Raw genomic sequence first — 57,671 nt, 5'->3', positions numbered from 1 at the left:
TACACGGTCTTTTCCCCGGCCATTGCGAAACCGGGCAGGCAAAGGAAAAAAAGGACGGTGGGGAAGGGCTTGAGTCTCATAAATCCTGATGCGCAGCGGTCCGACTTGATTCAAGGCCCTGGCATCGCTGCGCAAGCTCCCTCGTATGCCTGTCAGGTTTTTATGACAGGCAGTGCAGATGTGACAAACAAATGCGGGCGGCATTCTAGCACGGTGGTTTGATGGCGCCAGCGCTGGCCGGTGGCTATAAATAGGCCGGTTGCTTCGTAATGGTGCAACCGGTTATCAGAAGATTGTCGACAATATCGATTTATACTTTGACTGTGCCGCCAGTATTCGCTAGTTTTTGCGGCACTGGCTTACAAGGTGTCGACAATATGCTGGATCAACTCGATCCCCCGGTTTCTACGCAAGACGATACGGAGACGCTTTCCGAGAACGTCTTCCGACGCATTCAGGCGGCTATCGTCAAAGGCGATATCGCGCCGGGCAGCAAAATCTCCGAACCGGAACTGGCGCGCACCTACGGCATCAGCCGTGGCCCGTTGCGCGAGGCCATCCACCGTCTGGAAGGCCAGCGCCTGCTGGTTCGCGTGCCGCATGTCGGCGCACGGGTGGTGTCGCTCAATCACGCCGAACTGATTGAGCTATACGAAATCCGCGAATCCCTGGAAGGCATGGCCTGTCGCCTGGCCGCCGAGCGCATGAGCCTCGAAGAAATCGACGAGCTGCGTCGGGTCCTGGAAACCCACGAACGCGATGAGGCGTTTCAGGCCGGGAGAGGCTACTACCAGCAGGAAGGCGATTTCGACTTCCACTACCGAATCATTCAGGGCAGCGGCAACCGTACGCTGACCCAAATGCTCTGCGGCGAGCTGTATCAACTGGTGCGCATGTACCGCATCCAGTTTTCCACCACGCCCAATCGCCCGCACCAGGCGTTCGCCGAGCACCACCGAATTCTCGATGCCATCGCCGACCGTGACGGTGAACTGGCCGAGTTGTTGATGCGCCGTCACATCGGCGCCTCCAAACGCAACATCGCCCGTCATTACCAGGACGGCGCTAACCCGACAGCCAAACGAGGTGAGTCATGAGTTTGAACAAGAGCACTCCAGGCCAGCGTTTCCGCGATGCGGTCGCCAGCGAGCATCCATTGCAAGTGGTCGGCGCGATCAACGCCAACCATGCGTTGCTGGCCAAGCGCGCCGGTTTCAAGGCGATCTACCTGTCGGGTGGCGGGGTGGCTGCCGGCTCCCTCGGCGTGCCGGACCTGGGCATCACCGGCCTGGATGACGTGCTGACCGACGTGCGCCGTATCACCGATGTTTGCGACCTGCCGCTGCTGGTGGATGTGGACACCGGTTTCGGTTCCTCGGCGTTCAACGTCGCCCGTACCGTGAAGTCGATGATCAAGTTCGGCGCGGCGGCGATTCACATCGAAGACCAGGTCGGCGCCAAGCGCTGCGGTCACCGTCCTAACAAGGAAATCGTGACCCAGCAGGAAATGGTCGACCGCATCAAAGCGGCCGTCGATGCCCGTACCGATGACAGCTTCGTGATCATGGCCCGTACCGACGCCCTGGCGGTGGAAGGTCTGGAGTCTGCCCTGGATCGCGCCGCCGCGTGCATCGAGGCCGGCGCTGACATGGTGTTCCCGGAAGCCATCACTGAACTGGAAATGTACAAGCTGTTCGCCAATCGCGTGAAAGCGCCGATCCTGGCCAACATCACCGAGTTCGGCGCGACGCCGCTGTACACCACCGAACAGCTGGCCGCTGCCGACGTATCGCTGGTGCTGTACCCGCTGTCGGCGTTCCGTGCCATGAACAAGGCTGCAGAAAACGTCTACACCGCGATCCGTCGCGATGGCACGCAACAGAACGTCATCGACACCATGCAGACTCGCATGGAGCTTTACGATCGCATCGACTACCACACCTTCGAGCAGAAGCTCGATGCGTTGTTCGCCGCGAAAAAATAATGAACACCGTGTACCTGTAGGAGCGAGCTGGCTCGCGATGGTGGGCCATACACCGCGGGGTATCAGTTTTCCCGCGTCATCATCGGCGTCCATCGCGAGCAAGCTCGCTCCTACAGATGAAAGATTGGTTTCCCTAAAAAATTCAAGAATTGGAGACAGCAATGGCCGAAGCAAAAGTACTCAGTGGCGCCGGGCTCCGTGGCCAGGTAGCCGGGCAAACCGCACTGTCCACCGTGGGCCAGTCGGGTGCCGGTCTGACCTATCGTGGTTATGACGTACGTGAACTGGCGGCTGACGCACAGTTCGAAGAAGTTGCCTACCTGCTGCTGTACGGCGAACTGCCGAGCAAGGCGCAACTGGCAGCCTACGTTGCCAAACTGAGCAAGCTGCGCGACCTGCCGCAAGCGCTCAAAGAAGTGCTGGAACGCATCCCCGCCGACGCCCACCCGATGGACGTGATGCGCACTGGCTGCTCGTTCCTGGGCAACCTGGAGCCGGAGAACAACTTCTCCGAGCAACACGACAAGACCGACCGCCTGCTGGCCGCGTTCCCGGCGATCATGACCTACTGGTATCGCTTCAGCCACGAAGGCAAGCGCATCGATTGCGTGAGCGACGAGCAGTCCATCGGCGGCCACTTCCTGCACCTGCTGCACGGCAAGAAGCCGAGCGAGCTGCACGTCAAGGTGATGAACGTTTCGCTGATCCTCTACGCGGAGCACGAGTTCAACGCGTCGACCTTCACCGCACGTGTTTGCGCCTCGACCCTGTCCGACCTGTATTCGTGCATCACCGCGGCCATTGGCTCGCTGCGCGGTCCGCTGCACGGCGGCGCCAACGAAGCGGCGATGGAAATGATCGAGCGTTTCTCGTCGCCGGAAGACGCGATCAAGGGCACCCTCGGCATGCTCGAGCGCAAGGACAAGATCATGGGCTTCGGCCACGCGATCTATAAGGACAACGATCCGCGTAACGAGGTGATCAAGGGCTGGTCGAAAAAGCTTGCTGACGAAGTGGGTGACAAGGTGTTGTTCCCGGTATCCGAAGCCATCGACAAGACCATGTGGGAGCAGAAGAAACTGTTCCCGAACGCCGACTTCTACCATGCCTCGGCGTACCACTTCATGGGCATCCCGACCAAGTTGTTCACGCCGATCTTCGTCTGCTCGCGCCTGACCGGCTGGGCCGCCCACGTGTACGAACAACGTGCCAACAACCGCATCATCCGTCCAAGCGCCGAATACACCGGCGTTGAGCAGCGCAAGTTCGTACCAATCGAACAACGCTGAATGGTGGCGGCCGGCACCGGGATCTGAATGCAACGCAGATCCCTGTAGGAGCGAGCTTGCTCGCGATGGAGTGTCATTCACATTGGTGTCGACTGACACGCCATCGCGAGCAAGCTCGCTCCCACAGTGGATTGTGTTCACTTCAAGTCTGGTGCCAGGCCCCACCTTTTGTAACTACCGTGACCGAGTCCTGACGATGAACACACAATTTCGTAAACCGCTGCCCGGCAGCCACCTGGATTACTTCGATGTCCGCGCAGCGGTCGAGGCGATCCAGCCTGGCGCCTACGACACCCTGCCGTACACCTCCCGTGTACTGGCGGAAAACCTTGTGCGTCGCTGCGACCCGGCCACGCTCACCGAATCCCTGAAGCAGTTCATCGAGCGCAAGCGCGACCTCGACTTCCCGTGGTTCCCGGCCCGCGTGGTGTGCCACGACATTCTCGGCCAGACCGCGCTGGTCGACCTCGCCGGCCTGCGTGATGCCATCGCCCTGCAGGGCGGTGATCCGGCGCAAGTGAACCCGGTGGTGCCGACCCAACTGATCGTCGACCACTCCCTGGCCGTCGAGCGCGGTGGCTTCGATCCGGAAGCGTTCGAGAAGAACCGCGCCATCGAAGACCGTCGCAACGAAGACCGTTTCCACTTCATCAACTGGACCAAGAAGGCGTTCAAGAACGTCGACGTGATCCCGCCGGGCAACGGCATCATGCACCAGATCAACCTGGAGAAAATGTCTCCGGTGATCCAGGTGCGTGACGGCGTGGCCTTCCCTGATACCTGCGTCGGCACCGACAGCCACACCCCGCACGTCGATGCGTTGGGCGTGATCGCCATCGGTGTCGGTGGTCTGGAAGCCGAAAGCGTAATGCTCGGTCGCGCATCGTGGATGCGTCTGCCGGAAAGCGTCGGCGTCGAGCTGACCGGCAAGCTGCAGCCGGGCATCACCGCCACCGACATGGTGCTGGCGCTGACCGAGTTCCTGCGCAAACAAAAAGTGGTTGGCGCGTGGCTGGAGTTCTTCGGTGAAGGTGCTGCGGCGCTGACCCTCGGCGACCGCGCGACCATCTCCAACATGGCCCCGGAATACGGCGCCACCGCGGCGATGTTCTACATCGATCAGCAGACCATCGACTACCTCAAGCTCACCGGCCGTGAAGACGAGCAGGTGCAGTTGGTCGAGAACTACGCCAAGACCACTGGCCTGTGGGCTGACAGCCTGAAAGGCGCGCAATACGAGCGCGGCCTGACGTTCGATCTGTCCTCGGTGGTGCGCAACATGGCTGGCCCGAGCAACCCGCACGCCCGTGTAGCGGTTTCGGATCTGGCGGCGAAAGGCATCTCCGGGAAGTGGGAAGACGTACCGGGCCAGATGCCGGACGGCGCGGTGATCATCGCCGCCATCACCAGTTGCACCAACACCAGCAACCCGCGCAACGTGATCGCCGCCGGCCTGCTGGCGCGCAACGCCAACAAGCTCGGCCTGACCCGCAAGCCATGGGTCAAGTCGTCCCTGGCGCCGGGCTCGAAAACCGTGGCGCTGTATCTCGATGAAGCCGGTTTGACCGATGAGCTGGAACAGCTCGGTTTCGGCGTCGTGGCCTTCGCCTGCACCACCTGCAACGGCATGTCCGGCGCACTGGACCCGGTGATCCAGCAAGAGATCATCGACCGTGACCTGTACGCCACTGCTGTGTTGTCCGGTAACCGTAACTTCGACGGCCGGATTCACCCGTACGCCAAGCAGGCGTTCCTCGCATCGCCGCCATTGGTCGTTGCTTACGCCATCGCCGGTACCATCCGTTTCGACATCGAAAAAGATGTGCTGGGCGTGGTGGATGGCAAGGAAATCCGCCTGAAAGACATCTGGCCGAGCGACGAAGAAATCGACGCCGTGGTGAAAGCCTCGGTCAAGCCTGAGCAGTTCCGTCAGGTCTACATCCCGATGTTCGCGATCCACGAAGACACAGGTCCCAAAGTCGCGCCGCTGTACGAGTGGCGCGAAATGAGCACCTACATCCGCCGTCCGCCGTACTGGGAAGGTGCGTTGGCCGGCGCCCGTCCGCTCAAGGGCATGCGCCCGCTGGCGGTGCTGCCGGACAACATCACCACCGATCACCTGTCGCCGTCCAACGCCATCATGCTCGACAGCGCCGCGGGCGAATACCTGGCGAAAATGGGCCTGCCGGAAGAGGACTTCAACTCCTACGCGACTCACCGTGGTGACCACCTGACCGCGCAGCGCGCGACCTTCGCCAACCCGAAACTGTTCAACGAAATGGTTCTGGAAAACGGCAAGGTCAAGCAGGGTTCGCTGGCCCGCGTCGAGCCGGAAGGCAAAGTGATGCGCATGTGGGAAGCCATCGAGACCTACATGGATCGCAAGCAGCCGCTGATCATCATCGCAGGTGCCGACTACGGTCAGGGTTCGTCCCGCGACTGGGCGGCCAAGGGCGTGCGCCTGGCGGGTGTGGAAGCGATTGCCGCCGAAGGTTTCGAGCGCATTCACCGCACCAACCTGGTGGGCATGGGCGTGTTGCCGCTGGAATTCAAGCCGGGCACCAACCGCCACACCCTGGCCATCGACGGCAGCGAAACCTACGACGTGATTGGCGACCGCACCCCGCGTGCCGAGCTGACCCTGGTGATCCATCGCAAGAATGGCGAGCGCGTCGATGTGCCGGTGACCTGCCGCCTCGACACTGCTGAAGAAGTGTCGATCTACGAAGCCGGTGGCGTGCTGCAACGCTTCGCCCAGGACTTCCTCGAAGAATCGGCGGTTGCTGTTTAACACACGCTTTGCAGACACGGGACTTTAAGTCCCGTGTCTGTTTTCAGATTAGGAGTAACGAGCACCATGGCTCATGCACCGCAGATCAAAATTCCAGCGACATACATGCGCGGCGGCACCAGCAAAGGCGTGTTTTTCAGCCTGAAGGATTTGCCTGAAGCGGCACAGGTCCCGGGCCAGGCCCGCGACGCTTTGCTGCTGCGGGTGATCGGCAGCCCCGACCCGTATGACAAACAAATCGACGGCATGGGTGGCGCGACTTCCAGCACCAGCAAAACCGTGATCCTGTCGAAAAGCATCAAGGCCGATCACGATGTCGATTACCTGTTCGGTCAGGTGTCCATCGACAAGCCCTTCGTGGATTGGAGCGGCAACTGCGGCAACCTGTCGGCGGCGGTCGGTTCGTTCGCCGTCAGCAATGGCCTGGTGGACGCCAGCCGCATCCCGCACAACGGCGTGGCGGTGGTTCGCGTGTGGCAGGCCAACATTGGCAAGACGATCATCGCCCACGTGCCGATCACCAATGGTGAAGTACAGGAAACCGGCGATTTCGAACTCGACGGCGTGACCTTCCCGGCGGCCGAAGTGCAGATCGAGTTCCTCGATCCGGCGGCGGACGAGGAGGGCGGCGGCGGTTCGATGTTCCCTACCGGCAACCTGGTGGACGACCTGGAAGTGCCCGGCGTCGGCACCTTCAAGGCCACGATGATCAACGCTGGTATCCCGACGATTTTCGTCAATGCCGAAGACATCGGCTACAAGGGCACCGAGTTGCAGGGCGCGATCAACGGCGACCCGAAAGCCTTGCTGATGTTCGAAACCATCCGCGCTTACGGCGCATTGCGCATGGGCCTGATCTCGAACGTCGACGAAGCGGCCAAGCGGCAGCACACGCCGAAGGTGGCCTTCGTCGCCACACCGGCGGATTACGTATCGTCCAGTGGCAAAGCCATTGCGGCGGGTGATGTCGACCTGCTGGTGCGTGCACTGTCCATGGGCAAATTGCACCACGCGATGATGGGTACTGCTGCGGTGGCAATCGGCACGGCGGCAGCGATCACCGGTACGCTGGTTAACCTCGCGGCAGGCGGTATCGAACGCAACGCGGTGCGCTTCGGCCACCCGTCCGGTACCTTGCGCGTCGGCGCCGAGGCCAGCCAGGTCAATGGCGAGTGGACCGTGAACAAAGCGATCATGAGCCGCAGTGCACGGGTGTTGATGGAAGGGTTTGTCCGTGTGCCGGGTGATTCTTTCTAAGATCATCCAAACACCTGTGGGAGCGAGCTTGCTCGCGATGGGGCCAACACATTCAATACGTGTGCTGGCTGATGCACCGCCATCGCGAGCAAGCTCGCTCCCACAGTGGCCTGCATTTCAATCATAAGAATTTGTCATTGACTGAGATTGCCCTGAACCGAGGTCCCATCAACGAACACCGCAGAGTGAATCGAACATGAGCGCCAACGTCGACCTGAACAACCGCCCCGACTACGACAAGGTCCTGCAGGACATTGCCGATTACGTCCTCAACTACAAGATCGAGTCAAAAGAGGCGCTGGATACTGCGCGCAACTGTCTGATCGATACCTTGGGTTGCGGCCTGCTGGCCCTGCGTTTTCCCGAGTGCACCAAGCATTTGGGGCCAGTGGTAGAAGGCACTGTCGTGCCGTTCGGCGCCCGGGTGCCGGGGACCAGTTACCGGCTCGATCCTGTGAAGGCGGCGTGGGACATCGGCTGCATCGTGCGCTGGCTCGACTACAACGACACCTGGCTCGCGGCGGAGTGGGGGCATCCGTCGGACAACCTCGGCGGTATTCTCGCGGTAGCCGACCATTTATCACAAAAGCACCTGGCTAATGGTGTGGCACCGCTGACCGTGCGTACAGTGCTTGAAGCGATGATCATGGCCCATGAGATTCAAGGCGTGATTGCCCTGGAAAACTCGTTCAACCGTGTCGGCCTCGACCACGTCATTCTGGTGAAAGTGGCCTCGACCGCAGTCACCGCCAAGCTGATGGGTGCCAATCGCGAGCAGTTGTTGTCGGCGTTGTCCCATGCCTTTGCGGACGGTCAGGCCCTGCGCACATACCGGCATGCGCCGAATGCCGGTTCGCGTAAATCCTGGGCGGCGGGGGATGCGTCCAGTCGTGGCGTGCGTTTGGCGGACATGGCGATGCGCGGCGAAATGGGTATTCCCGGTGTGTTGAGTGCCAGGCAGTGGGGGTTTTACGACGTATTGTTCAGCCACACCAACAATGATCTGGCGCTCAAGCCTGAAGACAGGCGTGCGTTCAGTTTCTCGCGACCGTACGGCAGTTATGTGATGGAAAACGTGTTGTTCAAGATCAGTTTTCCGGCCGAGTTCCATGCGCAAACGGCCTGTGAGGCGGCGGTGACCCTACATCCGCAAGTGCGCAATCGTCTGCACGAAATCGACCGGATCGTCATCACCACTCACGAGTCGGCGATTCGCATCATTTCCAAGGTCGGCCCGCTGGCCAATGCCGCTGATCGCGATCACTGCATCCAGTACATGACTGCCGTGCCGCTGGCCTTTGGCAATCTGGTTGCCGAGTATTACGAAGATGATTTCCACAAGGCGCATCCGATCATCGATGTGCTGCGCGACAAGATGGTGATTGTCGAGGATCCGCGTTTCACCCGTGAGTATCTGGAGTCCGACAAACGCTCCATTGCCAACGCGGTGCAGGTGTTTTTCAAGGACGGGTCGAGTACTGAAAACGTGGTGGTGGAATACCCGATTGGGCATCGTCGACGTCGGGTCGAAGGCATTCCGTTGCTGGAGGACAAGTTCAGGGCGAACTTGCTGACACGATTCACCGGGCAGCGTAGCGAGGAGATTTTTGCACTGTGCAGGGATCAGCAGAAACTTGAGGCGACACCGGTAAACCGGTTTGTGGATTTGTTTGTTATCTAGGAGACCGAGTTATCGTTCATCGCGAGCAAGCTCGCTCCCACAGGAGATCTGCGGTGAACACAAATCAACTGTGGGAGCGAGCTTGCTCGCGATGAGGGCCGAACAGGCAAAAAAGAACTACTTGAAACGCCGCTCCACACCTTTCTCCACGAGAATCTTCGCGGAGATTTCTTCTACGGAAAAGTGCGTGGAGTTGATGTTCGGAATGTTCTCGCGGCGAAACAGGTTTTCCACCTCGCGAACTTCGAACTCGCACTGGGCGTAGCTCGAATAGCGGCTGTTGGGCTTGCGCTCGTTGCGGATCGCGGTAAGGCGGTCCGGGTCGATGGTCAGGCCGAACAGCTTGTGCTGGTGGGCGCGCAGGGCGGACGGCAGTTGCAGGCGCTCCATGTCGTCTTCGGTCAGCGGGTAGTTGGCTGCGCGGATACCGAACTGCATCGCCATGTACAGGCACGTCGGCGTCTTACCACATCGCGACACGCCCACTAGTATCAGGTCGGCCTTGTCGTAATAGTGCGTGCGGGCGCCGTCGTCGTTGTCGAGGGCGAAGTTAACGGCCTCGATACGCTCCATGTAGTTGGTGTTGGCGCCGATGGAGTGGGACTTGCCCACGGTATAGGAAGAATGCTCGGTCAGTTCCTGTTCAAGCGGTGCCAGGAACGTCGAGAAAATGTCGATCATGAAACCATTCGAGGTTGCGAGAATCTCACGAATGTCCTGATTGACGATGGTGTCGAAGATAATCGGACGGAAGCCGTCGGTTTCGGCGGCTTTGTTGATTTGTTGTACCATGGCCCGCGCTTTGTCCACGTTGTCGATGTACGGCCGCGTGACTTTGCTGAAGGTAATGTTTTCGAACTGCGCCAGAAGGCTTTGACCCAGGGTTTCGGCGGTAATGCCGGTACCATCGGAGATAAAGAAAGCAGATCGTTTCATTTGCACCTTGGGCCTTAAGCTAGTGACGAATCTTGGATATGATAGGCGCGATTTGCCGGCCGCCATTGGCCCGCATTCTCACTTATTTTCCAGGTCCAGGCCATATAACCGGCAAATGCTCACTTAAGCAGCCGGTTTCTGAGCTTTTCCAACACAGTTAGTGGAGAGATCACCTTGGTAGAGTACGTAGTTTCCCTCGATAAGCTCGGCAAACACGATGTTGAGCATGTGGGGGGCAAGAACGCATCCCTGGGCGAGATGATCAGCAACCTTGCAGGTGCCGGTGTATCGGTGCCCGGCGGCTTCGCCACGACCGCTCAGGCTTATCGTGATTTCCTGGAACTGAGCGGCCTGAATCAGCAGATTCATGATGCGCTCGATGCCCTGGACGTCGATGACGTGAATGCGCTGGCCAAGACCGGTGCCCAGATCCGCCAATGGATCATGGAAGCCGAGTTCCCTGAAAAACTGAATGCCGAAATTCGTACCGCGTTCGCCACGCTGTCCGCCGGCAACCCTGACGTGGCCGTGGCCGTGCGTTCTTCCGCCACCGCCGAAGACTTGCCCGACGCATCCTTTGCCGGTCAGCAGGAAACCTTCCTGAACATCCGTGGTGTCGAAAACGTCATTCGCGCCGCCAAAGAGGTGTTCGCCTCGCTGTTCAACGACCGTGCCATTTCCTATCGCGTGCACCAGGGCTTCGACCACAAGCTGGTTGCCCTGTCCGCTGGCGTGCAGCGCATGGTCCGTTCCGAAACCGGCACCGCCGGCGTGATGTTCACCCTCGATACCGAGTCGGGCTTCCGTGACGTGGTGTTCATCACCGGCGCCTACGGCCTGGGTGAAACCGTCGTACAAGGCGCGGTGAACCCGGATGAGTTCTACGTTCACAAAGGCACGCTGGCCGCGGGTCGCCCGGCGATCCTGCGCCGCAACCTGGGTAGCAAAGCCATCAAGATGATCTACGGCGACGAGGCCAAGGCCGGTCGTTCGGTCAAGACCGTCGACGTGGACAAGGCTGAGCGCGCACGTTTCTGCCTGACCGACGCCGAAGTCAGCGAACTGGCCAAGCAGGCGATGATCATCGAGAAGCACTACCAGTGCCCGATGGACATCGAGTGGGCCAAGGACGGTGACGACGGCAAGCTGTACATCGTGCAGGCCCGTCCGGAAACCGTGAAGAGCCGCACCCAGGCCAACGTCATGGAACGTTACCTGTTGAAAGAAACCGGCACCGTGCTGGTGGAAGGTCGCGCCATCGGCCAGCGTATCGGCGCCGGCAAGGTCCGCATCATCAAGGACGTGTCCGAGATGGACAAGGTCCAGCCAGGCGACGTACTGGTTTCCGACATGACCGACCCGGACTGGGAGCCGGTCATGAAGCGCGCGAGCGCGATCGTCACCAACCGTGGCGGCCGTACTTGCCACGCGGCGATCATCGCCCGTGAGCTGGGTATTCCAGCGGTAGTAGGTTGCGGCAACGCCACCCAGCTGTTGAAAGATGGCCAGGGCGTCACCGTTTCCTGCGCTGAAGGCGACACCGGCTTCATCTTCGAAGGCGAACTGGGCTTCGACATCAAGAAGAACTCCGTGGACGCCATGCCTGAGCTGCCGTTCAAGATCATGATGAACGTCGGTAACCCGGACCGCGCCTTCGACTTCGCACAGCTGCCGAACGCCGGTGTGGGCCTGGCCCGCCTGGAGTTCATCATCAACCGCATGATCGGCGTGCACCCGAAAGCGCTGTTGAACTACGACGGCCTGCCGCAGGAAATCAAGGACAGCGTCGACAAGCGCATCGCCGGTTACAACGATCCGGTCGGCTTCTACGTCGAGAAACTGGTTGAAGGCATCAGCACCCTGGCGGCTGCGTTCTGGCCGAAAAAGGTCATCGTGCGTCTGTCGGACTTCAAGTCCAACGAATACGCCAACCTGATCGGCGGCAAGCTGTACGAGCCGGAAGAAGAGAACCCGATGTTGGGCTTCCGCGGTGCCTCGCGTTACATCAGCGAATCGTTCCGCGATTGCTTCGAGCTCGAATGCCGCGCCCTCAAGCGCGTGCGCAACGAGATGGGCCTGACCAACGTCGAAATCATGGTGCCGTTCGTCCGTACCCTGGGCGAAGCGAGCCAGGTGGTGGATCTGCTGGCGGAAAATGGTCTGGCTCGTGGCCAGAACGGCCTGCGCGTGATCATGATGTGCGAACTGCCGTCCAACGCCATCCTGGCTGAAGAGTTCCTCGAGTTCTTCGACGGTTTCTCCATCGGCTCCAACGACCTGACCCAGCTGACCCTGGGCCTGGACCGTGACTCCGGCATCATCGCCCACCTGTTCGATGAGCGTAATCCGGCGGTCAAGAAGCTGCTGGCCAATGCGATTGCCGCGTGCAACAAGGCCGGCAAATACATCGGTATCTGCGGTCAGGGTCCTTCGGACCACCCGGACCTGGCCAAGTGGCTGATGGAGCAGGGCATTGAAAGCGTTTCGTTGAACCCTGACTCCGTACTGGAAACCTGGTTCTTCCTGGCGGAAGGTCAAGCTTCGGCCTGATCCGGTGTAAACGGGCCGCCCCTTTCTGTGGGAGCGAGCTTGCTCGCGATGGACGTCAACGACAACGCGTTTATCCTGGATAAACGTGGTGTCCCGAGTTCTTCGCGAGCAGGGCTCGCTCCTACAGGGAGCGGTCTTTATGAGATTCAAGCAGGGCGGGCTCCATCTGGATGCCGCCCTTTTTTGTGCAAGAGATTATGCAAAGCAGCAGCAACCTATTTCCTGTCGCCCTGATCAGTGCCGAACGGCGCGGTGATCTGAGCGAAGATGTGTATCGTTTGAAACCCGGTAACAGTCCCGACTTCACCGTCGAATTGGCTGTGACACGCCTTGGCATGGCCGATGAGTCGTCCTCCCGTGGCGTGCCGGTGATCCTGCTGCACGGCAGCTTTTCCAATCGCCGGTTCTGGTTTTCTCCCAAAGGCCTGGGGTTGGGCGCTTACCTGGCCCGTCTGGGGTTCGATGTCTGGATTCCGGAAATGCGCGGTCACGGCCTGTCCCAGCGTAACCACGACTACCGCAAGAACCGTGTTGCCGACTACGCACGCTATGACCTGCCGGCCATTGGTGCGTTCGTGCGCGAACAGAGCGGGCAGGTGCCACACTGGATCGGTCACTCACTGGGCGGTATTACATTGGCCGCAGCGCTGGGTGGCGAGTACATCGGTGAGCCGGTCGTGGCCTCGGCGGCGTTTTTCGGTACACAAGTCAGTCGCACCTACTGGCCATTGAAGATTCCGCCGGTAGAGTGGAGCGGTCGCTTCATTCTCAAGCGTTTTGCCCAGTTGTCCGGTTCAAGGCTCAAGCGCGGTCCGGAGGACGAGCCCATCGGCCTGGCCCTGGAAGGCATGCGCTGGTACGGTCTGTTCGGGCGCTTTGGCGATGCCGATAAAAACTGGTGGGCGGGTTTGGCCGAGGTCAAGTTGCCGGTGCTTGCCGTGAGCGCTGCGGGTGATCATCAGGATCCTGCGTGGGCGTGTCGCAAGTTGTTCGAGCAGTTCGGTTCCGAGCACAAGCAATTCATCAACCTGGGGCGCGAGCAGGGCTTCGGCGACAATTTCGGTCACGTGGAAATGCTCGTCAGCAAGGCAGCCCAGGCTGAAGTCTGGCCTTTGGTGACGCGCTGGTTGGCCGATCAGCAGACACCTTTGCCGGGAGCGCAACAGGATTTGGTCGCGGCAATCTGAGCCTGACGCTCTAAGAAGGGCATTTCGCTCCGGTCGGCTTGCGGCTAAGATATGACGCATTGAGCTGTTCTGGTCACTTTCCGACATCCTCGATTGTCTTCCTCTTACAGGAGTTTCTCGATGAACCATTACATCACGCCTGACCTGTGCGACGCCTATCCGGAGCTGGTGCAGGTGCTGGAACCGATGTTCAGCAATTTCGGCGGCCGTGATTCCTTCGGCGGCGAAATCGTGACCATCAAATGCTTTGAAGACAACTCGCGGGTCAAGGAGCAGGTCGAGCTCAAGGGGAATGGCAAAGTGCTGGTGGTAGACGGTGGCGGTTCCCTGCGACATGCGTTGCTCGGTGACATGCTGGCCGAGAAAGCCGCGAAAAACGGTTGGGAAGGGCTGGTGATCTACGGTTGCATCCGCGACGTCGATATCATCGCGCAGACCGATCTGGGCGTTCAGGCCCTCGCCAGCCACCCGAGGAAATCCGACAGGCGCGGGCTCGGCGATCTCAACGTTGTGGTGACGTTTGCCGGCGTGACGTTCCGTCCAGGCGAATACATTTATGCGGACAACAACGGCGTGATCATCTCGCCCAGCCCGCTGAAAATGCCTGAATAAAGCGCCGGTTGACCAAAGGAGTGCGGATGTTCGAGGAAGAAAACGCGCAATGGGGGCTGGTGCATGCCCTGGTGCTGGACGGTAAAGGCGGTGCGCGTTCGATTGCCCGGACTGAACTCGATGACTTGCAACTGCAGGCCCATGAAAGCCTGTGGCTGCACTGGGATCGCAGTCATCCGCAAACCCGGACCTGGTTGCGCAAATCCAGCGGTCTGAGCGAATTCAGCTGTGACCTGTTACTCGAAGAAAACACCCGTCCGCGACTTCTACAGCTTTCGGACAGCGAACTGCTGCTATTTTTGCGCGGGGTCAATCTGAACCCTGGCGCCGAACCGGAAGACATGGTGTCGGTGCGGATTTTCGGCTCTGCCCAGCGTGTCATTTCCCTGCGTTTGCGTCCTTTGCGTGCCACTGACGAGTTGCTGGTGCAACTGTCCGAGGGCAAGGGGCCGAAAACTGCCTCCGAACTCATCCTTTGCATGGCGCAGTACCTCACCAACAAGGTGCAGGATCTGGTCAGCTGTCTCTCGGAAGTGGTCGATGAGGAAGAAGAAAAGCTGGATACCGACGAACGGTATACTCCTGAGCACGGGGCGGTTTTGCAGATTCGTCGCCGGGCGGCTGCGTTGAAGCGCTTTCTGGCTCCGCAGCGGGACATTTTCGGGCAGTTGACGCGAATCAAGTTGCCCTGGTTCGTCGAGGATGACGGCGATTACTGGAACGAATTGAACAATAGCCTGACCCGCTACCTCGAAGAGCTGGAATTGACCCGGGAGCGGGTGGGGCTGGTCCTGGAGGCTGAAGACCGTCGCTTGAGCGTGCGCATGAACCGCACGATGTATCGCTTCGGGATCATCACCGGGATCTTTTTGCCGATGAGTTTTCTGGCCGGGCTTTTGGGGATCAACGTCGGTGGAATTCCATTCTCTGCCAGCCCTTACGGCTTTCTGATCGCTTGCCTGATGATGGTCTCGGTGGCGCTCGGGCAGTGGTGGTTGTTCCGACGTTTGCGCTGGGTCTGAGGGAAACCATGTGACCCGACCAAAACTGACCGCGTCTCCCACAGACATCACGAGAGGTGCGTATGCACGATCCGTTTGAACAGTCTTTACGCGACATGCTCAACGCCTCACCGTCCACCCGGGACGACGATGCGTGCCTGGGGCGTGTGCTGAAAACCGCCAACCGCCAGGTCGGCGCCGGTGATCTGTTCAGCCTGCTGGGGCGCTGGTTGCCCGCACTGATGATCGCCCTGAATAACGGATCGGCCCATGTCGCGCCGGTATCCCGTCTTCGTAAACCTACTGCTCGCACTGCTGATAAGGCTGATTGAATATGGAACTTGATCTCTGGACTCAGAGCCTCGTCACTGCAATGACTGCGTTGTGGACCAAGGTTGCGAACTTCATTCCGAACCTGTTCGGCGCACTGGTTGTGCTGCTGTTGGGTTTTGTCGTGGCCAAACTGCTGGACACCTTGCTCTCGAAGTTGCTCGCCAAACTGGGCCTTGATCGCTTGATGGGTGGCACCGGCCTGACCAAATTGCTGTCCCGTGCAGGGTTGCAAGTTCCTATTTCGACGCTGATCGGCAAAATCGTCTATTGGTTCGTTCTGCTGATTTTTCTGGTTTCTGCCGCAGAATCCCTTGGCCTTGAGCGAGTTTCAGCTACGCTGGACATGCTTGCGTTGTATTTACCGAAGGTGTTCGGCGCGGCGCTGGTGTTGCTGGTCGGTGTCTTGCTGGCGCAACTGGCCAACGGGCTGGTGCGCGGAGCGGCAGAAGGCGTGGGGCTGGACTATGCTTCAGGGCTTGGACGGATTGCCCAGGGCCTGGTGATCATCATCAGTATTTCGGTTGCGATCAGCCAGTTGGAGGTCAAGACCGACCTGCTGAACCATGTGATCGTGATTGTGTTGATAACCGTTGGTCTGGCAGTAGCGCTGGCCATGGGGTTGGGAAGCCGGGAAATTGCCGGCCAGATTCTTGCGGGAATCTACGTGCGTGAGCTGTACCAGGTTGGGCAACAAGTGCGTGTTGGCGAGGTCGAAGGCCAGATCGAAGAGATCGGCACGGTTAAAACCACATTGCTGACCGATGAGGGTGAGCTAGTCTCTCTTTCCAATCGGATCCTCCTTGAGCAGCATGTGAGTAGCCGCTAACCCGGCAAACCCTGCTAATGTATGCCGCCGCAAAATGCCTGCTCACGCTGGCTGCGGCGGACATTGACCTGACTGTCGGCCCGACTTGTTTTGAATAAAGCCCAATCGTTATCCATGCGCTACGACCCCCGCGAGCTCTCTGATGAGGAGTTGGTCGCGCGCTCGCATACCGAGCTGTTTCACGTAACACGCGCCTATGAAGAACTGATGCGGCGTTACCAGCGAACATTATTTAACGTGTGCGCACGATATCTAGGGAACGATCGCGACGCAGACGATGTCTGTCAGGAGGTCATGTTGAAGGTGCTGTATGGCCTGAAGAACTTCGAAGGTAAATCGAAGTTCAAGACATGGCTATATAGCATCACGTACAACGAGTGCATCACACAGTATCGGAAGGAACGGCGAAAGCGTCGCTTGATGGACGCATTGAGTCTTGACCCCCTCGAGGAAGCGTCTGAAGAAAAGACGCCGAAACCTGAGGAAAAAGGCGGACTTGATCGCTGGTTGGTGTATGTGAACCCGATTGATCGTGAAATTCTGGTGCTACGATTTGTCGCAGAGCTGGAGTTTCAGGAAATCGCAGACATCATGCATATGGGTTTGAGCGCAACAAAAATGCGGTACAAACGCGCTCTAGATAAATTGCGTGAGAAATTTGCAGGCATTGCTGAAACTTAGTTCAGCGCAAATATCTCTTACGTGTAGGCAAGTTCTGTTAGACTTGCCGCCGAGTTGTCCCCCGGTTTGCGGGACTGCTTCACAATCACCAGATGGGGATTTAACGGATGAAACTGAAAAACACCTTGGGCTTGGCCATTGGTTCTCTTATTGCCGCCACTTCCATCGGCGCTCTGGCACAGGGCCAAGGCGCAGTTGAAATCGAAGGCTACGCAAAGAAGCAATATTTCGATAGCGACCGTAACTTCAAGAACGACGGCATCCTGCCGGGTGGTTCGATCGGTTACTTCCTGACAGACGACGTTGAACTGCGTCTGGCCTACGACGAAGTGCACAATGCCCGTGCAAACGATGGCAAGAACGTTAAGGGCGCGAACACCGCTCTGGACGCTCTGTACCACTTCAACAACCCAGGCGACATGCTGCGTCCTTACGTCTCGGGCGGTTTCTCCGACCAGAGCATCGACCAGAACGGCTCGAACGGTCGTAACCGTTCCACCTTCGCCAACGTTGGCGGCGGTGCCAAGCTGTACTTCACCGACAACTTCTACGCCCGTGCTGGCGTTGAAGCTCAGTACAACATCGACCAGGGCAACACCGAGTGGGCTCCTAGCGTCGGTATCGGTGTGAACTTCGGCGGCGGCAGCAAGCCAGCTGCTGCTCCAGTTCCAGCTCCGGAAGTTTGCTCTGACAGCGACAACGATGGCGTTTGCGACAACGTTGACAAGTGCCCAGACACCCCAGCCAACGTAACTGTTGACGCTGACGGCTGCCCGGCAGTTGCTGAAGTTGTTCGTGTTGAGCTGGACGTGAAGTTCGACTTCGACAAGTCGGTAGTCAAGCCAAACAGCTACGGCGACATCAAGAACCTGGCTGACTTCATGAAGCAGTACCCATCCACCAGCACTACTGTTGAAGGTCACACTGACTCCGTCGGTCCTGACGCTTACAACCAGAAACTGTCCGAGCGTCGTGCAAACGCCGTTAAACAAGTTCTGACCAACCAGTACGGTGTTGAATCGTCCCGCGTTCAGTCTGTTGGCTACGGCGAATCCCGCCCAGTTGCTGACAACAAAACTGACGCTGGTCGTGCAGTTAACCGTCGCGTAGAAGCGCAGGTTGAAGCTCAAGCTAAGTAATTAGCTCGCAGCTCTGAAAAGCCCGGCTCAGGCCGGGCTTTTCTTTGTCTGCAATTTGGTGAAATAGTTGAAACTACGCTGACTGATCTGCCGCCATCACAGGCAATTCACGCTCCCACAGCGATTGAGTTGCACAGGCTGCCACTGCACCGATCACCAGTATGGCAGGGCTTTTCAGCTGGAATCTGTAGGCTGCTTCATCCATGTTTGTGAGAGTGCTCCGACATTCCCGTTGATGGGGCAAGGAGGCATTTTCAATCATGGCCACGGGCGTATCCGTTGCCATGCCGCCGGCCAATAGCTGCTCACGGATTTCACCGAGCTTGGCCACTCCCATGTAAACCACCAACGTCGTTCCGCCTTGGGCCAGTGCCTGCCAGTTCAATTGGCTGTCGTCCTGGGTGTGTGCGGTGACCAGCGTGACACCACGGGCTACACCGCGCAAAGTCAGCGGAATATCGCATTGCGTTGCCCCCGCCAGTCCGGCAGTGATGCCGTTGACCAACTCGGCTTCGACCCCACGCTCACGCAGCCACTGCGCCTCTTCACCACCGCGACCGAAAATGCATGGATCGCCGCCCTTGAGCCGCGCTACGCATTTACCCTGCCGGGCATAACGAAGCATCAGGCGATGGATGAACGCTTGCGGGGTAGAGCGGCAGCCGCCACGCTTGCCCACCGGAATGATCCGCGCTCCAGGGCAATGCTCGAGTACCGCGACATTGACCAGGTCATCGATCAGCACCACATCTGCCTCGCGCAAGGCACGTACCGCCTTCAACGTGAGCAACTCCGGATCACCCGGGCCCGCACCTACCAGCCAGACTTTTGCACTCATAGTGTTTTCCTCACGAGAAGACGGTGACTGGCTGCGCCGTGGCAGCCAGCAGGCGTTTGATTTCCGGAACGCAGGACCCGCATTGCGTGCCGCAACCCAGTTCTTGCTTGAGCCCCTGCAAGTCCAGGCCACGGCTGATGCCGGCGCAGATCGCGTTCTGGCCGACGTTCTTGCAATTGCACAGGATCTTGTTCGAGTTGAAGGGCGTGTCGAGATTGCCCGGTGGTGCGCTCAGCGGCGCAAGCAGCCAGCGCCGCAGTTGCTGGTCCGCGCGACCTTCGAGCCACAGCCCCTGCAACCAGTGCTGGGCAAGGGTTTCACCGGCCAGTCGAATGGCAGTGATCCGGCCATTTTCGATCCGCACGCGCTTGCCTATGGCCCGGCGAGGGTCGTCGTAAGCCAGTACCGGGCCGTCATCGAGCGCCAGGTTTTTATCGATTTCGCTTAGCAACTCTGCCGAAGGTGCTGAAGTATTGGCAGCCCGTACAAGCAGGGCAGGGCGCTCACGGCCAACCAGACTGAGACTGACGTAGGAAAACGCCTCACAGAGCGGTCGTAGCGTTTCAAAATGCCGTTGAACATCGCCCTCGATCAGTGCGAATAGTTTCCAGGGCAAATCCACCGGATCCAGGCGAACGCCGCTGTGTTTAAGTTCGGGCTGTTTCGACAAAGGATCGAATGCGGGCAGGGTGAGGCTGTTCACCCCGCCCTTGAGAAAACGGTCGCCCCAATGCATCGGCAAAAAGGCCTGGCCTGGACGCACGCTGTCATCGCTGGCAACCGCGACGACGATTGCGCCGCGCCTGCTTTTCAGGCTGACCAGATCCCCCGGCTGCAGGCGATGGCGGCGCAGTTCGTCCGGGTGCAGGCTCAACTCCGCTTCGCTGACATGGCCAAACAGCTGCGCAGCGGTGCCGGTGCGGCTCATGCCGTGCCATTGATCGCGCAGACGGCCGGTGATCAGGGTCAGCGGGAAGCGTGCATCGCGTTGCTCTTTGGCGGCACGGTATGGATCGGCCACGAACTGTGCGCGCCCATTGGCAGTGGCAAATACCCCGTCGACGTACAGCCGGGCCGTGCCTTCAACGGCACCCGCAGGGAAGGGCCACTGCTGCGGGCCGAGACGATCGATCAGTGCATGGCTGATACCGGACAGATCCAGGTCGCGACCTTGAGTCAGTTGTTTGTATTCGTCAAAGACCTGAGCGGGATTATCAAATTCAAACAGGCTGGTTTGGCCGGGACGCAGGTGTTTTTCCAGGCGTTGTGCGAAATCTATGGTGATTGCCCAGTCCGGCCGCGCCTCACCCGGTGCGACGATTGCCTGGCGTACGTGGGAAATGCGCCGCTCGGAGTTGGTCACGCAACCTTCCTTTTCCCCCCAACTGGCGGCGGGCAACAGAAGGTCGGCGAACTTCGCGGTTTCAGTGGTGCTGAAGGCTTCCTGCAACACCACGAACGGGCAGGCTTGCAGAGCTGCGCGCACGGCCGTCTGGTCCGGCATGGATTGCGCGGGGTTGGTGCAGGCGATCCACAACGCCTTGATCTTGCCGTTGCGCACTTGCTCGAACAATTCGATCGCAGAGAGCCCGGGGCTTTCCGGCAGTTGCTCGACGCCCCAGTAGGACGCCACTTGCGCACGGTGTTGTGCATTGGCGGCGTCACGGTGACCGGGCAGCAAGTTGGACAAACTGCCGGTTTCCCGCCCGCCCATGGCATTTGGCTGACCGGTGAGGGAGAAAGGTCCGGCGCCGGGACGACCGATCTGCCCGGTGGCCAGGTGCAGATTGATCAATGCACTGTTTTTCGCGCTGCCGGCGGTGGACTGGTTAAGCCCCATGCACCACAGCGACAGAAAGCTCGGTGATGTGCCGATCCACTCGGCACATTGCTGCAATTGCCCGAGGCTGATACCGCAGAGCTGCGAAACCATTTGCGGCGTGTAGTCACGCACCAGGTTTTTCAGCTCGGCCAGGCCTTCGGTGTGGTCCCTGATGAAGTCACGATCTATCCAGTCTTCCCACAGCAGCAGATGCAAAATCCCATGGAACAAGGCGACATCGGTGCCCGGCAAGATCGCCAGGTGCAGGTCAGCCAGATCGCAGGTATCTGTGCGACGTGGGTCAATGACGATGACCTTCATCTGCGGCCGGCGGGATTTGGCTGCTTCCAGCCGGCGAAACAGCACCGGGTGGGCGTAGGCCATGTTGCTGCCGACGATCATCACGCAATCGCTCAGCTCCAGGTCTTCGTAGCTGCAGGGCGGGGCGTCGGCACCCAGGCTGCGCTTGTAGCCGACCACCGCCGATGACATGCACAGGCGCGAATTGCTGTCGATGTTGTTGGTGCCTACCAGGGCACGCGCCAGCTTGTTGAAGGCGTAGTAGTCCTCGGTCAACAGTTGCCCGGAAATGTAGAACGCCACGCTGTCCGGGCCATGTTCGGCAATGGTCGCGGCAAACACGCTGGTCGCGTGATCGAGGGCGGTATCCCAATCGGTGCGGTGGCGGGCCAGGCTTTTACCAAGGCGCAGTTCGGGGTACAACGCCCGCGCCGTCAAGTCGCCGGTCAGGTGCAGGGTCGAACCCTTGCTGCACAGTTTGCCGAAATTGGCCGGGTGCGCCGGGTCGCCGCTGACGCCGAGGATGCGTGAACCGTCGTGCTCGATCAGCACCCCGCAACCGACCCCGCAGTAACAGCAGGTGGACGCAGTGATCTGGCGGTCCATCAGCCTGCATCCCGCAGGGCCAGCATCACCCGGCCATTTTCCACCCGGGCGAGATGGTGATGGGCACAGCCGATGTCCGGGGCCAGGGCTTCGCCGCTTTCCAGGTCGATTTGCCAGTTGTGCAGCGGGCAGGCCACACGCTTGCCGTAGACCAGACCTTGGGACAACGGGCCGCCCTTGTGCGGGCAGCGGTCGTCGAGGGCGAACACTTCGTCGTCGCTGGTACGGAAAATCGCGATGTCTCCCTTTGGCCCGGCGATGATCCGCGAGCCCAGGGCATTGATCTCTTCCAGTGCACAGATATCCAGCCAGTTCATGCCAGCACCTCCAGGTTTTTCACGGGGATGACGTCGAATTCTTTTTTCAGCTGGGGCTGTTCCAGGCGTTCCTTCCACGGGTCCTGTTCGAACGACAGGGAGAATTGCAGGCGATCGTTGAGCGCCTTGCGACGCTCCGGATCTTCCAGCACGGCTTTCTTGATGTGTTCCATGCCGACCCGTTGCAGGTAGTGCACGGTGCGTTCGAGGTAGAAGGCTTCTTCGCGATAGAGCTGCAGGAATGCACCGTTGTATTCGCGCACTTCTTCGGCGGTTTTCAGTTTGACGAAGAATTCCGCGACTTCGGTCTTGATCCCGCCGTTGCCACCGATGTACATCTCCCAGCCGGAGTCCACACCGATAATTCCCACATCCTTGATACCGGCTTCCGAGCAGTTGCGCGGGCAACCGGAGACAGCCAGTTTCACCTTGTGCGGCGACCACATGTTGAACAGGTCATGTTCCAGTTCAATGCCCAGCTGTGTTGAATTCTGGGTGCCAAAGCGGCAGAACTCGCTGCCGACGCAGGTTTTCACTGTGCGGATGGATTTGCCATAGGCGTGGCCGGACGGCATGTCCAGGTCCTTCCATACCCCCGGCAGGTCTTGCTTGCGAATACCCAGCAAGTCGATGCGTTGGCCACCGGTGACCTTGACCATCGGCACGTTGTACTTGTCGGCGACGTCGGCAATGCGCCGCAGCTCTGAAGGATTGGTCACACCGCCCCACATCCGCGGGACTACAGAGTAGGTGCCGTCTTTCTGAATATTGGCGTGGGCGCGTTCATTGATCAGGCGCGATTGCGGATCATCCTTGGCTTCTCCTGGCCAGGTGGAGATCAGGTAGTAGTTGAGCGCCGGGCGGCAGGTGGCGCAGCCGTTGGGTGTGCGCCAGTTCAGGTAGCTCATGGTGCCGGCGATGGTCAGCAGGTGCTGCTCGCGGATGGCCTGGCGGATTTGCCCGTGGTTGAGATCGCTGCAGCCGCAGATGGCCTTTTCGCTTTTCGGCTTGACGTCGGCGGCGCCGCCCACGGTGTTGATCAGGATCTGTTCGACGAGGCCGGCGCAGGAACCGCAGGAGCTGGCAGCCTTGGTGTGTTTCTTGACGTCGTCGACACTGAACAGCCCGTGCTCCTGGATCGCCTTGACGATGGTGCCTTTGCACACGCCGTTGCAGCCGCAGACTTCGGCGTTGTCGGCCATGCTCATGGCTTTGTCCTGGCCTTGATGTCCTACGTCGCCCAGTGCATTTTCACCGAACATCAAGTGATCGCGGATCTCACTGATGGCATGGTTTTCACGGATCTGCCGGAAATACCAGCCGCCATCCGCCGTATCGCCGTACAGGCAGGCGCCCACCAGCACGTCATCCTTGATCACCAGTTTCTTGTAGACGCCGCCAATCGGGTCCGAGAGGGTAATGGTCTCGGTGCCTTCACCGCCCATGAAGTCGCCGGCGGAAAACAGGTCGATACCGGTAACCTTCAATTTGGTCGAGGTCACCGAACCCTTGTAGGTGGCAAAACCCAGTTGGGCCAGGTGGTTGGCGCAGACTTTGGCCTGTTCGAACAGCGGCGCCACCAAACCATAGGCGATACCGCGGTGGCTGGCACACTCGCCGATGGCATAGATCCGTGGGTCGTAGGTTTGCATTGTGTCGTTGACCAGAATCCCGCGGCTGCACGGAATGCCGGATTTCTCCGCCAGTTCGGTATTGGGGCGAATGCCGGCGGCCATCACTACCAGGTCAGCGGGAATGATGTCGCCGTTCTTGAATTGCACCGAACCGACCCGGCCGTTGCCAGCGTCGTGCAAGGCCTGGGTCTGCTCGCACAGGCGAAAGTGCAGGCCGCGAGATTCCAGCGCGGTTTGCAGCAACTGGCCGCTGGTCTTGTCCAGTTGCCGCTCCAGCAACCACTCGCCGATATGCACCACGGTGACGTGCATGCCCCGCAGCATCAGGCCGTTGGCGGCCTCCAGGCCGAGCAGGCCGCCGCCGATCACCACGGCGTGCCGGTGGGTTTTCGCGGTGTCGATCATGGCCTGGGTGTCGGCGATGTCGCGGTAGCCGATCACGCCGTCAAGAGTGTTGCCGGGAATCGGCAGGATGAAAGGCGTCGAGCCGGTGGCGATCAGCAGGCGATCGTATTCGGCTTCGCTGCCGTCTTCGGCAATGACCCGGCGCTTGACCCGGTCGATCTCCACCACCTTGCGGTTGAGCAGCAGCTTGATGTTGTTTTCCAGGTACCAGTCCAGGTCGTTGAGCACGATTTCTTCGAAGGTCTGTTCGCCCGCCAGCACCGGCGACAGCAGGATGCGGTTGTAGTTGGTGTGCGGTTCGGCACCGAAGACCGTGATGTCGTACAGCTCCGTGCTCAGTTTGAGCAGCTCTTCCAGGGTCCGGACCCCGGCCATGCCGTTGCCGATCATCACCAGTTTTAGTTTTTTCATCAGGTTCTCCGGGGAGCTCGGGCCTGCCTCATCAGGGTCAGGCCGTGCTCGACAAATTTTGCGCAAACAAAAAAAGGCGTCCCGCTAGTTGCCTAGCGAGGACGCCTTTGTCCTGGTCCCGTTCTCTCGGGAAGTGCAACCTTCGTCGTTGAAGCCTGCGCTGTATGTCTGTTGAAAGAGGTAATGCAGTGGTTATGCCAAGTCGCTCATATCCCGTGTTTGTTGGCATTTTTCCCGTTCACAAGGGCAGAACCGTGAGGGAGTGCACCGATTCAAGGCGCTTTGCCCGCTAATGGAGCGCAACCATCAGCAGCACCAGATTGAGCAGCAACGATATCAGCGCCAATGTTCGCCAGACTTTCAGCGGTTCGCGCTCCAGCAAGGGCCTGGGGCGCACGCTCAAGCTGTGGCGCTCGCCCTGTTCGATCAGCAGCAGCCATTCTTCCGCTGTTTCGAAACGCTGGTCGGGAGCCGCCGCCACGGCGCGCTCCAGGCTATGGGCGATCCAGTCCGGCAGGTCGGGCCGGTAGCGGCTGGCGTTGACCGGGAGGCCAAACCTCGGGCGCTGGAAGGCTTCGATTTCGCCATAGGGGTAATGCCCGGTGAGCAGGAAATACAGGGTTACTCCGACGGCGTACAAGTCCTGCTGTGGCGTCGGTACTTCGCCGCGAAAGGCTTCGGGTGCGATGTAACTGGGTGTACCCGGCAGCGCCCAAGGCAGATCTTGCGAAAGCCCGGGGCAGTAGGCGAGGCCAAAATCCAGCAGGCGCAACTCACCATCGTCCCCCAGCAGCAGGTTTTCCGGTTTGATATCGCGATGCAGGATCTGCCGTCGATGCAACAGGCCGACCGCTCGCAGCAAGCGTTCGGCGATGTCTTGCCACTGGGGCAGCGGCAGCGGTCCGCCTTGCTCATGTCGTTGGGCCAGGGTAGCGCCCGAATATTCACGCATCACGTAGTACAAATGCTGACGCTGACTGGCGGAGTGGACTTCAGGAAAATGTCGACCGGCCACGCGTTTGAGAAACCATTCTTCCGACAGTAACGCTTGCCCGGCCTGGTGATCGTCGTGCAGGCGACCGGGCAGGGTTTTCAACAGCCAGGGTTGTTGCTGGCTGTCGCGAACGCGATAAAGCAGCGATTGCTGGCTCTGTGCGACGATCCCCTCGACCTGCCAGCCCTCGAACGCCTGACCCGGTTTCAGGGCAGGCGGCAGTGGCCATTGCTGTAAGTGCATCAACGCATCGCCAATGCTCGCTTCGCCGAGGGCATCGACCCGCACCAGCATGGCGCTGGCGTTGTCCTGGCTGCCCGCCAGGTGCGCAGCATTGACCAGGGTGTTCGCAGCGCTGTGCAAGTCCGGTTGATCGCGCAGGATCGCGGCAATGGCGGTATCGCCCAGGACGGCCCAGACGCCGTCGCTGAGCAGGACGAAGCATTCATCGGGGCGCAACTCACCGTCGAGAAAATCCAGCACCAGGTGTTGATCGAGCCCCAGCGCACGTTTCAGCACATGCTGCATGCCCGGCTGGTCCCAGACGTGATCCTCGCTGATTCGCTGCAATTGGTCGGCGTGCCAGCGATACACCCGACAATCGCCGACATGAGCCAGGGTAAAACGCCGGCCGCGCAGGACCAGCGCACTCAGGGTGGTCAGCAGCGGTTGTCCGCCGCCATTGGCCTGTAACCAGCGGTTCTGCGCCAGCAGCAGGCGATCGAGTGCCTGTGCGGCGCTCCAGGTTTCCGGCGTGGCGTAGTAATCCAGCGCCAGGGCCTGCAGCGTCGAACGGGCAGCCAGACCGCCATCGACGCATTGGCTGACTCCGTCGGCAATCGCGAACAGGTAACCCTTGCTCGCGGCCAGCGCCGGAGCCGGCGTGACCAGGCGCAGGGCATCCTGGTTTTCCTCGCGAGGACCGATGGCGCTGGCTTCGGCGAAACTCAGTTGCAGGCTCATCGGGGCGTCAGACTCGCGCTGCCGTCACGGCGGCCGAACCCCAGGTGGTTCTCCAGCGACGTTTTACGCCGTGCAGACCGAACCAGGCCAGAACGCCGAGGCTGGCGAACAACCACAGTGCCAGTTGATAGCTGCCGGTGCTTTGCTTGATCGCGCCCATGCCGGCCGCGAGGGCAAAGCCACCGATACCGCCGGCCATGCCGATCAGGCCGGTCATCACGCCGATTTCCCGGCGAAAACGCTGGGGCACCAATTGGAATACCGCGCCATTGCCTGCGCCCAGACCGAGCATGGTGCAGACGAAAAGTGCCAGTGCGGCGTAGGAACTCGGCAGATTGAAGCCGACCACGGCAATGCAGATCGCCGCGACGGTGTACATCGCCAGCAGAGTCCGAATGCCGCCGAACCGGTCAGCCAGCGCGCCACCCAAGGGGCGCATCAGGCTGCCGCCGAACACGCAGGCTGCGGTGTAGTAGCCGGCGGTCACCGGGCTCAAGCCGTACTGGTCGTTGAAATAACCGGGCAGGGCACTGGCCAGACCGATGAAGCCGCCGAATGTCACGCTGTAGAAAAACATGAACCACCAGCTGTCACGATCGCCCAAGGCCTTGAAGTAGTCGGCCATGGATTTGGCTTTTGGCCGCTCGGGGGCATTGCGGGCCAGCCAGGCGAAGACGATCAGGGTCAGAATCAGCGGAATCAGGGCGAAACCGAACACGTTGCTCCAGCCAACCGCCGCCGCCAGCACCGGGGCGATCAATGCGGCGAGCACCGTGCCCGAGTTCCCCGCGCCGGCGATGCCCATGGCCTTGCCTTGATGCTGCGGCGGATACCACTGCGAGGCCAGGGGCAAGGCGACGGCGAACGAAGCGCCGGCCATGCCGAGGAACAGGCCCAGCAGCAACGCCTGCTCGTAGCTGTGGATTCCGAGTTTCCAGGCGCCAAACAGCGCGCAGATCACGATGACCTGACCGATCAGGCCGGCGGTTTTGGGCGACAGGCGATCAGCCAGCATCCCCATCACGAAGCGCAACACCGCCCCGGCCAGAATCGGCGTGGCCACCACCAGCCCGCGTTGCTGCGTCGTCAGGTGCAGGTCGGCGGCGATCTGTACCGCCAAAGGACCGAGCAGGTACCAGACCATGAAGCTCAGGTCGAAATAGAGGAAAGCTGCGAACAATGTGGGTGTATGGCCGGATTTCCAGAAGCTTGAATTCATTGCGCACCTCAGCTGTGAAGAGTCTCGAAAGGAGTCATGAGCTTGCAGGTGGGGCGCCGATACGGCCGCACCACCGGCCCCGTGCTGTGGGGCCAAAACGAAAAAACGCCGCTACCCGATCCGCCAAGGGCAAATGAGGTGAGCGACGTCTTTGTCGTAGGTGGGGCAACCGCCGTTGGTTACCTGTGGTGATTACTTAGCGAGATCTGTGCCAACACTCGAAATCGAGCAGCCATTCGCGAGCAGGCTCGCTCCCACAAGGGAATGGCGTCGAACACAAACCACCTGTGGGAGCGAGCCTGCTCGCGATGGCGGACCTTACAAGCGTCACTGGACTTCAGCCGAGCAACTCGCTCATGGCAATAATCTGCTCCGCCACTTGAATCAGCTTCTGCTGGCGGCTCATCGCCTGGCGGCGCATCAGTGTGTAGGCCTCTTCCTCGTTGCAGTCCTTCATTTTCATCAGCAGTCCCTTGGCCAGTTCAATGCGCTTGCGCTCGGCCAATTGCTGGTCGCGGGCATGCAGTTGGGCACGCAAGGCCTGATCGCTTTCGAAACGTGCCATGGCCACATCGAGAATCGGCTGCAGGCGTTGTGCGTGAATGCCTTCGACGATGTAGGCGCTGACACCGGACTTGATCGCCTGTCGCATCACATCGGGGTCGTGTTCGTCCGTGAACATCACAATCGGTCGTGGCTGGTCGCGAGTCACCAGCACCACTTGTTCCATGACATCGCGGCCCGGTGACTCGGTATCGATCAGAATCACATCCGGACGCACCGTTTCGACGCGTTCGGGCAGGTCGATGGTCAGGCCGGATTCATCGATCACTTCGAATCCGGCCTCGATCAGGGCGGCCTTCAGGCGCCCGACTTTTTTAGCGGTGTCATTGATCAGCAGGATACGCAGCATGTTCATGGTCTCCTGTCAGCGGCTGGCGGATCGGTGCGAGCTGTCGCTCATGGCGTGCAGTTTGAAACTGCGGGCATAACCGGCCGGGTCCGAACCGTCCCAGGTCTTGCCGTCGATCAACTGACTGCTGCGCATCTCCTTGCCCCGTGCCGCGACACCTACAGCGCTGGCCGCTTCACGATACAAGTCTAGTTGCTGGACTTGACGGGCCACGGCGAGGTAATCCGGGTCGTCGCGCAACAAACCCCAGCGACGGAACTGGGTCATGAACCACATGCCATCGGACAGGTACGGCAGATTGACCTCGCCTTCACCATGGAAGCGCAGGGCGTGTGGGTCTTGCCAGCGATTGCCCAGACCATCGACATAGTCGCCCAGCAGGCGCGGCTCGATGCACTCCAGCGGCGCATCGAGGTATTGCGCTGCACTGAGCAATTGCGCGGTGCTGCGACGATTTTCGCTGCTTTCTTCGATGAAGCGACTGGCCTCCAGAATCGCCATCACCAACGCGCGGGCAGTGTTGGGGTATTGCTCGACGAAGGCGCGGGTGCAGCCCAGGACCTTTTCCGGATGATCGGGCCAGATGGTCTGGGTCGTCGCCAAGGTGAAGCCGAGGTCCTGTTGCACGGCGCTGGCGGACCAGGGTTCGCCGACGCAGAGCCCGTCGATACGCCCGGCCCGCAGGTGCGCGATCATTTGCGGCGGCGGCACCACCACGCTGTCGACATCCAGCAGCGGGTGAATGCCCTGGCTGGCGAGCCAGTAATACAACCACATGGCGTGGGTGCCGGTTGGAAACGTCTGGGCGAAGGTGAATTTTGAGCGAGTTTGGTGCACGTGCCGTTCCAGTGCTTCAGGACTGGTCACTCCAAGCGCTTGCAAACCACGGGACAGGTTGATGCTCTGGCCGTTCTGATTCAGGCCCATCAGCACGGCCATGTCGGTCGCGGCCACGCCACCGATGCCCAGGTGAACGGCGTAAACCAGACCGTAGAGGCAGTGGGCGGCATCGAGTTCGCCGCTGACCAGTTTGTCCCGCAGGTTGGCCCAGGACGACTGACGCTTGAGGTTCAGGGTCAAGCCATGGGGTTGGGCGAAGCCCTGGGTGGCGGCGACAACCACCGAGGCGCAGTCGCTCAGAGCCATGAAGCCGAGATTGATTTCGGTTTTTTCCGGGGCATCGCTGCCATTGACCCAGGCCAGAGGGCCGGCTGATGGTTCGTTCATCGCGTGTTCACCTTGCAAAAAAAACGTCGTCCCGAGTTCTTGCATGAGCAGGTCGGGGACGACGCCATTGTCTTTGCACACATTCGGTCGTTGGCATGGGTGCTGGTGCCCAGAGTGGTGCAAGGCATATGCCATTATCCGTTGATTTGATCACGCGCCTCGCTTGCCACCCCGTTGCCCGGCTATAATCGCCGCCTCAATTCGCCGCCAATCGAGTCAAATCCGCCCATGTACACCCTGGCCCGTCAGCTGTTGTTCAAACTCTCCCCGGAAACCTCCCACGATCTGTCCCTGGACCTGATCGGCGCGGGCGGGCGTCTTGGGCTCAACGGCTTGCTGTGCAAGGCCCCGGCGAAGACGCCGGTGAATGTCATGGGCCTGGACTTCCCGAATCCGGTGGGGCTGGCCGCCGGCCTGGACAAGAACGGCGCGGCCATCGATGGTTTCGCCCAACTGGGTTTCGGTTTTGTCGAAATCGGCACCATCACGCCGCGTCCGCAGCCGGGCAACCCGAAGCCGCGCCTGTTCCGTCTGCCGGAAGCCGAGGCGATCATCAATCGCATGGGGTTCAACAACCTCGGCGTCGATCACCTGCTGGCCCGCGTGGCGGCGGCCAAATACAAGGGCGTGCTGGGCATCAACATCGGCAAGAACTTCGATACGCCGGTCGAGCGTGCCGTGGACGACTACCTGATCTGCCTGGACAAGGTCTACGCCCACGCCAGCTATGTGACGGTCAACGTCAGCTCGCCGAACACGCCGGGCCTGCGCAGCCTGCAATTCGGTGACTCGCTCAAGCAGTTGCTGGCCGATCTGGCCGAGCGCCGCGCGGAATTGGCATTGCGTCATGGCAAACATGTACCGCTGGCGATCAAGATCGCGCCGGACATGAGCGACGAAGAAACCGCACAAGTTGCGCAAGCGCTGATCGAAACCGGGATGGATGCGGTCATTGCGACTAACACCACCCTGAGCCGTGTAGGCGTCGAAGGCATGGAGCACGGCGAAGAAGCCGGTGGTCTGTCCGGCGCGCCGGTTCGCGACAAGAGCACCCACACCGTGAAAGTGCTGGCATCGGAGCTGGGTGGTCGGCTGCCGATCATCGCTGCCGGCGGTATTACCGAAGGCAAGCACGCAGCGGAGAAAATCACCGCGGGCGCGAGCCTGGTGCAGATCTACTCGGGCTTCATCTACAAAGGCCCGGCGCTGATTCGTGAGTCCGTAGACGCAATCGCAGCCCTACGCTAGCGAGCTTTTGTGGCGAGGGGGCTTGCCCCCGTTCGGCTGCGAAGCAGCCGCAATTCCGGCCACTGTGTTTTACCGGTGTCACCGAGTCGATTGGTTTCGGGGCCGCTTCGCGACCCAACGGGGGCAAGCCCCCTCGCCACAAGGGTATCGTCGCTGAATGTGAAGCAGGCATAAAAAAGGGCCCCTTTAAAGGAGCCCCTGGGCCGGAGCCCGCCGTCCGGATGGGACGTGCATGGTTAATTCAGTACAAATCAGATTGTCGTGTCGGAGTGTTCTGCCCTGTAATTAGCCGACGGCGTGAAGTTCGTTGAGTCTGTGGATTCCCGCAGTGCCGGTCATACCGTCCCAGTTGTCGCCGCGTCCTTCTCGCCAGCCGTTAATCCAGGCTTGACGTACCGACGGTAGAGTAAATGGGCAAAGCTCACGGGATTTACCACCAACGCCATATTGATATCCGCGCAAAAATGCTCTTTCCAACGGATCACGCTTAAGTCTTCTCATAGGGTGTTGCCCTCACTTGTTGACTGTATTTATCGCGTCGACCTCTATTGAGGTCTGGCAGAAAAACTCTGCCGTTGGGGGCTCGTTGCCGGCGTGACGAGCCAAGGTGTTGGCGTCATTGCGGCGCCAACCTGTATTGAGTTCTAACCAATGCGTCACATCGAGGGAATGATCGTTTTGTCATAAGGACGTAACCGTTCATGTGCTAACGCCATAAGTAACAGAGCGTTTGTAGCGTATTTATTGGCCAAACCCCGGTATGATCGGCTCTGCGCTGGATGATGGGCTTAATCCTTTAGTGAGAATGGCTCCCGTTGCCGGGAAGCACTATTCGACGAAGGGTCGACTTATGACATTTTGTTGCATCAACTTTTTTATCTGTCCTTGCATCTAAGCTCATTTAACCCGAGCAGCAGGGGTGGAACGGCACACCTTCGTGCCACGCGGGCGCTCTTCGAGAAAAGCGCCTGATTGAAAACCGGACCGGCAATGCGTTGCCCGGTCACTTAGCTAAAGGTTCTGGAATTCCCATGTCCGATCGTTTCGAACTCTTCCTCACTTGCCCAAAAGGCCTTGAAGGCCTGCTCATCGAGGAAGCCGTCGGGCTTGGCCTTGAGGAAGCGCGGGAGCACACCTCTGCCGTACGCGGCATGGCCACCATGGAAACCGCTTATCGCCTGTGCCTGTGGTCGCGCCTGGCCAACCGCGTGCTGCTGGTGCTCAAGCGTTTCCAAATGAAGGACGCCGAAGACCTGTACCACGGCGTGCTGGACATCGAGTGGCAAGACCACATGCTCAATGACGGCACCCTGGCCGTCGAATTCAGCGGCCATGGCTCAGGTATCGACAACACCCACTTCGGCGCGCTGAAGGTCAAGGATGCCATCGTCGACAAACTGCGCACCCCGCAAGGCGACCGTCCGTCCATCGACAAGCTCAACCCGGACCTGCGCATTCACCTGCGCCTGGATCGTGGCGAAGCCATTCTGTCTCTTGACCTGTCCGGTCACAGCCTGCACCAGCGCGGCTATCGCTTGCAGCAAGGTGCGGCGCCGCTCAAGGAAAACCTCGCGGCCGCCATCCTGATCCGATCCGGCTGGCCCCGTATCGCGGCCGAAGGCGGCGCTCTGGCCGACCCGATGTGCGGCGTCGGCACGTTCCTGGTGGAAGCCGCCATGATCGCCGCCGACATGGCGCCGAACCTGCGTCGCGAGCAGTGGGGCTTCACCGCCTGGCTCGGTCACGTACCGGCGCTGTGGAAAAAACTCCACGAAGAAGCCACCGAACGCGCCGCGGCCGGCCTGGCCAAGCCGCCGCTGTGGATTCGCGGTTACGAAGCCGACCCGCGCCTGATTCAACCGGGCCGCAACAACGTCGAGCGTGCCGGCCTCAGTGAGTGGATCAAGATTTACCAGGGCGAAGTCGCGACCTTCGAGCCGCGTCCGGACCAGAACCAGAAAGGCCTGGTGATCTGCAACCCACCATACGGCGAGCGTCTGGGCGACGAGGCGAGCCTGCTCTACCTCTACCAGAACCTTGGCGAACGCCTGCGTCAGGCTTGCCTCAACTGGGAAGCCGCGGTGTTCACCGGCGCCCCGGACCTGGGCAAGCGCATGGGTATCCGCAGCCACAAGCAGTATTCGTTCTGGAACGGCGCCTTGCCGTGCAAGCTGTTGCTGATCAAGGTGTTGCCGGATCAATTCGTCACCGGCGAGCGTCGTACTCCGGAGCAGCGCCAGGTCGAGCGCGAGCAAGCCGCCTACGATCAGGCGCCGAACGAACCGCAGGAACGCAAGTTCAACAAAAACGGCAACCCGATCAAACCGGCGCCGGCACCGGCTCCAGTGGTCGAGCAGCCGCGCCTGAGCGAAGGCGGGCAGATGTTCGCCAACCGCCTGCAAAAGAACCTCAAGGCCCTGGGCAAGTGGGTCAAGCGTGAAGGCATCGACTGCTACCGCGTGTACGATGCCGACATGCCAGAATACTCCATGGCCATCGACCTGTATCACGATTGGGTGCATGTCCAGGAGTACGTCGCGCCGAAATCAATCGATCCGGAAAAGGCTTCGGCCCGCATGTTCGATGCCCTGGCAGCCATCCCGCAGGCGTTGAACATCGACAAGAGCCGTGTGGTGGTCAAGCGCCGCGAGCGCCAGAGCGGCACCAAGCAGTACGAGCGCCAGGCGGCACAGGGCAAGTTCGTCGAGGTCAATGAGGGTGGCGTGAAGCTGCTGGTGAACCTCACCGACTACCTCGACACCGGTCTGTTCCTCGACCACCGGCCGATGCGCATGCGTATCCAGAAAGAGGCGGCCGGCAAGCGCTTCCTCAATCTGTTCTGCTACACCGCGACGGCCAGTGTGCATGCGGCCAAGGGCGGCGCGCGCAGCACCACCAGTGTCGACTTGTCGAAAACCTATCTGGACTGGGCGCGTCGCAACCTGTCGTTGAACGGTTTCTCCGACAAGAACCGCCTGGAGCAGGGTGATGTGATGGCGTGGCTCGAAGCCAGTCGTGACGAGTACGACATGATCTTCATCGACCCGCCGACGTTCTCCAACTCCAAGCGCATGGAAGGTGTCTTCGACGTGCAGCGCGACCAGGTGCAACTGATCGACCTGGCCATGGCGCGACTGGCGCCCGGCGGCGTGTTGTACTTCTCCAACAACTTCCGCAAGTTTGAACTGGAAGCCAATCTCGGCGAGCGTTATGCAGTCGAGGAGATCACCGCCCAGACCATCGATCCGGATTTTGCCCGCAACGCCAAGATCCATCGCGCCTGGAAAATCACGGCTCGTTGATAGCTGTGCTGATTCACTGTAGGAGCGAGCCTGCTCGCGATGAACCCGAAAGCGCCGCGTGTATTCAGAAAGCACGCGTTATCGTTATCGACTATCGCGAGCAAGCTCGCTCCTACAGGGTTTCAGTGCTGGTCAAATTAGTGGCTAATAGCTATAACTCAGTTCATGGCCAAAGGGCTTCTCCGCACCTGGCGTTTTGAGTTTGCGTTTTATGTCGTTGCACGCCGTGCGCCCCAGGATCCTGGGAATAATCAGCGAAGATGCCTCGGCCTGGTTGGTCGCGCTGCTGGTATTGCTGGTTGGCGGGGTGCTCACCGGGTTGCTGGCGTGGTCGACGCTGAATCTGTTTCACCATCAATTGCGGCAACGTTTCCAACTGCTGGCCAGTGAACGTTACAGCCGTATCGAAGAGCGTTTCGAAGATCAGGAGCAGCGCCTCGACGGCCTGCGCCGGTTTTTCGCCAATTCCGATTCGGTGTCTCGAGCGGAATTCGACGGCTACACCCTACCTTTGCTGCTGCGAACCCAAGCGTATTCCTATGCCCAGCGGGTCACTCGTGACGAGCGGGCGGCGTTCGAGCGTCGGGTGCGAGACGAGGGCTTGAACAACTTCACCCTGAGGGAGCTCAACGCCGACGGCCAATTGCAACTGGCCAGCGAGCGAGATGAGTACGTGGCGGTGCTGTACAGCCAGACGCAAAGCAAACTCGGCGCTCCTTTCGGTTACGACTTGCTGGCTCAGCCGCTGCGGCGTGCCACGCTCGCTCGGGCCGATCAGCGTGGCGGTATGGCGGTATCACAACCGATGCATCTGGTGAGTATCGAACCGGCTTATGCGCGCGGCGTGCTGCTGGTCGCGCCGCTCATGCAGCGCAACAGTCAGGACCGCAAATCCACGAAGCCCTACGGTTATGTCATGGCCGTGATCAGCATGCGCCAGTTGTTGGCGGACGGACTGCCGGACGCCAGCCATGACTATCTCTCGGTGCGCATCCTCGATTTGTCGATCGATGACCAGCACGAGGTGCTGTTCGAGTCACCCAACCCGCCAGCCATCAGCGAGCTGTCGGCCACGCGCCTGTTGCGCATGGCCGACCATGACTATCAAGTCGATATCCAGCCCAGCGATGCGTTCGTGAAGGCCAATCATTCCTCCGTGACCAGTGTGGTGGTGTTGGGTGGAATGCTCAGCGTGATGCTCAGTGCCTTGCTGTATGTGTTGGTCAGCCAGCGGCAGCGGGCGTTGAAAATGGTCGAGCAACGCACCCGGGAGCTACGGGATCGAGAGCAGGAGCTGCGCGGCACCCATGGTCAGTTGCGTGGTGTGCTGAATGCCGCCACCCAGGTCGCGATCATCGCCACCGACCTGCGCGGTGTCATCAGCACCTTCAACGCCGGTGCTGAGCAGATGCTTGGCTATACCAGTGCCGAGGTGGTGGGGCATATGACCCTGGAGAGCCTGCACCTGCCCCGGGAGCTGGTCGCTCGCTCGGCAGAGTTGAGCGCACGCTATGGTAAACCGGTGCCGACCTGCCAGGCGATGCTGGTCGAAGGCGACGCGCAGGGCAGCCACGAGGCGCGGGAGTGGACGCTGGTACGTGGCGATGGCAGCCATTTGATCGTCAACATGCTCGCCACGCCAGTGCTCGACGAGCAAGGCCTGTGGGTCGGGCACCTGGCGGTGTGCATAGACATCACCGAACGCAAGCGGGTCCATGAGGCGCTCGCGGCGCGGGATCTGTTGTTGAAGAAACTCAGCGCCCACGTGCCCGGTGGCATCTACCAGTTCAAGATGGAGTTCGACGGGCGTTTCAGCGTGATCTACGCCAGCGACGGCATTCGCGAGATCTACGAGCTGGAACCTGACGTGCTGCTGCTCAATGCCGAAGCGATCTTCACCCGGATTCACCCCCAGGACAGCACCCGTGTCCGTGCCTCGATCCGCGCCTCGGCCGACACCCTCAGCCCCTGGCGCGAGGAATACCGCGTGCAATTGCCGCAACGGGGTCTGCGTTGGGTGCGTGGCGAGGCCACGCCAGAGGAACTGCCCGGTGGCGGTGTGCTGTGGCACGGCTACATCTCAGACATTTCCGATAGGAAGCGGGTGGAAGAAGAGTTGCGCGCGTTGTCGGTCACCGATTCCCTGACCGGTATCCATAACCGGCGTTATTTCCAGGAGCGCTTGACCATCGAAATGGCCCGGGTGGAGCGTGGCGGTGGGGATCTGTCGGTGATCATGCTCGATATCGACCATTTCAAGCGCATCAATGACCTGCATGGTCATGCCATCGGTGATCGGGTGTTGCAGGCCGTGTGCCAACGGATCGGCCACCGGCTGCGTCGCACCGATGTGTTCTGCCGCTTGGGCGGTGAGGAGTTCATGGTGCTGTGCCCGGATATCAGCGGCGAACAGGCCTATATGTTGGCCCAGCAATTGTGGCAAGGCCTGCGCAGTTCACCGATTGAAGGTGTCGGTACGGTCACTGCCAGTTTCGGGATTGCCAGTTGGCGAGTCGGGGAGGGCGCCGATGCTTTGCTGTTGCGCGCGGATTCCGGGGTTTACGCGGCGAAGCAGGCAGGAAGGGATCGGGTAGAGGGGGAGATGAGTTAACCCGGGTTGTACGCAGACCCTGTGGGAGCGAGCTTGCTCGCGATAGCGGTTTTACATTCAACATTGATGCTGACTGTCATGCCGCCATCGCGAGCAAGCTCGCTCCCACAGTAGATCTCTGGAGCTTTCTAGATTCGGTTACAACACCGACGCCGTTTGCGGCGTTTTCGGTTGGCGGTACAGATCCAGCAGCACCTGATCGAGCACCGACGAGGCGCCGAACGGGGCCTTGTCGTTGAGGATCGCCACCACCGCCCAGGTGTTGCCGTTGACGTCGCGACTGAAACCGGCGATCGCCCGCACGGTGTTCAGGGTGCCGGTCTTGACGTGGGCTTCACCGCGCATCGCAGTGGTCTTCAGGCGTTTGCGCATGGTGCCGTCGGTGCCGGCGATCGGCATCGAACTGATGTATTCGGCGGAATACGGACTGTGCCAGGCAGCTTCCAGCATCGAGGCCATTTCTCGGGCGCTGACTCGCTCGGCACGGGACAGGCCGGAGCCGTTCTCCATCACCAGGTGCGGCGCGGTGATGCCCTTTTTCGCCAGCCACTGACGCACGACACGCTGGGCAGCCTTGGCGTCGTCACCATCGGCATCGGTGCGGAAACGTTGGCCCAGGCTCAGGAACAACTGCTGGGCCATGGTGTTGTTACTGTACTTGTTGATGTCGCGGATGATTTCCGCCAGGTCTGGCGAGAACGCCCGGGCCAGGACCTTGGCGTCTTTCGGTGTTGGCGCCAGCACATCCCTGCCCTGAATGCTGCCACCCAGCTCCTTCCAGATCGCGCGGACGGCGCCGGCGGTGTAGGTCGCGTGGTCGAGCAGCGACAGGTAAGTCTGTGAGCTGCAGCCTTCACCCAGTTGGCCGCCGACCGTCACGGTCACGCTGCCGTCGGCCTGAGCCACCGGGTTGTAGCGCACGCCACCGGTGCATTGCTTGGAGTTGAGGGCCTTGACCTGGTTGTCGATGCGGATGCTCGCAATCGGCGGCTCCACCGAGACCAGCACCTTGCCCGAGTCATTGCGCGCGACGAAGCGCAGCGCCTTGAGGTTGACCAGCAGCGAGTCGGGCTTGACCAGGAACGGCTTGTTATCATCGTTGCCGTCGTCATTGAACTCCGGCAGTTGCGGTTGCACGAAGAAGGTTTTATCCAGCACCAGGTCGCCGGTGACCTGGGTCACGCCGTTGGCGCGCAGGTCGCGCATCAGCAGCCAGAGTTTTTCCATGTTCAGCTTCGGATCGCCGCCACCCTTGAGGTAGAGGTTGCCGTTGAGAATGCCGCCACTGAGGGTGCCGTCGGTGTAGAACTCGGTTTTCCACTGGTGGTTCGGGCCGAGCATTTCCAGCGCCGCGTAGGTGGTGACCAGTTTCATGGTCGATGCCGGGTTGACCGACACGTCGGCGTTGAACACCGTCGGGGTGCCGGGGCCGGTGAGGGGGATCATCACCAGCGACAGGGCGTTGTCCTGCAGTTTGCTGGCTTTCAGGGCTTTTTCAACGTTGGGCGACAACGCGGTATTGATTGGAGCGGCGGAAACGGCGAGGGCCAGTGGGAGAAGAAAACCGGCCAACAGCAAAGGACGCAAAGATTTGATCATCTGAAATAAAACCCTACAGCCGAGGGGGAAATATAAAGAGGGCATGGAGATAAATTCCCTCAATGGTCATGAAAGTGTCGGCATTATGCCCCAAGGTGTCACGGCTTGTGCCGTGCGCGAGCATCCTGATCGGCTATTTTTTTACCGACGGTAGGCGTGGTGGCCCAGAGAGTCAGGCAATCGGCGGCTTAAACTGCTAAAGTGCCGCCCGTTATTACTTAAGAGGATTGTTCCAATGGCGACTAACCGTTCCCAGCGTCTGCGCAAAAAACTGTGCGTCGATGAATTTCAAGAGCTGGGTTTCGAACTGAACCTGGATTTCAAAGAAGATTTGGCTGATGAAGCCATTGATGCTTTCCTCGACGCGTTCCTCAAAGAAGCCATGGAAGCCAACGGTCTGGGCTATGTTGGCGGCGACGACTACGGTCTGGTTTGCCTGCAGAAGCGTGGCTCGGTCAGCGCTGAACAGCGCGCTGCCGTTGAAGCCTGGCTCAAAGGCCGCACCGAGCTGACCAGCGTTGAAGTCAGCCCGCTGCTGGACGTCTGGTACCCGGAAAAGCCGATCAATCCGGTAGCTTGATGTTCTGAAAAAAACGGCGACCCAAGGGTCGCCGTTTTTTTTTGCTTTTTTTGCAGGAGCGAGCTTGCTCGCGATGAACCTGAGAGCGCCGTGGGGTCTCAGGTTCCCGGCGTTATCGTTGACGACCATCGCGAGCAAGCTCGCTCCTACAGTTCAGGATCAGCAGCGTCACCACCCCCGCGACAATCCCCCAGAACGCCGAACCGATGGAAAACAGCGTCAGCCCCGATGCGGTGACCATGAAGGTGATCAGCGCCGCTTCACGTTCCTTCACTTCGCTCATGGCGATGCTCAAGCCATTGATGATCGAGCCGAACAGCGCCAGCGCCGCAATCGACAGCACCAGTTCCTTGGGCAGCGCGGCAAACAATGCCGCGAGCGTCGCGCCGAACACGCCGGCAATCCCGTAGAAGATCCCGCACCAGACCGCCGCGGTGTAGCGCTTGTTACGGTCTTCATGGGCGTGCGGACCGGTGCAGATCGCTGCGCTGATCGCCGCCAGGTTGATCCCGTGGGAACCGAACGGTGCCAACAGTAAACTGGCGATGCCGGTGGTGGTGATCAGCGGCGAGGCGGGTACCGTGTAACCATCGGCGCGCAATACGGCGATGCCGGGCATGTTTTGTGAGGTCATGGCGACGACAAACAGCGGGATGCCGATGCTGATGGTCGCGGCCAGGGAGAAATGCGGTGTGGTCCAGACCGGCGTGGCCACTTCCAGGTGGAAGCCGCTGAAGTCCAGTAACCCCATGAAGCCTGACAATGCCGTGCCGATCAGCAATGCCGCCAACACCGCATAGCGCGGCGACAGGCGCTTGACCACCAGATAAGTGACGAACATCCCCAGTACCAGGGCAGTGCGGTGTTGCGCTGCGACGAAAATCTCGCTGCCGATCTTGAACAGGATCCCCGCCAGCAGGGCGGCGGCCAGGGATGCCGGAATCTTTTTCACCAGTCGTTCGAAGCTGCCGGTCAGCCCGCAAATCGTCACCAGCACCGCGCAGGTAATATAGGCACCAATGGCTTCGCCGTAGCTCACGCCGCCCAGGCTGGTGATCAGCAGCGCTGCGCCCGGGGTCGACCAGGCAATGGTGATCGGCGTGCGATAACGCAAGGACAGGCCGATGGAGCACACCGCCATGCCGATGGAAATCGCCCAGATCCACGAAGAAATCTGCCCGCTGCTCAGGCCCGCCGCTTGCCCGGCCTGGAACATCAGCACCAGGGAGCTGGTGTAGCCGGTCATCATGGCGATGAAGCCGGCGACGATGGCCGAGGGCGAGGTGTCGGCCAACGGGCGGATTTGCGTGTGGGTGGCGTCGTTCATGACGGCGGTGTTCCTTTTACAGATGAAGATGTCCGCTGCAACACGAACTCTGTGGGAGCGAGCTTGCTCGCGATAACGGTGGATCAGCCAACAGAAGTGCTGAATGTGACGCCGCCATCGCGAGCAAGCTCGCTCCCACAGGGATCGCGTTACAAAGGCGGATTCTGCGAACAAGCCTAAACTCAAAAGTAACCAGACGTTGCAATACAGCCGAGGCAACATTCAGCCGTACAGTCGTGTTGCCACCCTCCATTGTGTACAATCGCAGTGTTTTTTACGCGATACTTGCCAGCGACCCACTGTGTCGTATTACAGTCACGGTCAATTCGCCGCAGTTCTTCCGACTCGAGTGCCCATGAACGAACAGTTGCAACCCCTAAAGAAACAACCGCGAGCAGGCAAAGCCGGCCGCAGCGGTACCCAGGACGATATTGTCTACGCGCATATCTTCGAGGCCATCCTCGAGCAGCGTCTGGCGCCCGGCACCAAGTTGAGCGAAGAAGCGCTGGGGGAAATTTTCGGGGTCAGCCGCACCATCATTCGCCGCGCCTTGTCGCGCCTGGCCCATGAAGGCGTGGTGCTGCTGCGTCCGAATCGCGGCGCCGTGGTCGCCAGCCCGAGCGTCGAAGAAGCCCGTCAGGTGTTCATGGCCCGCCGTCTGGTCGAGCGTGCGATCACCGAATTGGCGGTTCAGCACGCTACCGCCGAGCAGATTGCCGAGTTGCGCCAGATGGTCAACGATGAACGCGACAGCTTCTCGCGCGGTGATCGCGGTGCCGGTATCCGTCTGTCGGGCGAGTTTCACCTGAAACTGGCCGAAGCGGCGAAGAACGCCCCGTTGATTAGCTTCCAGCGCAGCCTGGTGTCCCAGACGTCGCTGATCATCGCCCAGTACGAAAGCGGCAACCGTTCCCATTGCTCCTACGACGAGCACACCCAGTTGATCGACGCCATCGAAAAGCGCGACGCTGAACTGGCGGTGAACCTGATGATGCATCACATGGATCACATCGACAGCAAACTCAACCTCGATGAGGAAAGTGCGTCGGATGATCTGCATGCGGTGTTCTCGCATTTGCTGCAGACCAAGAAGCCTGGGCGTTCGCCCGCGAAAATCTGACACCGCCCCCTGTAGGAGCGAGCCTGCTCGCGATGGTCGTTAACGATTACGCGGGGCATCTGAAAACCCGCGGCGCCCTTGAGTCCATCGCGAGCAGGCTCGCTCCTACAGAGGGTCAAAAAAATCCCCCGGAATCTGATGATCACGGGGGATTTTTTATGTCCGGAGAAATTTACCGCTGATGCACCAGATTCCCCGCTGCATAGGTCTGCTGCACGGTCCGGTCATCCCCCAGGGTCATCAACACAAACAATGTCTCGGCGATGTTATTGGCCTGCTTCAGGCGATAGCTCAGCAGCGGCGTGGCGTTGTAGTCCAGCACCAGGAAGTCGGCGTCGGTGCCCGGTTGCAGGTTGCCGATCTTGTCTTCCAGGCGCAATGCGCGGGCGCCGCCGAGGGTGGCCAGGTACAGCGACTTGAACGGGCTCAGGCGTGCACCTTGCAGTTGCATGACCTTGTAGGCTTCGTTGAGGGTTTGCAGCAGCGAGAAACTGGTGCCACCACCCACATCGGTGCCGATACCGACATTGAGCTTGTGCTTCTCGGCCATCGGCAGGTTGAACAGGCCGCTGCCGAGGAAGAAGTTCGAGGTCGGGCAGAACGAGATGGCCGAACCTGTTTCTGCCAGTCGCGCGCACTCGTCATCGCACAGGTGCACACCGTGGGCGAACACTGAGCGCTCGCCGAGCAACTGGTAGTGATCGTAGACGTCCAGGTAACCCTTGCGCTCCGGGAAAAGCGCCTTGACCCACTCGATTTCCTTGAGGTTTTCGCTGATGTGGGTCTGCATGTACAGATCCGGGTATTCGGTCAGCAGCTGGCCGGCCAGGGTTAGCTGTTCCGGGGTGCTGGTCGGTGCGAAGCGTGGGGTGACCGCGTAGTGCAGACGACCCTTGCCGTGCCAGCGCTCGATCAGCGCCTTGCTTTCCACATAGCTGGATTCGGCGGTGTCGGTCAGGTAGTCCGGGGCGTTGCGGTCCATCATCACCTTGCCGGCGATCATCCGCAGGTCGAGCTGCTGGGCCGCTTCGAAGAACGAGTTCACCGATTGCGGGTGCACGCTGCCGAATACCAGCGCAGTGGTGGTGCCGTTGCGCAGCAGTTCCTTGATGAAAATGTCCGCGACCTGGTCGGCGTGGGCCTTGTCGGCGAACTGGCTTTCGCACGGGAAGGTGTAGGTGTTGAGCCAGTCCAGCAGTTGCTCGCCATAGGCGCCGACCATGCCGGTTTGCGGCAGGTGGATGTGGGTGTCGATGAAGCCGGGGGTGATCAGTGCATCCTGGTAGTGGGTGATTTCGACGTCAGCCGGCAGGGTCGGCAGCAGTTCGCTGGCGTGACCGAGGGCGCTGATCTGGCCGTTATCCACAACCAGCAAGCCGTCTTCGAAATACTCGTAGGAGGCTTCGATGCCAACGACGGCTGGGTCGGCGATGCTGTGCAGGATGGCGGCGCGGTAGGCTTTGCGAGTCAGAGGCATGAGAATTCTCAGTTGGAGGCTTGGCTGCGGCGTGAGGCAGGCAGCAGTTTGGCAATCGATCCGGCGCTGGAGGTTTGCTGGCCGAAGTTCGCGTTATAGGTGGCGATGATTTCGCCGGCGATGGAGATGGCGATTTCCACAGGCAGCTTGCCTTTGACTTCGCCGATGCCCATCGGGCAGCGCATGCGTTGCACGACGCTGTTGTCGAAACCGCGGTCGCGCAGGCGATGTTCGAACTTCACCCGTTTGGTCTTCGAACCGATCAGGCCGAAGTAGGCGAAGTCGTTGCGCTTGAGGATCGCAGCGGTCAGTTCGAGGTCGAGTTGATGGTTGTGGGTCATCACGATGTAGTAGCTGCCGGCCGGCAGATCATCGATTTCATCCACCGGTTCTTCGCTGACGATCTTGCGCACGCCATGGGGGATCTGCTCGGGGAATTCATCTTCCCGCGAATCGATCCAGCGCACCCGGCAGGGCAGGCTGGCCAGCAGTGGCACCAGCGCGCGGCTGACGTGGCCGGCACCGAACACGGCGATCTGCGCCTGAACCTGGCCCATCGGTTCGAACAGCAATACGGTCGCGCCACCGCAGCACTGGCCGAGGCTGGCGCCGAGGCTGAAGCGCTCCAGATGGGTGTCCTGCTTGCCGCTGGCGAGCATCTCGCGAGCGATCTTCATGGCCTTGTATTCCAGGTGCCCGCCACCGATGGTGTCGAAGCTCTGGTTCGCGCTGATGACCATCTTCGAGCCAGCGTTGCGCGGCGTCGAGCCGAGCTCTTCGATGATGGTAACCAGCACGCAGGGCTCACCCTGGTTTTGCAGGTCGGCGAGGGCGTCGATCCAGTTGTACATGTTCACCTCGACATCTGTGTGTCTGTTAGTCCGCCATCGCGAGCAAGCTCGCTCCCACATTGGATTTGCACAGGTCCATCAGTCAGCACATAACCCTGTGGGAGCGAGCTTGCTCGCGATAGCCGCACCTCGGTCCTAGAGCGAAGCCAACTCGGTCTCAGCCTCGACAGCCTTCGCCGCCTTCAACTGGCGCATCTGCTCACAGCCCCACAACACTCGCTCCGGCGTCGCCGGGGCGTCGATTTTCGGTTGATGCCGGTAATCGCCCAGGCTCGCCACGGCGTCCTTGATCGCACACCACGAGGCGATGCCGAGCATGAACGGCGGCTCGCCCACAGCCTTGGAATGGAACACCGTGTCTTCGGGGTTCTTGCGGTTTTCCACCAGCTTCACCCGCAGGTCCAGCGGCATGTCCGCCACGGCCGGGATCTTGTAGCTGGCCGGGCCGTTGGTCATCAGCTTGCCCTTGTTGTTCCACACCAGCTCTTCCATGGTCAGCCAGCCCATGCCCTGGATGAAACCGCCCTCGACCTGACCGATGTCGATGGCCGGGTTCAGCGAGGCGCCGACGTCGTGGAGGATGTCGGTGCGCAGCATCTTGTATTCGCCGGTCAGGGTGTCGACCAGCACTTCGCAGCAGGCCGCGCCAAAGGCGAAGTAGTAGAACGGACGGCCGCGAGCCTGGCTGCGGTCGTAGTAGATTTTCGGGGTCTTGTAGAAGCCGGTGCTCGACAGCGACACCTGGGCGAAATACGCCTGCTGGATCAGCGCTTCGAAGGTCAGGATGTGATCGCGAACCCGCACGTGGCCGTTGTGGAATTCCACGTCCTCTTCGCTGACCTTGTACTGGCGAGCCGCGAATTCCACCAGGCGTTGCTTGATGGTTTCGGCGGCGTTCTGCGCGGCCTTGCCGTTCAGGTCGGCGCCACTGGACGCGGCGGTCGGCGAGGTGTTCGGTACTTTGTCGGTGTTGGTCGCGGTGATCTGCACGCGATCCATTTCCACCTGGAACACTTCGGCCACGACTTGCGCGACCTTGGTGTTCAGGCCCTGGCCCATTTCGGTGCCACCGTGGTTCAGGTGGATGCTGCCGTCGGTGTAGACGTGCACCAGGGCACCGGCCTGGTTGAGGAAGCTGGCGGTGAAGGAAATACCGAATTTCACCGGGGTCAGCGCCAGGCCCTTTTTCAGGATCGGGCTGTTGGCGTTGTAGCGACGGATCGCTTCGCGGCGCTCGGCGTATTGGCTGCTTTCTTCCAGTTCCGCGGTCATTTCCTCGAGCATGTTGTGCTCGACGGTCTGGTAGTAGTGGGTGACGTTGCGCTCGGTCTTGCCGTAGTAGTTGGCCTTGCGCACCGCCAGCGGGTCGAGGGCCAGATGACGGGCGATGGCGTCCATCACTTCTTCGATGGCGACCATGCCTTGCGGGCCACCGAAGCCACGGTAAGCGGTGTTCGAGGCGGTGTTGGTCTTGCAGCGGTGACCGTTGATGGTCGCATCGCCCAGGTAGTATGAGTTGTCCGAGTGGAACATCGCGCGGTCGACGATCGACGCCGACAGGTCAGGGGAACAACCGCAGTTGCCGGCCAGTTCCAGGTTGATGCCGTGCAGGCGCCCGGTGCTGTCGAAGCCCACGTCGTACTCGACATAGAACGGGTGACGCTTGCCGGTCATCAGCATGTCTTCGACCCGTGGCAGACGCATTTTGGTCGGCTGGCCGGTGAGATGCGCGATCACCGCGCACAGGCATGCAGGGCTGGCCGCCTGGGTTTCCTTGCCGCCGAAACCACCGCCCATGCGGCGCATGTCGACAACGATTTTGTTCATCGACACGTCCAGCACTTCGGCCACCAGCTTCTGCACTTCGGTGGGGTTTTGCGTGGAGCAGTAGACGATCATGCCGCCGTCTTCGGTCGGCATCACCGAAGAGATCTGGGTTTCCAGATAGAAGTGTTCCTGGCCACCAATGTGCAGCGTGCCCTGGATGCGATGTTCGGCAGTGGCCAGCGCCGTGGCCGAATCGCCGCGTTTGTGGGTGTGGCTGTCGAGTACGAAATGGCGCTTGCGCAGCGCTTCGACCACGTCCAGCACAGGCTCCAGGTCTTCGTATTCGATGATTGCGGCCATCGCCGCCTTGCGCGCGGTTTCCAGGTCTTTCGCCGCCACGGCGATCACCGGTTGACCGACGAATTGCACGGTATCGATCGCCAGCAGGGGATCGCCCGGCAGCAACGGACCGATGTCCTTCAGGCCCGGCACGTCTTCGTGGGTGATGGCGATGCGCACGCCTTCAAAGGCGTAGCAGGGCGAAGTGTCGATGCTGATGATCCGGGCGTGGGCACGGTCCGACATGCGCGCATAAACGTGCAACTGGTTCGGAAACTCCAGGCGGTCGTCGATGTACTGCGCTTCACCGGCCACATGCTTGGCGGCGCTGTCGTGCTTGACGCTGCGGCCGACACCGGTGGTCAGGTCCTTGGCGAACAGTTCAGCCAATTCGGCTTGGGTCTTCTCTACGGCGTGATGATTAGACATAAGCGGTCACCCGAGTCTCGATGTGCGGTGTTTGCAGTTCGATGAAGTATTTGCGCAGTAGGTTCTGTGCGCTGAGCAGGCGATACTCCTTGCTGGCGCGGAAGTCCGAGAGCGGTGTGAAGTCTTCGCCCAGGGCAGCGCAGGCGCGTTCGACAGTGGCGTTGTTGAATGGCGAACCGAGCAACGCGGCTTCGCAGGCTGCGGCGCGTTTCGGGATGGCGGCCATGCCGCCGAAGGCAACGCGGGCTTCAGCGACGACGCCGTTTTCCAGGCGAATGTTGAAGGCGGCGCAGACTGCCGAGATGTCATCGTCCAGGCGCTTGGAAACCTTATAGGCACGGAACAGTTTTTCGACGCTGGCGCGGGGCACGATGATCTTCTCGATGAACTCGCTTTCCTGGCGCGCAGTGACACGGTAATCGATGAAGTAATCTTCCAGCGCCAGGGTACGGCGGGTTTCGCCTTTGCACAGCACGATTTGCGCGCCGAGGGCGATCAGCAGGGGCGGCGAGTCACCAATCGGCGAGGCGTTGCCGATGTTGCCGCCCAGGGTGCCCTGGTTGCGGATCTGCAAGGACGCGAAGCGGTGCAGCAATTCACCGAAGTCCGGGTACTCGGCGTTCAAGGCCTCGTAGCAATCGGACAGGGACGTGGCGGCGCCGATTTCCAGGCGATCGTCAAAGCGGTCGATGCGCTTCATCTCGGCGACGTTGCCGACGTAGATCATCACCGGCAGGGTGCGGTGGAACTGCGTGACTTCCAGCGCCAGGTCAGTACCACCGGCCAGCAGGCGGGCCTGTGGATAAGCGTCGTAGAGGTCGGCCAGGTCGGCCACGGTCAGCGGCACCAGGCAGCGCTTGTCGCCGCTGTTGAGTTCGCCGATATCGGTCGGGGCAATGGCTTTCAGGCGTGCGATGGTGTCGGCCTCGCGGGCGTCGAACTGGTCCGGTTGCTTGGCGCAGCAGGACTGCTCGGCGGCTTCCAGGATCGGCCGGTAGCCGGTGCAACGGCAGAGGTTGCCGGCCAGTGCTTCGTGGGCCTTGGCATGATCCGGTGCATCGCTGTTCTTTTGCAGGGCAAACAGCGACATCACAAAGCCTGGGGTGCAGAAGCCGCATTGCGAGCCGTGGCACTCGACCATGGCTTTCTGCACGCTGTGCAGTTCACCTTTGTGCTTGAGGTCCTCGACGCTGATCAGTTGCTTGCCGTGCAGGGACGACACGAAGGTCAGGCACGAGTTGAGGCTGCGATAGCGAATGTGTTCGCGGCCGTCGTCATCGGTCTGCAATTCGCCGACCACCACGGTGCAGGCGCCGCAGTCACCGCTGGCGCAGCCTTCTTTGGTGCCGGGTTTGCCCACATGGTCGCGCAGATAATTGAGCACGGTCAGGTTCGGGTCCAGGGCGTGCTCGCTACGGAGTTCCTGGTTTAGTAAAAACTGGATCACGGAAGGCCTCGCAGACTCATTATTGTTGTTAACCGATAGGAACTGAATTTAGCAGGTCTGACTTTTCGGTCAATGATTTTCTGACTTAAAGGTCAGGAAATTGCAATTTGTCGATTAACCACCTGTTCCTTAATTATTGTCGCTGGTTCGATAGCCTGCTTTTTTGCTTGAATTTGCTTGAATCGTGCCAAAAACCTCCGGGCGGGCACTCCGCCCTGACGAAGCAATTGCGCTACACTGCGCCGCTTGTACAGATCAAAGAGTTTGAAGGACAACCATGACGTTCAAGGCGCCGGACAGCCTCGCCGAGCAAATCGCTCACCACCTCGCTGAACGCATCATTCGCGGTGAAATGAAGCCCGGAGAGCGCATCCAGGAACAGAAGGTCACGCTGGCCCTCAACGTCAGCCGCGGTTCGGTCCGCGAGGCCTTGCTGATCCTCGAGCGTCGGCACCTGATCGCGATCCTGCCGCGACGTGGCGCCCACGTCACCGAGCTCACACCGCACAAGGTGCAGAGCCTGTGCACGCTGATGAGCGAACTCTATATCCTGCTCGGTAACTCCGTGGCCAGCGGCTGGAAAACCCAGGCCGACATGGCGCCGTTCGTGCAGATCCAGCAACGCCTGACTGCCAGCTACGAGCGTCAGGACATCCGCACTTTCGTCGACGACAGCTTCAATGTGATGCGCGCCGCGTACCCGTTCGCCAACAACCCGTACTTGCAGGAGACAGTCGAGAATCTGCAGCCGGCCATGAGCCGTGCCTATTTTCTCGCGCTGGAGCAGCGCAAAGCGTCGATGAGCGAATTCCTCGAGCTGTTCGAACGCTTGCTCGCTGCCGTGCTGGCCCGTGACTTTGTGCAGATTCGCGAAGTGCTGACGGCTTACGCCCAGCGCAGTTGCGATCTGGTGATCTCTGCCCTGACGGACGCCTGAGGGTGCGGCTCAAGTGCATCAAGCTGGCGGGGTTCAAATCCTTCGTCGACCCGACCACGGTGAACTTCCCCAGTAACATGGCGGCGGTGGTCGGGCCCAATGGCTGCGGCAAATCGAACATCATCGACGCCGTGCGCTGGGTGATGGGCGAGAGTTCGGCGAAGAACCTGCGCGGCGAATCGATGACCGACGTCATCTTCAACGGCTCCACCAGCCGCAAGCCGGTGAGCCAGGCGAGCATCGAACTGGTGTTCGACAACTCCGACGGCACCTTGCTCGGGGAGTACGCCGCTTATGCGGAAATCTCCATTCGCCGCAAAGTGACCCGCGACAGCCAGACTACCTATTACCTCAACGGCACCAAATGCCGGCGCCGCGACATCACCGACATCTTCCTCGGCACCGGCCTTGGCCCGCGCAGCTATTCGATCATTGAGCAGGGGATGATCTCCAAGCTGATCGAGTCCAAGCCCGAAGACTTGCGCAACTTCATCGAAGAAGCCGCGGGTATCTCCAAGTACAAGGAGCGCCGGCGCGAGACGGAAAACCGCATCCGCCGTACCCACGAGAACCTTGAGCGCCTGACCGACCTGCGCGAAGAGCTTGAGCGTCAGCTCGAACGCTTGCACCGCCAGGCCGAGGCCGCCAAGAAGTATCAGGAATTCAAGGGCGAGGAGCGTCAGCTCAAGGCCCAGCTGTCGGCCCTGCGCTGGCAGGCGCTGAACGATCAGGTCGGCCAGCGTGAAGCGATCATCGGCAACCAGGAAGTTTCTTTCGAAGCCTTGGTGGCCGAACAGCGCAATGCCGACGCAAGCATCGAGCGCCTGCGTGACGGGCACCACGACCTGTCGGAGCGCTTCAACCTGGTGCAGGGGCGCTTCTACTCGGTCGGCGGCGACATTGCCCGGGTCGAGCAGAGCATCCAGCACGGTCAGCAGCGTTTGCGCCAGTTGCAGGATGACCTGAAAGAGGCCGAGCGCGCACGCCTGGAAACCGAATCGCACCTGGGCCACGACCGCACGCTGCTGCTGACCCTCGGCGAAGAGCTGGACATGCTCACCCCGGAGCAGGAAGTCACCAGCGCCGCCGCCGAAGAGGCCGCTGCCGCGCTGGAAGAATCCGAAACCACCATGCACGGCTGGCAAGAGCAGTGGGATACGTTCAACCTCACCGCCGCCGAGCCGCGCCGTCAGGCCGAAGTGCAGCAATCGCGGATCCAGCAGCTGGAAACCAGCCTGGAGCGCCTGGCCGATCGCCAGAAGCGTCTTGGCGAAGAACGCGCCTTGCTCTCGGCGGACCCGGAAGACGCGGCGATCATGGCGCTCAGCGAGCAGCTCGCCGAATCCGAAGCGACGCTCGAGGATTTGCAGACCAGCGAAGAAGCCCAGGTCGAAAAGCTTGAGCAGTTGCGTCAGGAACTGCAGCAAGCGCTGACCGCGCAGCAGCAGGCGCAAGGCGATTTGCAGCGCCTCAACGGTCGACTGGCTTCACTCGAAGCTTTGCAGCAAGCCGCGCTCGACCCGGGCACCGGTACCGCCGAATGGCTGCGCGAACAGAATCTTGCGAATCGCCCGCGCCTGGCAGAAGGCCTGAAGGTTGAGGCCGGTTGGGAACTGGCGGTGGAAACCGTGCTGGGCGCCGACCTGCAAGCGGTGCTGGTGGACGACTTCAACGATTTCGATCTGTCCGGGTTTGCCCAGGGCGACTTGCGCTTGCTCAGCCCGTCCAGCGATGGCGTACGGGTGCCGGGCAGCCTGCTGGACAAGGTCGAGGCGCAGCTCGATCTGTCGCCATGGCTGGGGCAGGTCAAGCCGGTGGACAGCCTCGAACAGGCCTTGGCCTTGCGCAGTCAATTGGCTGCCGGGCAGAGCCTGATCAGCCGCGACGGTTACTGGGTCGGTCGGCATTTTCTGCGGGTGCGTCGGGCCAGTGAAGCGGAAAGCGGCGTGCTCGCCCGGGGTCAGGAAATCCAGCAACTGGGCCTGGAGCGCGAAGAACGCGAAGCCGCTGTCGAAACCCTGGAAACCCGACTGCAGAATCTCAGGGCACAGCAGCGTCAGCAGGAGAACGGTCGCGAACATCTGCGCCGTTTGCTGCAGGACGAAGCACGTCAGCAAGGTGAGTTGAAGGCTCAATTGTCCGCCGGTAAAGCCAAGGCCGAACAATTGACCCTGCGCCGTACCCGCCTCGACGAAGAGCTCATCGAACTCGATGAGCAGCGAGCTCTGGAACACGAAAACATCGGCGAAGCGCGCCTGCAATTGCAGGAAGCCCTCGACAGCATGGCGCAGGACACCGAGCAGCGTGAGTTGCTGCTGGCCCAGCGCGACAGCCTGCGTGAGCGTCTGGACCGGGTGCGTCAGGAAGCGCGGCAGCACAAGGATCACGCTCATCAGCTGGCGGTGCGTCTGGGCTCGCTCAAGGCGCAGCATGATTCGACGCGCCAGGCGCTGGAGCGTCTGGAGATGCAGTCCGAGCGGCTGACCGAAAAACGCGAGCAACTGAGCCTCAATCTGGAGGAGGGCGAAGCGCCACTGGAAGAGCTGCGCCTGAAACTCGAGGAGTTGCTCGACAAGCGCATGACCGTCGACGAAGAGCTCAAGACCGCGCAGATCGCCCTCGAAGATGCCGACCGCGAACTGCGCGACGCCGAGAAGCGCCGCAGCCAGGCCGAACAGCAATCCCAGTTGATTCGCAGCCAGCTCGAAACCCAGCGCATGGAATGGCAAGCCCTGACCGTACGCCGCAAGACTTTGCAGGACCAATTGCTGGAAGACGGCTACGATCTCCACGGCGTACTCGCGACCCTGACGGCCGAGGCCAGCGAGAAGGAAGCCGAGGAAGAACTCGAGCGCATCGCCGCCAGGATCCAGCGTCTGGGCGCGATCAACCTGGCGGCCATCGATGAGTACCAGCAACAATCGGAGCGTAAGCGTTATCTGGATGCGCAGAACGACGATCTGGTGGAAGCCCTTGAAACCCTTGAGAACGTGATTCGCAAGATCGACAAGGAAACCCGCAACCGTTTCAAGGATACCTTTGATCAGATCAATGGCGGTTTACAGGCACTTTTCCCAAAAGTTTTCGGTGGAGGCCGCGCGTATTTGGAACTGACGGGCGAAGATCTACTCGATACAGGGGTAACAATCATGGCGCAGCCGCCAGGAAAGAAGAACAGCACCATCCATTTGCTCTCCGGCGGCGAAAAGGCCCTGACCGCATTGGCTCTGGTTTTTGCGATCTTCAAGTTGAACCCGGCGCCGTTCTGCATGCTCGATGAGGTTGACGCGCCACTGGATGACGCTAACGTTGGACGCTACGCGCGATTGGTAAAAGAGATGTCACAGACAGTGCAGTTCATCTATATCACCCACAACAAGATCGCCATGGAAATGGCCGAACAACTGATGGGTGTGACGATGCACGAACCCGGTTGTTCACGTCTGGTGGCGGTGGATGTCGAGGAGGCGATGGCGATGGTGGATGCCTGAGTCGTGGTTGTAGGAAGAGTGTTTGCGGTTTGTAGGACTCTTTTCCTGGCTTCGACTTGCTGGCCAATCGACATATTCGCGCTAGCCAACGTGGTAGACGGTGTAAAGTTGCCTTTGGTCGTGCTAGTTTAATGTCAATTTTTCGTATACGTGGGCAAAACGCCTGTCAGAACATAGAGTTGGCGCCACGTTTTAAAGCGGTTTGCAGGTTGTAAACCCCTTATTTTTCAGCATTTTTTATAGAGGCACGGGATTACATGGAAATCGGTCTGCGCGAGTGGCTGATCGTCATCGGCATTATTGTCATTGCCGGTATTCTTTTCGATGGCTGGCGCCGTATGCGCGGCGGCAAGGGAAAACTGAAGTTCCGTCTTGATCGAAGTCTGTCCAACCTGCCGGACGAGGACAGCAGCGCCGAGCTGCTGGGCCCGCCGCGCGTGCTGGACGCACATAAAGAGCCGCAACTGGACGAGCAGGATCTGCCGTCGGTGAGCATGCCGGCCCGGGAGCCTCGCGAGTCGGGCTCCAAACGCGGCAAGCGTGGCCACAGCGAGCCTTCCCAGGGCGACATGAACCTCAGCCTGGATCTGGACGGCGGCCCGAGCTTCAGCAGCCGCGACGACGATTTCCCGGACGACACCAAGTCCGCGCCAGCGGTCAACGACAAGGATCAGCCGCAAGCTGAAGAAGTGCTGGTGATCAGCGTGATCTGCCGCGACGCTGCCGGCTTCAAGGGCCCGGCGCTGTTGCAGAACATTCTGGAGAGCGGTTTGCGTTTCGGCGAGATGGATATTTTCCATCGCCACGAAAGCATGGCCGGCAACGGTGAAGTGCTGTTCTCCATGGCCAACGCCGTCAAGCCTGGCGTATTCGACCTGGACGACATCGACCACTTCAGCACCCCGGCGGTGAGTTTCTTCCTGGGCCTGCCAGGTCCTCGCCATCCGAAGCAAGCCTTCGACGTGATGGTGGCAGCGGCGCGTAAACTGTCCCAGGAGCTCAACGGTGAGCTCAAGGACGACCAGCGCAGCGTGCTGACCGCCCAGACGATCGAGCACTACCGTCAGCGCATTGTCGAGTTCGAACGCCGCGCCCTGACCCAGAAACGTTGATTGAAATGGTTATTCCCGCGCGGTGCGCGGGATGATCGGCAAAACAGATTGAGCAGCCTCGGCTGCTCTTTTGCTTTATGAGAGAACACCCATGACCGCCGCCAAGAACCGTATTTTAGAGCTGCGCGCTGAGCTGGATCAGCACAACTATCGTTACCACGTGCTCGACGAACCGAGCATTCCGGACGCCGAATACGACCGCTTGTTCAGCGAGCTCAAGGCTCTGGAAGCGGCCAATCCCGAACTGATCACCAGCGACTCGCCAACCCAGCGAGTGGGCAGCGCGGCGCTGTCGGCGTTTACCCAGGTGCGTCACGAAGTGCCGATGCTCAGTCTCGGCAACGCCTTCGAAGAAACCGACATGCGTGAGTTCGACCGCCGGGTGACCGAAGGCCTGGACCTGCCGGCGGGCGACCTGTTCGGTGGCGGCGCAACCGTTGAATACAGCTGTGAGCCCAAGCTTGATGGGCTGGCCGTCAGCCTGCTGTATCAGGATGGCGTGCTGGTGCGCGGCGCGACCCGCGGCGATGGCACCACCGGCGAAGACATCAGCGTCAACGTGCGCACCGTACGCAACATTCCGCTCAAGCTGCACGGCACCGGCTGGCCGGCGACCTTGGAGGTGCGCGGCGAAGTGTTCATGTCCAAGGCCGGTTTCGAGCGGCTCAACGCCACGCAACTGGAAGTCGGCGGCAAGACCTTCGCCAACCCGCGCAACGCGGCGGCGGGCAGTTTGCGCCAGCTGGACTCGAAGATCACCGCCAATCGCCCGCTGGAGTTCTGCTGCTACGGCATCGGCCAGGTGTCGGCGGACATCGCCGATACGCACATCGGCAATTTGCAGCAACTCCAGGCCTGGGGCATGCCAATCAGTCATGAGTTGAAGCTGGCGCACGGCATCGCCGAGTGCCTGGATTACTACCGCGACATCGGCGAGCGTCGCAACGCGCTGCCGTATGAAATCGACGGCGTGGTGTTCAAGGTCAACAGCATTGCCTCCCAACGCGAACTGGGTTTCCGCGCCCGCGAACCGCGCTGGGCCATCGCCCACAAATTCCCGGCGATGGAAGAGCTCACCGAGCTGCTCGATGTGGAATTCCAGGTCGGCCGCACCGGGGCGGTGACGCCGGTGGCGCGTCTGAAACCGGTCAAGGTCGCGGGCGTCACGGTGGCCAACGCCACCTTGCACAACATGGACGAAGTCGCGCGCCTGGGCCTGATGATCGGCGACACGGTGATCATCCGCCGTGCCGGTGACGTGATTCCGCAAGTGGTGCAAGTGGTCATGGAGCGTCGTCCGGAAAACGCCCGGCCAGTACAGATTCCCGAGCAATGTCCGGTGTGCGGTTCCCATGTCGAGCGCACGCAACTGATCAAGCGCAGCAAGGGTCGCGAAACGGTCAGCGAAGGCGCGGTGTATCGCTGCGTCGGCCGGCTGGCCTGTGGCGCGCAGCTCAAACAGGCCATCATTCACTTCGTTTCCCGTCGCGCCATGGACATCGAAGGCCTGGGTGAGAAGAGTGTCGAGCAACTGGTCGACGAAGGCCTGGTGAGCTCGCCTGCGGATCTGTACGCCTTGACCTTCGAGCAGATCGTCGATCTGGAAGGTTTTGCCGAACTGTCGAGCAAGAACCTGCTCGGCGCCATCGAAGACAGCAAGAGGCCGGGGCTGGCGCGGTTCATCTACGCCCTGGGGATTCCTGATGTCGGCGAGGAGACAGCCAAGGTCCTGGCCCGCTCCCTGGGTTCGCTGGAGCGGGTGCAACAGGCCTTGCCGCAGGTGCTGACGTACTTGCCGGATGTTGGCCTGGAAGTCGCGCACGAGATCCACAGTTTCTTCGAGGATGAGCATAACCAGCAGGTGATCGCTGATTTGCTCAGGCATGGCCTGCAGATTCAGGATCAGGGCGAGTTGGGTGCCGAGTTTACGGCGAGCACCACGCTGGGCGGTTTCCTCGACAAACTGCATATCCCCTTGGTAGGGCCGGGCGGGGCGCAGAAACTGGCGGACAAATTCGGCTCGCTGCAGGCTGTGATCGGTGCTGACTGGCTGGATATGCGCCAGGCGTTGCCGGAAAAACAGGCCAATTCGGTGCGCGAGTTCTTCGCGGTCGAGGCCAATCGCCAATTGGCCGAAGCGGCGGAGAAGCAACTGGCCGATTTCGGCATGCACTGGCAGAGCGAGAAGAAGGTCGTCGAAGGCTTGCCGCTGGCCGGGCAGACCTGGGTGCTGACCGGTTCGCTGGAGCTGATGAGCCGCGATATCGCCAAGGACAAACTCGAAAGCCTCGGCGCCAAGGTCGCCGGCTCGGTATCGGCCAAGACCCATTGCGTGGTGGCAGGGCCGGGTGCCGGTTCGAAGTTGACCAAGGCCAATGAGCTGGGCTTGAAAGTGCTGGATGAAGAGGCACTTATCAAAACGTTGCGCGAGTATGGCAAGACCGATTAAAGGCGCGATTTAAATGTGGGAGCGAGCTTGCTCGCGATGAGGGCGTTACTGCCGACATTAATATTGGCTGATCTGCCGCCATCGCGAGCAAGCTCGCTCCCACAGGTGTTGCGCTCGACTTGCTATCAGGTGCAAGCATTCCATTCGCACCATGGGAGCAATCATTTCTTGGAAATGATCTAGTCTTGGCAAGCCCCAGGGAGAGATCGCCATGTACCCTTTCTTCGAGCAACTCAGCTCGCGCATCGCCGCGCCGTTCATGGGCGAAAGCTCGCGCAACAGCAAGGTCTGGTCCTGTCGTTGCGGGCAGTCGCTGTTCTTTCGCAACAGCCAGTGCCTGGCCTGTTCAGCGGCGTTGGGTTATCAGCCGGAGCAGAGTCGCTTGTCTGCGCTGCAACCGGGTGTGCAGGCAGGCACCTGGCGGCTGGATGCCGATCCCGGGGCGGGCCTGTTTCGAAGCTGCGCCAATCTCGACTCCCCGGCGGCCTGTAATTGGTTGCTGCCTGCCAATGACCGTGACGTCTTGTGCATTGCCTGCAGCCTCAATCGCACCATTCCTGACCTATCGATAGCCGACAACCACGAGCGCTGGCGCAAGGTGGAAACCGCCAAGCGGCGTCTGGTGGCGCAACTGCTCAGCCTGGGGTTACAGGTGATTCCCAAAACCGTCGATGAAGACACGGGCCTTGCCTTCGATTTCATCGGCGTGGACCTCGAAGGCAAACCGCCCACTACCGGGCACGCCAATGGCCTGGTCACCCTCGATATCAAGGAAGCCGACGATGCGCACCGCGAGCAGGTGCGAGTGCAAATGCACGAACCCTATCGCACGCTGCTCGGGCATTTTCGTCACGAAGTCGGGCACTACTACTGGGATCGATTGATCGCCAATGACCAGTGGCTTGAGCCTTTTCGCGGATTGTTCGGCGATGAGCGCGCCAGCTATGCCGAAGCCCTCGAGCGGCATTATCAGCAGGGCGCACCGCTCGACTGGCAGCAGCACTACGTCAGCGCCTACGCCACCATGCACCCGTGGGAAGACTGGGCGGAAACGTGGGCGCATTACCTGCACATGATGGATGCGGTGGACACCGCGCTGGGGTTTGGCATGAGTGCCCGGGAAATGGACTTCGACTATCAGCCGTTTCCACCTCAAACCCTTTACGATCCGCAGCATCCCGGCGGCGCGGCGTTCCTGTCGTTCGTCAATGCCTGGATCGAACTGGCGGGCATGCTCAACGAATTGTCACGCAGCATGGGGCAGCCGGATTTCTATCCGTTCGTCCTGCCGCCAGCGGTCATTGCCAAGCTGCACTTTATTCATCTGGTGATTCAGCAGGAGGGCGGCAGGGCGGACGAGGTGCTTGAGGCGCAATAGCAAGTGCTTGAAGCCCCTCATGTTTTTAATCCGAAACCAACGGTTGTAACTTCGCCTCAGATAGGTACAATGGCGCGGCTCGCCGACAGGTGAGCGTCGTTATGGTGACCCTATCGGTCCCCCCGCAACGATCAGCCGTGAACCCGGTCAGGCCTGGAAGGGAGCAGCCGCAGCGGTGACATTGTGTGCCGGGGTGTGGCTGGTAGGGTTACCACCTTAACGCCACGCGAGTGTTCTCTCGCGTTATCCTTCTGAAATCAGACTTTCGCTAGCTGCCAGGATTTTCTCCGG

Annotated in this window: 42 protein-coding genes and 1 other RNA gene (2 of these 43 cut by a window edge); 25 read left to right on the top strand and 18 right to left on the bottom strand. The window is 60.5% G+C overall.

Translation table 11 applies throughout. From position 1 onward, the window contains the following. Window positions 1–80 carry the 5' portion of a retropepsin-like aspartic peptidase RloA gene (rloA, locus tag AC1RDQ_RS20530; RefSeq protein WP_218496792.1) on the bottom strand. Its footprint begins 457 nt before the window's first position, so only the first 80 of its 537 coding nucleotides appear in the window; its start codon is at window positions 78–80; the stop codon falls past the left edge of the window. Window positions 81–377: 297 nt separating this feature from the next. Between rloA and AC1RDQ_RS20525 the strand changes: the two genes are divergently transcribed. From AC1RDQ_RS20525 to prpD, 6 genes are all read left to right on the top strand, one after another. Then, the gene (locus tag AC1RDQ_RS20525) at window positions 378–1,097 is read left to right on the top strand and encodes a GntR family transcriptional regulator (protein ID WP_008048579.1); all 720 of its coding nucleotides are present in this window, start codon (window positions 378–380) and stop codon (window positions 1,095–1,097) included. Next, window positions 1,094–1,984, top strand: coding sequence for a methylisocitrate lyase (gene prpB, locus AC1RDQ_RS20520; RefSeq protein ID WP_008017616.1), 891 nt, complete (start codon window positions 1,094–1,096; stop codon window positions 1,982–1,984). Before AC1RDQ_RS20525 ends, prpB begins: the two co-directional genes overlap by 4 nt. 161 nt (window positions 1,985–2,145) lie before the next feature. Beyond that, complete coding sequence (prpC, locus tag AC1RDQ_RS20515) at window positions 2,146–3,273, top strand: bifunctional 2-methylcitrate synthase/citrate synthase (RefSeq protein ID WP_008048580.1); 1,128 nt, start codon at window positions 2,146–2,148, stop codon at window positions 3,271–3,273. Window positions 3,274–3,469: 196 nt separating this feature from the next. Continuing rightward, a complete protein-coding gene (gene acnD / locus AC1RDQ_RS20510) occupies window positions 3,470–6,064 on the top strand; it encodes a Fe/S-dependent 2-methylisocitrate dehydratase AcnD (protein WP_492587985.1) in 2,595 nt (864 codons plus the stop codon). Between the two features lie 66 nt (window positions 6,065–6,130). Beyond that, window positions 6,131–7,321, top strand: a complete 1,191-nt coding sequence (prpF, locus tag AC1RDQ_RS20505) for a 2-methylaconitate cis-trans isomerase PrpF (RefSeq protein ID WP_492587984.1) — start codon at window positions 6,131–6,133, stop codon at window positions 7,319–7,321. 196 nt (window positions 7,322–7,517) lie between these two features. Next, a complete protein-coding gene (gene prpD, locus AC1RDQ_RS20500; protein ID WP_492587983.1) occupies window positions 7,518–9,002 on the top strand; it encodes a 2-methylcitrate dehydratase in 1,485 nt (494 codons plus the stop codon). A gap of 117 nt (window positions 9,003–9,119) precedes the next feature. Here prpD and ppsR read toward each other — a convergent pair whose 3' ends face one another. Then, on the bottom strand, window positions 9,120–9,938 hold the full coding sequence (ppsR, locus tag AC1RDQ_RS20495) for a posphoenolpyruvate synthetase regulatory kinase/phosphorylase PpsR (protein ID WP_008048584.1): 819 nt from the start codon (window positions 9,936–9,938) through the stop codon (window positions 9,120–9,122). 174 nt (window positions 9,939–10,112) lie between these two features. Here ppsR and ppsA point away from each other — a divergent pair, with 174 nt between their 5' ends. The 8 genes from ppsA (at window position 10,113) to AC1RDQ_RS20455 (ending at window position 18,267) form a co-directional block, all read left to right on the top strand. After that, complete coding sequence (ppsA, locus tag AC1RDQ_RS20490) at window positions 10,113–12,488, top strand: phosphoenolpyruvate synthase (protein WP_150812369.1); 2,376 nt, start codon at window positions 10,113–10,115, stop codon at window positions 12,486–12,488. A 197-nt stretch (window positions 12,489–12,685) separates the two neighbouring features. Then, window positions 12,686–13,675 carry an alpha/beta fold hydrolase gene (locus AC1RDQ_RS20485; RefSeq protein ID WP_090454039.1) on the top strand — a complete coding sequence of 330 codons (990 nt, stop codon included), beginning with the start codon at window positions 12,686–12,688 and terminating at the stop codon, window positions 13,673–13,675. A gap of 120 nt (window positions 13,676–13,795) precedes the next feature. After that, window positions 13,796–14,287 carry a ribonuclease E activity regulator RraA gene (gene rraA / locus AC1RDQ_RS20480; protein ID WP_008027412.1) on the top strand — a complete coding sequence of 164 codons (492 nt, stop codon included), beginning with the start codon at window positions 13,796–13,798 and terminating at the stop codon, window positions 14,285–14,287. A 26-nt stretch (window positions 14,288–14,313) separates the two neighbouring features. Then, window positions 14,314–15,309, top strand: a complete 996-nt coding sequence (locus tag AC1RDQ_RS20475) for a zinc transporter ZntB (RefSeq protein ID WP_150812371.1) — start codon at window positions 14,314–14,316, stop codon at window positions 15,307–15,309. Window positions 15,310–15,371: 62 nt separating this feature from the next. Next, window positions 15,372–15,620, top strand: coding sequence for a hypothetical protein (locus tag AC1RDQ_RS20470; protein ID WP_008017601.1), 249 nt, complete (start codon window positions 15,372–15,374; stop codon window positions 15,618–15,620). A gap of 2 nt (window positions 15,621–15,622) precedes the next feature. Next, entirely contained in the window at window positions 15,623–16,447 is an 825-nt protein-coding gene (locus tag AC1RDQ_RS20465; protein WP_008048604.1) for a mechanosensitive ion channel family protein, read from the top strand. 90 nt (window positions 16,448–16,537) lie between these two features. Further along, window positions 16,538–17,128, top strand: a complete 591-nt coding sequence (gene sigX, locus AC1RDQ_RS20460) for an RNA polymerase sigma factor SigX (protein ID WP_015096065.1) — start codon at window positions 16,538–16,540, stop codon at window positions 17,126–17,128. Between the two features lie 107 nt (window positions 17,129–17,235). Beyond that, window positions 17,236–18,267, top strand: coding sequence for an OmpA family protein (locus AC1RDQ_RS20455; RefSeq protein ID WP_057715703.1), 1,032 nt, complete (start codon window positions 17,236–17,238; stop codon window positions 18,265–18,267). A gap of 73 nt (window positions 18,268–18,340) precedes the next feature. Here the strand turns inward: AC1RDQ_RS20455 and cobA are convergent, their stop codons facing one another. The 8 genes from cobA to AC1RDQ_RS20415 all read right to left on the bottom strand — a co-directional run bounded on the left by cobA (window position 18,341) and on the right by AC1RDQ_RS20415 (window position 29,916). Then, window positions 18,341–19,105 (bottom strand): uroporphyrinogen-III C-methyltransferase, encoded by a 765-nt coding sequence (cobA, locus tag AC1RDQ_RS20450; RefSeq protein ID WP_154860687.1) that lies wholly within the window; start codon window positions 19,103–19,105, stop codon window positions 18,341–18,343. Between the two features lie 10 nt (window positions 19,106–19,115). Continuing rightward, window positions 19,116–21,833 carry a nitrate reductase gene (locus tag AC1RDQ_RS20445; protein WP_492587982.1) on the bottom strand — a complete coding sequence of 906 codons (2,718 nt, stop codon included), beginning with the start codon at window positions 21,831–21,833 and terminating at the stop codon, window positions 19,116–19,118. Further along, window positions 21,833–22,150: a nitrite reductase small subunit NirD gene (gene nirD, locus AC1RDQ_RS20440; RefSeq protein WP_046042889.1), complete on the bottom strand. Its 318-nt coding sequence runs from the start codon at window positions 22,148–22,150 to the stop codon at window positions 21,833–21,835. Before nirD ends, AC1RDQ_RS20445 begins: the two co-directional genes overlap by 1 nt. Then, entirely contained in the window at window positions 22,147–24,600 is a 2,454-nt protein-coding gene (nirB, locus tag AC1RDQ_RS20435; RefSeq protein WP_223508579.1) for a nitrite reductase large subunit NirB, read from the bottom strand. The genes nirD and nirB overlap by 4 nt, the downstream gene beginning before the upstream one ends. 289 nt (window positions 24,601–24,889) lie before the next feature. Next, on the bottom strand, window positions 24,890–26,557 hold the full coding sequence (locus tag AC1RDQ_RS20430; RefSeq protein ID WP_492587981.1) for a bifunctional protein-serine/threonine kinase/phosphatase: 1,668 nt from the start codon (window positions 26,555–26,557) through the stop codon (window positions 24,890–24,892). 7 nt (window positions 26,558–26,564) lie between these two features. Beyond that, window positions 26,565–27,776 carry a nitrate/nitrite transporter gene (locus AC1RDQ_RS20425; RefSeq protein WP_057715698.1) on the bottom strand — a complete coding sequence of 404 codons (1,212 nt, stop codon included), beginning with the start codon at window positions 27,774–27,776 and terminating at the stop codon, window positions 26,565–26,567. Between the two features lie 337 nt (window positions 27,777–28,113). Continuing rightward, window positions 28,114–28,689, bottom strand: coding sequence for an ANTAR domain-containing response regulator (locus AC1RDQ_RS20420; RefSeq protein WP_057715697.1), 576 nt, complete (start codon window positions 28,687–28,689; stop codon window positions 28,114–28,116). A gap of 15 nt (window positions 28,690–28,704) precedes the next feature. Beyond that, window positions 28,705–29,916 (bottom strand): CmpA/NrtA family ABC transporter substrate-binding protein, encoded by a 1,212-nt coding sequence (locus AC1RDQ_RS20415; protein ID WP_492587980.1) that lies wholly within the window; start codon window positions 29,914–29,916, stop codon window positions 28,705–28,707. Window positions 29,917–30,144: 228 nt separating this feature from the next. On the opposite strand from AC1RDQ_RS20415, the gene AC1RDQ_RS20410 reads away from it, so the two are divergent. Continuing rightward, window positions 30,145–31,164 (top strand): quinone-dependent dihydroorotate dehydrogenase, encoded by a 1,020-nt coding sequence (locus AC1RDQ_RS20410; protein WP_090454050.1) that lies wholly within the window; start codon window positions 30,145–30,147, stop codon window positions 31,162–31,164. A gap of 285 nt (window positions 31,165–31,449) precedes the next feature. On the opposite strand, the gene rmf is transcribed toward AC1RDQ_RS20410, so the two are convergent. After that, window positions 31,450–31,665, bottom strand: a complete 216-nt coding sequence (gene rmf / locus AC1RDQ_RS20405; protein ID WP_003223300.1) for a ribosome modulation factor — start codon at window positions 31,663–31,665, stop codon at window positions 31,450–31,452. A gap of 530 nt (window positions 31,666–32,195) precedes the next feature. On the opposite strand from rmf, the gene rlmKL reads away from it, so the two are divergent. Together rlmKL and AC1RDQ_RS20395 are read left to right on the top strand one after the other, a co-directional pair. Next, window positions 32,196–34,466: a bifunctional 23S rRNA (guanine(2069)-N(7))-methyltransferase RlmK/23S rRNA (guanine(2445)-N(2))-methyltransferase RlmL gene (rlmKL, locus tag AC1RDQ_RS20400; protein ID WP_057715695.1), complete on the top strand. Its 2,271-nt coding sequence runs from the start codon at window positions 32,196–32,198 to the stop codon at window positions 34,464–34,466. A 211-nt stretch (window positions 34,467–34,677) separates the two neighbouring features. Further along, complete coding sequence (locus AC1RDQ_RS20395) at window positions 34,678–37,077, top strand: sensor domain-containing diguanylate cyclase (protein ID WP_492587979.1); 2,400 nt, start codon at window positions 34,678–34,680, stop codon at window positions 37,075–37,077. 138 nt (window positions 37,078–37,215) lie between these two features. Here the strand turns inward: AC1RDQ_RS20395 and dacB are convergent, their stop codons facing one another. Continuing rightward, on the bottom strand, window positions 37,216–38,676 hold the full coding sequence (gene dacB, locus AC1RDQ_RS20390) for a D-alanyl-D-alanine carboxypeptidase/D-alanyl-D-alanine endopeptidase (protein ID WP_057715692.1): 1,461 nt from the start codon (window positions 38,674–38,676) through the stop codon (window positions 37,216–37,218). A 235-nt stretch (window positions 38,677–38,911) separates the two neighbouring features. Between dacB and AC1RDQ_RS20385 the strand changes: the two genes are divergently transcribed. Further along, on the top strand, window positions 38,912–39,256 hold the full coding sequence (locus tag AC1RDQ_RS20385) for a YggL family protein (protein WP_007971486.1): 345 nt from the start codon (window positions 38,912–38,914) through the stop codon (window positions 39,254–39,256). A 112-nt stretch (window positions 39,257–39,368) separates the two neighbouring features. On the opposite strand, the gene AC1RDQ_RS20380 is transcribed toward AC1RDQ_RS20385, so the two are convergent. Beyond that, window positions 39,369–40,583: a benzoate/H(+) symporter BenE family transporter gene (locus AC1RDQ_RS20380; RefSeq protein ID WP_407515276.1), complete on the bottom strand. Its 1,215-nt coding sequence runs from the start codon at window positions 40,581–40,583 to the stop codon at window positions 39,369–39,371. Window positions 40,584–40,938: 355 nt separating this feature from the next. On the opposite strand from AC1RDQ_RS20380, the gene AC1RDQ_RS20375 reads away from it, so the two are divergent. Beyond that, window positions 40,939–41,703 carry a GntR family transcriptional regulator gene (locus AC1RDQ_RS20375; RefSeq protein WP_007971481.1) on the top strand — a complete coding sequence of 255 codons (765 nt, stop codon included), beginning with the start codon at window positions 40,939–40,941 and terminating at the stop codon, window positions 41,701–41,703. Between the two features lie 172 nt (window positions 41,704–41,875). Here AC1RDQ_RS20375 and guaD read toward each other — a convergent pair whose 3' ends face one another. From guaD to xdhA, 4 genes are all read right to left on the bottom strand, one after another. After that, a complete protein-coding gene (gene guaD / locus AC1RDQ_RS20370) occupies window positions 41,876–43,180 on the bottom strand; it encodes a guanine deaminase (protein ID WP_218496748.1) in 1,305 nt (434 codons plus the stop codon). A gap of 8 nt (window positions 43,181–43,188) precedes the next feature. Beyond that, window positions 43,189–44,031, bottom strand: coding sequence for a xanthine dehydrogenase accessory protein XdhC (xdhC, locus tag AC1RDQ_RS20365; protein WP_492587978.1), 843 nt, complete (start codon window positions 44,029–44,031; stop codon window positions 43,189–43,191). A gap of 135 nt (window positions 44,032–44,166) precedes the next feature. Beyond that, the gene (xdhB, locus tag AC1RDQ_RS20360) at window positions 44,167–46,566 is read right to left on the bottom strand and encodes a xanthine dehydrogenase molybdopterin binding subunit (protein WP_150812382.1); all 2,400 of its coding nucleotides are present in this window, start codon (window positions 46,564–46,566) and stop codon (window positions 44,167–44,169) included. Next, window positions 46,559–48,013, bottom strand: a complete 1,455-nt coding sequence (gene xdhA, locus AC1RDQ_RS20355; protein ID WP_150812383.1) for a xanthine dehydrogenase small subunit — start codon at window positions 48,011–48,013, stop codon at window positions 46,559–46,561. Before xdhA ends, xdhB begins: the two co-directional genes overlap by 8 nt. Window positions 48,014–48,290: 277 nt before the next feature. On the opposite strand from xdhA, the gene AC1RDQ_RS20350 reads away from it, so the two are divergent. From AC1RDQ_RS20350 to ffs, 6 genes are all read left to right on the top strand, one after another. Beyond that, the gene (locus tag AC1RDQ_RS20350; RefSeq protein WP_057715686.1) at window positions 48,291–48,950 is read left to right on the top strand and encodes a GntR family transcriptional regulator; all 660 of its coding nucleotides are present in this window, start codon (window positions 48,291–48,293) and stop codon (window positions 48,948–48,950) included. A gap of 2 nt (window positions 48,951–48,952) precedes the next feature. Next, a complete protein-coding gene (smc, locus tag AC1RDQ_RS20345; RefSeq protein ID WP_154946549.1) occupies window positions 48,953–52,441 on the top strand; it encodes a chromosome segregation protein SMC in 3,489 nt (1,162 codons plus the stop codon). A gap of 257 nt (window positions 52,442–52,698) precedes the next feature. Continuing rightward, complete coding sequence (gene zipA / locus AC1RDQ_RS20340; protein ID WP_008050196.1) at window positions 52,699–53,553, top strand: cell division protein ZipA; 855 nt, start codon at window positions 52,699–52,701, stop codon at window positions 53,551–53,553. 91 nt (window positions 53,554–53,644) lie between these two features. Beyond that, window positions 53,645–56,002: an NAD-dependent DNA ligase LigA gene (ligA, locus tag AC1RDQ_RS20335; protein WP_492587977.1), complete on the top strand. Its 2,358-nt coding sequence runs from the start codon at window positions 53,645–53,647 to the stop codon at window positions 56,000–56,002. 211 nt (window positions 56,003–56,213) lie between these two features. After that, complete coding sequence (locus tag AC1RDQ_RS20330; RefSeq protein WP_492587976.1) at window positions 56,214–57,380, top strand: zinc-binding metallopeptidase family protein; 1,167 nt, start codon at window positions 56,214–56,216, stop codon at window positions 57,378–57,380. Window positions 57,381–57,491: 111 nt separating this feature from the next. After that, an RNA gene (gene ffs, locus AC1RDQ_RS20325) (signal recognition particle sRNA small type) lies at window positions 57,492–57,588 on the top strand. A 60-nt stretch (window positions 57,589–57,648) separates the two neighbouring features. Here the strand turns inward: ffs and AC1RDQ_RS20320 are convergent. Further along, a protein-coding gene (locus AC1RDQ_RS20320) for a substrate-binding periplasmic protein (protein ID WP_492587975.1) crosses the window boundary here: on the bottom strand, window positions 57,649–57,671 show its end. Its footprint extends 775 nt past the window's final position; 23 of the gene's 798 nt are visible here — the last part of the coding sequence; its start codon lies off the right edge, out of view — the gene reads right to left on this strand; it ends in the stop codon at window positions 57,649–57,651.

It is taken from the genome of Pseudomonas sp. GW823-FHT02E01, from assembly GCF_058797535.1.
This window is presented reverse-complemented; position numbering and strand designations above follow the sequence as displayed.

Coding starts and splice junctions, on each gene's coding strand:
- prpC (WP_008048580.1), top strand. CDS start 2,146: ATGGCCGAAGCAAAAGTACTCAGTGGCGCCGGGCTCCGTGGCCAGGTA.
- AC1RDQ_RS20485 (WP_090454039.1), top strand. CDS start 12,686: ATGCAAAGCAGCAGCAACCTATTTCCTGTCGCCCTGATCAGTGCCGAA.
- rraA (WP_008027412.1), top strand. CDS start 13,796: ATGAACCATTACATCACGCCTGACCTGTGCGACGCCTATCCGGAGCTG.
- AC1RDQ_RS20430 (WP_492587981.1), bottom strand. CDS start 26,557: ATGAGCCTGCAACTGAGTTTCGCCGAAGCCAGCGCCATCGGTCCTCGC.
- nirB (WP_223508579.1), bottom strand. CDS start 24,600: ATGAAAAAACTAAAACTGGTGATGATCGGCAACGGCATGGCCGGGGTC.
- prpF (WP_492587984.1), top strand. CDS start 6,131: ATGGCTCATGCACCGCAGATCAAAATTCCAGCGACATACATGCGCGGC.
- AC1RDQ_RS20525 (WP_008048579.1), top strand. CDS start 378: ATGCTGGATCAACTCGATCCCCCGGTTTCTACGCAAGACGATACGGAG.
- rmf (WP_003223300.1), bottom strand. CDS start 31,665: ATGAGAAGACTTAAGCGTGATCCGTTGGAAAGAGCATTTTTGCGCGGA.
- zipA (WP_008050196.1), top strand. CDS start 52,699: ATGGAAATCGGTCTGCGCGAGTGGCTGATCGTCATCGGCATTATTGTC.
- ligA (WP_492587977.1), top strand. CDS start 53,645: ATGACCGCCGCCAAGAACCGTATTTTAGAGCTGCGCGCTGAGCTGGAT.
- AC1RDQ_RS20470 (WP_008017601.1), top strand. CDS start 15,372: ATGCACGATCCGTTTGAACAGTCTTTACGCGACATGCTCAACGCCTCA.
- rlmKL (WP_057715695.1), top strand. CDS start 32,196: ATGTCCGATCGTTTCGAACTCTTCCTCACTTGCCCAAAAGGCCTTGAA.
- xdhB (WP_150812382.1), bottom strand. CDS start 46,566: ATGTCTAATCATCACGCCGTAGAGAAGACCCAAGCCGAATTGGCTGAA.
- guaD (WP_218496748.1), bottom strand. CDS start 43,180: ATGCCTCTGACTCGCAAAGCCTACCGCGCCGCCATCCTGCACAGCATC.
- nirD (WP_046042889.1), bottom strand. CDS start 22,150: ATGAACTGGCTGGATATCTGTGCACTGGAAGAGATCAATGCCCTGGGC.
- AC1RDQ_RS20475 (WP_150812371.1), top strand. CDS start 14,314: ATGTTCGAGGAAGAAAACGCGCAATGGGGGCTGGTGCATGCCCTGGTG.
- AC1RDQ_RS20425 (WP_057715698.1), bottom strand. CDS start 27,776: ATGAATTCAAGCTTCTGGAAATCCGGCCATACACCCACATTGTTCGCA.
- dacB (WP_057715692.1), bottom strand. CDS start 38,676: ATGATCAAATCTTTGCGTCCTTTGCTGTTGGCCGGTTTTCTTCTCCCA.
- cobA (WP_154860687.1), bottom strand. CDS start 19,105: ATGAGTGCAAAAGTCTGGCTGGTAGGTGCGGGCCCGGGTGATCCGGAG.
- AC1RDQ_RS20375 (WP_007971481.1), top strand. CDS start 40,939: ATGAACGAACAGTTGCAACCCCTAAAGAAACAACCGCGAGCAGGCAAA.
- AC1RDQ_RS20350 (WP_057715686.1), top strand. CDS start 48,291: ATGACGTTCAAGGCGCCGGACAGCCTCGCCGAGCAAATCGCTCACCAC.
- acnD (WP_492587985.1), top strand. CDS start 3,470: ATGAACACACAATTTCGTAAACCGCTGCCCGGCAGCCACCTGGATTAC.
- ppsR (WP_008048584.1), bottom strand. CDS start 9,938: ATGAAACGATCTGCTTTCTTTATCTCCGATGGTACCGGCATTACCGCC.
- prpB (WP_008017616.1), top strand. CDS start 1,094: ATGAGTTTGAACAAGAGCACTCCAGGCCAGCGTTTCCGCGATGCGGTC.
- AC1RDQ_RS20410 (WP_090454050.1), top strand. CDS start 30,145: ATGTACACCCTGGCCCGTCAGCTGTTGTTCAAACTCTCCCCGGAAACC.
- prpD (WP_492587983.1), top strand. CDS start 7,518: ATGAGCGCCAACGTCGACCTGAACAACCGCCCCGACTACGACAAGGTC.
- AC1RDQ_RS20465 (WP_008048604.1), top strand. CDS start 15,623: ATGGAACTTGATCTCTGGACTCAGAGCCTCGTCACTGCAATGACTGCG.
- xdhC (WP_492587978.1), bottom strand. CDS start 44,031: ATGTACAACTGGATCGACGCCCTCGCCGACCTGCAAAACCAGGGTGAG.
- AC1RDQ_RS20420 (WP_057715697.1), bottom strand. CDS start 28,689: ATGCTGCGTATCCTGCTGATCAATGACACCGCTAAAAAAGTCGGGCGC.
- AC1RDQ_RS20385 (WP_007971486.1), top strand. CDS start 38,912: ATGGCGACTAACCGTTCCCAGCGTCTGCGCAAAAAACTGTGCGTCGAT.
- AC1RDQ_RS20455 (WP_057715703.1), top strand. CDS start 17,236: ATGAAACTGAAAAACACCTTGGGCTTGGCCATTGGTTCTCTTATTGCC.
- AC1RDQ_RS20330 (WP_492587976.1), top strand. CDS start 56,214: ATGTACCCTTTCTTCGAGCAACTCAGCTCGCGCATCGCCGCGCCGTTC.
- AC1RDQ_RS20415 (WP_492587980.1), bottom strand. CDS start 29,916: ATGAACGAACCATCAGCCGGCCCTCTGGCCTGGGTCAATGGCAGCGAT.
- AC1RDQ_RS20445 (WP_492587982.1), bottom strand. CDS start 21,833: ATGGACCGCCAGATCACTGCGTCCACCTGCTGTTACTGCGGGGTCGGT.
- AC1RDQ_RS20380 (WP_407515276.1), bottom strand. CDS start 40,583: ATGAACGACGCCACCCACACGCAAATCCGCCCGTTGGCCGACACCTCG.
- AC1RDQ_RS20395 (WP_492587979.1), top strand. CDS start 34,678: ATGTCGTTGCACGCCGTGCGCCCCAGGATCCTGGGAATAATCAGCGAA.